Here is a 55,741-nt window from a genome sequence, read left to right as displayed (position 1 = left end):
AGCCGATCAACTTCGAGGACCCGGGCGAGGACGACGTCTTCGGCGTCTCCCAGATCGAGCACTTCTCCTGGAAGGGCCTGCTGGACTTCTCCACCTGCACCGAGTGCGGCCGCTGCCAGTCGCAGTGCCCGGCGTGGAACACCGGCAAGCCGCTCTCCCCGAAGCTGCTGATCATGTCCCTGCGGGACCACGCGCACGCCAAGGCGCCGTACCTGCTGGCCGGCGGCGGCAAGACCGTGGAGGGCGAGGAGAAGGCGTCCGAGGAGGCCCTGAAGGACGTCCCCGCGGCCGCCCTGGCCGAGGCCGAGCGCCCGCTGATCGGCACCGCCGAGGAGAACGGCGTCATCGACCCGGACGTGCTGTGGTCCTGCACCACCTGCGGCGCCTGTGTCGAGCAGTGCCCGGTGGACATCGAGCACGTCGACCACATCGTCGACATGCGCCGCTACCAGGTCATGATCGAGAGCGCCTTCCCCTCCGAGGCGGGCACCATGCTCAAGAACCTGGAGAAGAAGGGCAACCCCTGGGGCCTGGCCAAGAAGCAGCGCCTGGAGTGGACCAAGGAGGTCGACTTCGAGGTCCCGGTGGTCGGCAAGGACATCGAGGACCTGTCCGAGGTCGAGTACCTGTACTGGGTCGGCTGCGCCGGCGCCCTGGAGGACCGCGCCAAGAAGACCACGAAGGCCTTCGCCGAGCTGCTGCACATCGCGGGCGTCAAGTTCGCGATCATGGGCGGCGACGAGAAGTGCACCGGTGACTCCGCCCGCCGCCTGGGCAACGAGCCCCTGTTCCAGGAGCTCGGCATGGAGAACGTGATGGCCCTGAACACGGCGTTCGGCGAGGAGCTGGACGACGAGGGCAAGGTCACCGCGGAGTCCAGGAAGCCGAAGTCGGCGAAGAAGATCGTCGCCACCTGCCCGCACTGCCTCAACACGCTCGGCAACGAGTACCCGCAGCTCGGCGGCGACTACGAGGTCATCCACCACACCCAGCTGCTCCAGCACCTGGTGGACGAGGGCAAGCTGATCCCGGTCACCCCGGTCGAGGGCATCATCACCTACCACGACCCCTGCTACCTGGGCCGCCACAACAAGATCTACACGCCTCCGCGCGAGATCATCGGCAAGGTCCCGGGCCTGCGCAACGAGGAGATGCACCGCCACAAGGAGCGCGGCTTCTGCTGCGGCGCCGGCGGCGCCCGGATGTGGATGGAGGAGCGGATCGGCAAGCGCATCAACAACGAGCGCGTCGACGAGGCCCTCTCCCTCAACCCGGACATCGTCTCCACCGCCTGCCCGTTCTGCCTGGTCATGCTGACCGACTCGGTCAACGGCAAGAAGAACGACGGTACGGCGAAGGAGTCCATCCAGGTCGTGGACGTCGCCCAGCTGCTGCTGGACTCCGTCAGGACGCCGGTCGACCCGGCGGGCGAGGCGGAGCAGGAGAGCGAGCCGGAGCCGGAGCCGGTGAAGTAACCCCGCGCCGGTGAGGTGACCACCGGTCCGACAGACGTACGGCGCCCCCTGACCCGCACAGGCAGGGGGCGCCGTCGCGTCTGCCGCTATGGCAGCCGGCTACGGCCGCCGATTAAGGCTGCCGACTACGACCGCCGATTAAGGCTGCCGATTACGGCCGCCCTCTCACTCGCTCTTCGGCGCGGCCTGCTGGACGACCTCGAAGGACCACAGGGTGGACCCGGAGGCGGCCGGCTTGGGCCGCTCGGCGCCCTCGCCGCCGCCCTGGTGCGCGGCCTTCATCGGCCCCTCCATCCAGGCCTGGAAGGACTCCTCGTCGCGCCAGCGGGTGTAGACGAGGTACTGGTCGGTGCCCTCGACCGGGCGCAGCAGCTCGAACCACTCGAACCCGTCGGAGCTCTCCACCGCGTGGGCCCGCGAGGCGAACCGCTTCTCCAGCACCTCCCGCTGCTCGGCGGGCACGGTCAACACGTTGATCTTCACTACGCTCATGCGCCCATCCTGGCCCAGACCCGGCCCCGGCACAGGCTCGGGGTCACTCCCGCCACGCCGCCGCATGGATCAGAGGGCGGATATCGGCCAGGCCGACCTGGACTCGGCGGCGAGGAACCGTACGCCGTGCGCAGCCTGACGCACCCTCAGCGGGCCGGGCCTGCGGCCCTTAAGGGACCGGCGTCGGCCCCTTAGGGGATGTCACAGGTCGGCCGCAAACCCGGCCCCGGACCGCCGGGCCCGGCACGTCGTCCCCCGGGACCAGGTACGTTCGATGACGTGGCTGGATTCAGGATCGGAGGCGGGGGCCGGGACAACCGCACCCCCCAGGGACAACAGGCGCCGCAGGGACCGTCGTACGGCCGGCAGGGCCCACCGCACGGGCAGCCCTCGGGGCCGTCGTACGGCTACCCGTCGGCACCCCAGCCGCCGCACCAGCAGCCGTACGGTTACGGCGCCCAGGGCGGCGGTCGCGGTGGCCACGGCAGTCACAACGGCGGGTACGGGTACCAGGCCGGCGACGGCCCGGAGTACTTCGGCGACGCCGACCCCGGGGGCTACCCGAACGGGTCGGCGGGCGCACCGGGCCCGGACCCCTACGCGGCCGACAGCCCGGGTCACACCCAGGCCTTCTCGATCGACGAGGCCGCCGGCTACACGCAGGGCGCGACCTACCAGGCCGGCTCGGCCGCCGCGCCCGCGGCCCCGCTGGGCCCGCCGCTGCACTGGAAGGACCTGCTGAAGGGGATCGTCACCGCCCCCGACCCGACCTTCCTGCGGATGCGGGACTACACGATGTGGACCCCGGCCCTCATCGTCACCTTCCTCTACGGCCTGCTCGCCGTCTTCGGCTTCGACAACGCCCGCCAGGACGCGATCAACGCGACGCTGTCCAACGCGGTGCCGATCGTGCTGATCACGGCGGTCGTGATGGTGCTGAGCATGTTCATCCTGGGCGTGGTCACCCACACGCTGGCCCGCCAGCTCGGCGGTGACGGCGCCTGGCAGCCCACGGTGGGCCTCTCCATGCTGATCGCGTCCCTCACGGACGCGCCCCGCCTGATCGTGGCCATGTTCTTCGGCGGCGACGCCGGCTTCGTCCAGGTGCTCGGCTGGGCCACCTGGATCGGCGCGGGCGCCCTGCTGACCATGATGGTCTCCCGCTCCCACGACCTGCCCTGGCCGAAGGCGCTGGGCGCGTCCGCGATCCAGCTGATCGCGCTGCTGTCGATCGTGAAGCTGGGCACGTTCTAGTCCAGGTGGCATGCGAGAGGGCCCCCGGCGTCACCGCCGGGGGCCCTCTCACACGTCCGGAACACTCAGGCGTCGAGAACCTGCCCGGCCCGCTTCACCACGGGCGGCTCGACGCTCCACGGGAAGTTGATCCACTCGTCGGTGCGCTTCCAGACGTACTCGCACTTCACGAGGGAGTGGGACTTCTCATAGATCACCGCGGAGCGCACCTCGGCGACGGTGTCGAGGCAGAAGTCACGCACCAGCTTCAGCGTCTTGCCGGTGTCGGCGACGTCGTCGGTGATCAGCACCTTCTTGTCGGAGAAGTCGATGACGTTGGGGACCGGAGCCAGCATGACCGGCATCTCCAGGGTCGTCCCCACGCCGGTGTAGAACTCGACGTTCACCAGGTGGATGTTCTTGCAGTCCAGGGCGTAGGCGAGCCCGCCCGCGACGAACACGCCACCCCGGGCGATGCTGAGCACGATGTCCGGCTCGTACCCGTCGTCGGCGATGGTCTGTGCCAGCTCGCGGACGGCGGCGCCGAACCCCTCGTACGTCAGATTCTCGCGCACTTCACTCATGTCGCTGTGGCCCTCACACCTGGGTCCGATGGAAATTGACGTAGGACCGAGAGGCGGTCGGTCCGCGCTGGCCCTGGTACCGGGAGCCGTACCGCTCGCTGCCGTACGGGAACTCGGCCGGCGAGCTGAGCCGGAACATGCACAGCTGCCCGATCTTCATACCGGGCCACAGCTTGATCGGCAGGGTGGCGAGGTTGGACAGCTCCAAGGTGACATGGCCGCTGAAGCCGGGGTCGATGAACCCGGCGGTGGAGTGGGTGACCAGCCCGAGCCGCCCGAGCGAGCTCTTGCCCTCCAGCCGTGACGCGAGATCGTCCGGCAGGCTGATGACCTCGTACGTCGACGCGAGCACGAACTCACCGGGATGCAGGATGAACGGCTCGTCGCCCTCCGGCTCCACCAGCCGCGTCAGGTCGGGCTGCTCGACCGAGGGGTCGATGTGCGGGTACCGGTGGTTCTCGAACACCCGGAAGTAGCGGTCCAGCCGTACGTCGATGCTCGACGGCTGCACCATGGATTCGTCATAGGGATCGATCCGTACCCGCCCGGCGTCGATCTCGGCCCGGATGTCCTTGTCTGAGAGAAGCACGTAGCGAGGATACGCAAGGCGCGCGGAGCCGTGACAATCGTGACGACTCCGCGCGCCCGGCACGTGACCTTCCGTGCAGCCGCAGCTGTCTCTCCGGCTACCTCTTCGGCTACCTCTTCGGCTACCTCTTCACCAGGACGACCGGCACCGCACTGCGGAGCCGGGCGCACCGGGGACACCTCATGAGCCGGCCGGGGCCGAGCCGCTCGGCCTGCTGCATCGGGAACGAAGCGGTGCTGAAGACGTGCCCATCCGCACAGCGGACGACGGTGCGTTCCATCAAGTCCCTTAAGTCCCTTCCCCAAGAGCCTCGTCGGGCGTACCGACCCGACGACAAAAGCCACATTACGGGATCAAAGAGAGGACTCTCCAGGCGGCACTCCGACCCCCACCCGGACCCGCCACCAGCCCCCCACCGTACGCCCCAACTCCGGTCCCCCGCAGCCGGATCCCCCCGCTGAAACACCCTCAGGCCCCCGGGGGTCGAGCACCAGGGGCCTGCGATGAGGTACAGTGAGCGAGCGTCGGACACCGACCCCTCCGGGGACCGGTTCCGTACTTACGCGGGTGTAGTTTAATGGTAGAACATCAGCTTCCCAAGCTGAGAGCGCGAGTTCGATTCTCGTCACCCGCTCTGTGATTAAGGCCCAGGTCAGAGACCTGGGCCTTGTTTGTTGTGCGGCGCGACAGGTGGGCTCATGCCACAGGCGTGCCAGTTCCGCACCACAAGGTGCACCACAGAGTCCCCCCCCGTCAGTGGCGCCGCCGCCTGCCTTGGGCCAGCGGGGTTCATAGGAGCCGATCAGCCATGCGAGTGTTGCAACCCTCTCTCAACCTGTAGTAGTTCTTATACATGAGCGAGCAGGTACACAACAGGCTGGCCGTGGTTCGCGCCGAGCGGAAGGTGTCGCGGCAGAGCCTGGCTGAAGCGGTGGGAGCGCACTACCAGACCATCGGCTACATCGAGCGGGGGCAGTACAACCCGAGCCTCGACCTGGCACTGAAGATCGCGAGGTTCTTCGAGCTGCCGGTGGAGGCACTGTTCTCACTCGACCCGTTCCGGCCGCTCACGGATGAGGTCTACGGGAGGAAAACGTCATGACCACGACGCCGCTCACGCGCTACGACCGCAGCATGCTGCGGCTGATGAACGATCGCCGAGGCCGGCCCCTGTACGCCACGGCCGCCCGGCGCCGCTCGGTCGTGGCCGCGCACCTGGTACTGACCGCAGCCATCGGCGCTCTCATGGCCTACAGCTTGCTCACGGAGGGCAAACCGATCTGGGCCGTCATCGTCATGCTGGTGCTGCTGCTGCCGTGGATGGTCGCGACCGGGGCGATCAATGCGGCGACCCGTGGCCTGCTCGAACTGCGCGGACGAGCACTGGACGAACGGCAACTGGCCGAACGCGCTCGGGTGCAGGCCTACGCCCACCGCATGATGACCCTGCTCCTCGCCGCAACCGCCGTCGGCCTGTTGATCACGGGCGCGACAATCGGTCATGCCCCGACGACGTACGCCGCGCCTGCATTCATCGCTGTCCTCGCAGTGCACTGGCTGATGCCCTTGTGGGTGGCCGGCCTGACGACTCAGGACGAACCGGCCGAGGACGACGCCCCCACGGCCTGACCACTCGGAGGCCAGCCGGAGCGCGCAGCCACAACCACGGTTGCTGTACAGCAGGGGAGTACAGCAACCACCGCAACCACAGCCGCCCACCCGCCGTCGTGGCCAACGTCGTCGGCTGAGGACTCGAACCTCCAAGACTGAGCTTCCGCTCAGGGGTTCTTCGGGGCGAACGGGTCGTGCCATGCGCGTGCCAGATCGTGCGGGCACCACGGGAAACAGCGGGGAGTGGCCACGGGTGCGATCTGAATCCAACACCGCTTCGCCGCAGGTCAGTCAGCAACTGCCCCAGAAAACCCACGCTTCCCAAGCTGAGGCCCCACCGCAGTTGAGGGCCCGTCAGTCCAGCCAGATTTCCGTCTCGTTCAGCCCGGTTCAACGGCGGTCAGCCGAGACGTGGAGCCGATCCCGGCTCGGCATCGACCCGCCAATGAACGCAGGTGAACGCCCCTGCACGTCCTGCGCTGCCCCACCAGCACAGTTGGAAAGCGTGCGTCCGCTCCACCGGCAGTCGTCATGCTCGGTGCGCGGCTGGGACTGGAGCGCCCACGGGTTCGTTCCAGTGGTCCGTGCGGGAGTTGCTGACCCCGTCCGCCTCATGAGCTCTTCGGACCACTACGTCGAGTGGCACCTGCCTGGCTGTGACCCGATCCTGGAGCTGGGCGTGGCGCCCGCGTGGCTCCAGGCCAGCGAGCAGATTCCGACCACAGGACGGAGAACGATCATGGCCAACGTCACATGCTTTTCGGTCCGCCCAGAACCACAGTCCATTCCGCCCGACGGGACGGTCTTTTTCAGCGTAGGCCCGGATGATCTTCTCGGCGGCGCCGCGATCACGGCCACTGTCCAGGCAGGCTCAGGCTCGGGAAGGCCCGTGTTTGCCGAGGTGACACAGCTGGCCACGCGGAGTCAGAGCGACTCTCCTACACCTACGACGAGCCACTTCCTCGACATCGTCGTCAGGAACAACGGTCACGTCGGCGACGACGCCGCGACCATCGACTTCTACGAAGTTTTCATCACCTCTGTCACTCCGTAGCTCGCTCCGGCGGTGGCTTCGGGCAGTGCTGCGAGGGGAGCGTGGACAGAGCCGGGGATGCAACTGCTCTACAGAGCTGGACACCTCGAAGCCGGCCGCGCGTCTGAGACCCGATCCTCGCTGATCCCGGACAGCGAGATCAGCGAACTCGGCGGCCACGGTAGTCCCCGCTCCCTGGCCGGCGAGGTCGATCGCCGCAGCGTCACCGGCTTCGGGAAGATCTCGGTGTCCGAGAACCTCAGCTGTCGGTCTTGACCGGTGCGGGGCGGGGTGTCTTGCCGTGCTGGTCCACGACTGCACGCTTCATGACAGCGTCGGTGCCGTACAGCGTGTCGGTCGTGATGCCCTTGGCCTTGTCATGCGTGATGTACGAGCGCGAGCCGAGGTAGGCGAGTGTGGCCTTGTCGAAGATCCACTCGTCGCGTGTCGCGGAGGCGTCCTCGCGCGTGACGCCGATGCCGTGACGGCCGGCGGCGTCGACGGCGTCGGGGATCACGGTCACACCGGGTATCCGCTCGACCGCCTTGTAGAGGGCGGAGGCATTCGCGGGCGGCATGATCGTCGAGCTGAGCAGGCTGCCGATCGTCCCGAAGACGGCCTGGTCCTTCGACGTACCCTTCTTCGCCGAGGTCTGGGCGTAGAGCAGCTTGAGCAGGGCGTCGGGGTCGGTGGGCAGCGAGGCCAGCCACTTGTGCGTGGGGCGGTCGATGCCCGCCGGCACGGGAACGGTGGATTCGACGGGGATCTCCTCGCCCGGCATCACGGCGTCCTTCCCGGTCTCTCGGAGCCAGCCCGTCCTGGTGACGGGGCGGGGGCTTTGCGACGTCCAGGACTCCCGCGTGTGCAGGGCGCCGAGCCGCACAGGGCCGTTGAAGGTGCCCGTGTTCTCGCGGACCAGGGTCTTCACGTAGACGAACTGGTTGTCCTTCACCGGTGTCGCATCGGTTTCCATGGCCGCGGCAGCGATCCGGTCGAGGGTGACGGACGCACTGTTCACCTTGGCGGCCCCGGTGTTGGCTCCGGCCGCCGGAGAGGAGTCGTGACCACCACCGGAGAACGTGATGACGAGCGCCCCGGCCAGCGCCATCGAAGCGATGGGCAACACCAGTGCCGGGCGCCGCAGTCGGCGGATGCGCGGTGCCGGGCACGCCTGCGCGGAGGAAGTGAGGTCGCGGTCGATCTGCTGCATCAGAACTTCCTTGTAATGGAGATGACTGCTCGGCGAGAGGTCCCATTCGGTGGGAGCCGCCAGCAGCTCCTCGGCCTCACTCCGGGGCGAACCGGCGTGGTGCAGGTTGTCGGCGTTCATGGGGTGTCCTCCTGCAGAAACAGGGCCGCGAACGCGGCCTCACTCTCCATCTCTCCGCGAGGGCTCCGCGGTTCCGCCTTTCCGCGGCCGGGTTGACCGGAGCTGAGCCGGGCCAGTCGCGCCCGGGCTCGCGACAGCCGCGAACGCACGGTGCCGACCGGGATGCCGAGGGCCTCGGCGGCCTGCCGATAGTCCAGCCCGGCCGCAACGCACAGGGCGAACACCTCCCTGTCCTGGCGCCGAAGTCGGCGAAGTGCTTCGTGGACCGCCGCGAGGCGGCGCGCGTCGTCGATCCGACCTGCTGTCTCGTCCGCGAAGTCCTCGACCGGAGGTGGGGGCGGCTGACGGGCCAGGAAGGAAAGCCGACGGCGCAGACCACGGTTGGCGTTGTGTGCCTTGTGCGTGGCGATGCCGAGCAGCCAGGGTTTGAGCGAACCGCCCTCGGGCTCCACTGCCTCCCGGGTACGCCAAGCAGCGAGGAAGGTCTCGGACATGGCTTCCTCGGCCTCTGACCAGTTGCCTGTCAGCCTCAGGGCATGGTTGTAGACCGCCCGCGCGTACTCGTCGTACAGGCCGGCGAACGCCGCACGGTCCCCTGCCCGTATGCGCGCACGCAACGACTCTCCTGGTTCTGTATGCCTCACACTCGTTACTCACTCCGCACGCGCACGAGTTCCTGTGGCCTTCGCCACACCCGGCCCGGGGGAGGCTCAGCGCCGACCTCTGCCTACAGCGTGCCCGCACGAGGGGAAGGCTGCGGTCGACCAAGGTGTGATCGCGGGGGGCGTGTCAGTCGCCAGACCTTCGCCGTCCAGGACCAGGGCACCGCTCACGCGGCTGTCCCGGCATGTGAAGCGCCACCGGCCAGCCGGGCACGCCTGGCCGCCACGGCCTCGGGATCGGCCGGTCCGGGCACCTTGGCGAAGTCCGCGATCGGCTCATGCAAGCTGTCCCGTTCGATCTGCCGCTGGGCGGCCTTCTCCAGGTAGCAGATCGGTTGCGTGCCGGGCGATGGCCCGGTGTCGTCGTGGAGCACAGCCAGGCCTGGGTGGGGGCAGGCGCTCGGCGTCCTCGACGGCACCCCGCTCACGCACACACTCGACGTGACGGCTGATGCGCGCCGCCCGCTCCTGCCCACCGACGACCCCGGCTACACGAGGGCGTCACCACCGCTGCCGTCAACCCGCCGGCCCACTGATCCGGCCCCGGGCCGGCCGGCGCCTCACCGGTCGAAGTGGACGAGATCTCCCACGGTCCACGCGCTGACGTCCTTGATCGCAACGCGGTACATGCCCCCCGTCTCCGGGATTCCGAGGCTGCCCTGGAGGATCCGGGCGAGATGGAAGTGCAGATGCGTGGGCGCCTCGTCGCGGCCGGGCCGGTTGCCTCGCGGTTCGCGGGCGAAGACGTCCGCGAACGGGCCGAGACGGTCCGAGTCCTTCAGGACCTCCGCCACCCGCTCCCGCCACACGGCCTCCGGGGCCAGCCGGCCGGTGATGACGGCACCGCCGACGATCACGGTCAGGGACATCTGATTGCTTCGCTCGGACTCCACAGCGGCGGAGATGGCGACGAGCAGCTCATCAGGGTTCGACATGTCAGCAGAGCTTATGCGGTCCATCCGCGTTCACGCCCGGTGAGGGTCGATCACGGCAGGTTTCCTTCTCCTCCACGAGAGTGAAATCTACTCTTGCCGGGATAGCTTTTCGGTGTCGTCGTGGGTATGGTTCTTCTCGTAGAGAAGGTCGAACGAGAGCCGAATGGAGGAGCAGACGCCATCAGGATCGCCCGGCCCGGGTAGCTCTCGGCCGGGTACCGCAAGACCCCGGATTGGATGGTGGTCCCCGGTCACGCAGCTGCGATCCCCCGCTCCGCCCTGCTGGGCCGGGAAGCGGACATAGAAGGTCGGCACCGCAGTAGGGCCGACAGATGGTGTTCAATTTCCTTCGGGGCCCTGGTGCCGTACGGCACCAGGGCCCCTCGACGCGTTACACAGCGAGGTGACATGACATCGGACAACCCCCTGAATGATCGCCTGGACGACGACGACTATCCCGCGTACACGATGGGCCGGGCGGCCGAGATGCTCGGGACCACCCCGGCCTTCCTCCGGGCCATCGGGGAGGCTCGTCTGATCACTCCGCTCCGCTCGGCGGGAGGACACCGCCGGTACTCCCGCTACCAACTCCGGATCGCCGCGCGCGCCCGCGAACTGGTCGACCAGGGCACCCCGATCGAGGCCGCGTGCCGCATCGTCATCCTCGAGGACCAGCTCGAGGAAGCGCAGCGCATCAACGCCGAGTACCGCCGCGCAGCCGGCCGATCGGCGGCCGGCTCCGGCACCAGCTCCGGCTCGAGTTCCAGCTCCGCCTCCGCCTGAACACGCGAGCGCGGTTGACCCTCCCCTTACGTCAGGCCTGAGGCTGTAGGCCGACGAAAGGGCTGATGGATGAGCTACTCCGTGGGGCAGGTGTCGGCGTTCGCCGGGGTGACGGTGCGTACGCTGCACCACTACGACAAGGCGGGACTGCTCTCGCCCAGTGAGCGCAGCCACGCCGGCTACCGGCTCTACAGCGACGCCGACCTGGCCCGGCTCCAGCAGATCCTCTTCTACCGCGAACTCGGCTTCTCCCTCGAGGAGATCGCCGCGATCCTCCACGATCCGGAGACGAACGCCGTGGACCAGCTGCGGGCCAGGCAGCGGCAGCTGAGTGCGGAGATCGCCAGGCTGCACCGGCTGGCCGAGGTGGCGGAACGAGCCATCGAGGTGCAGCGGACCGGGGTGTCCCTGACCCCGCAGGAACGCTTCGAGGTCTTCGGCGAGATCACCTTCGACCTGAGCTACGCCACCGAGGCCGAGCTGAAGTGGGCGGACTCGGAGGGCCGGCGCGCGTCGATGACGCGCGCGGCCGCCCACACCAAGGAGGACTGGCGGCAGCTCATGAGCGAGGCGTCCGCCTGGCGCGCGGAGCTGCTCGCGGCCTTCGACGACGGGGAGCCCGGCGACGGCGAGCGGGCCATGGACCTCGCCGAGGAGCACCGCCTGCACATCTCGCGCTGGTTCACCCGCTGCCCGCCCGACATGCACCGGCGCATCGCGGACGACTTCGTCGCCGACCCGCGCGCCTTCGCCCTGGTCGTGCCGCCGTCACAGCAGCGCCCGGGGCTGGCCGCCTATACGTGCCGGGCGATCCACGCCAACGCGGCCCGGCACGGGGACGGCCGTACCGCATCCGGGGAGGACCGTTGAGAATCCTGATCGCCGCGGCCGGATCGCGTGGAGACGTCGCGCCCTACACCGGTCTGGGCGCGGAACTGCGCCGCGCCGGACACGACGTCGCCCTGGCCACCACGGACACCTTCGCGCCGCTCGTGCACGGCGCCGGGCTGGACTTCCGCAGCCTCCCCGCCGACCCTCGGGTCCGCGGCGGTGTCACGGGCGGGCGGGAACTCATGCGGGCCGCGGCCGCGTTCGTCACGGAACTGGGGCAGGGGTTCGCCGACGCGGTGGACGACGGCACGGAACTGCTGCTGCTGTCGCCCACCACCGCCCCGCTCGGCTGGCATCTCACCGAGGCCACGGGCACCCCGAGCCTGGGTGTGTACCTCCAGCCCACCGCGCCGACCGGCGATTTCCCGCCCGTCGTCACGGGTCTGCGCTCCCTGGGCCGCCGCGGCAACCGCGCCGCCGGGCGCTTCGCCCTCCGCATGGCCGACCGCCTCTACGCGGAGGCGGCCGCGAAGCTGCGCCACCGCCTCCAGCTGCCCCCGGCCTCCCCTTCCGAGGTCCGCCGGCGACAGGAGCAGGCGAACTGGCCCGTGCTGCACGGCTTCAGCACGGCCCTGGTGCCACGCCCCTCCGACTGGCGTCCCGGCCTGGAGGTCGTGGGCACCTGGTGGCCCCACCACGATGCGGCGGAACGGCTGCCCGCGGTGGTGGAGGACTTCCTGTCCGCCGGGCCCCGGCCCGTCCTCGTCGGCTTCGGGAGCATGGCGCCCGGGGACGGCGCACGGCTCAGCGAGATCGCCGTACAAGCCCTGCGTCGGGCCGGGCTGCGCGGCATCCTCCAGGCCGGCAGTGCCGGGCTCGCGGCCGACGCCGACACCGACGACGTCCTGACCATCGGGGACGTGCCGCACGCCCTGCTGTTCCCCCGGCTGGCCGCGGTGGTCCACCACGCCGGGGCCGGCACCTCGGCCGCCGCGTTGCGGGCCGGAGTGCCCGCGGTCACCGTGCCGGTGACGGCCGACCAGCCGTTCTGGGCGGGCCGGCTCGCCGCCCTCGGCGCCGCCACCGACCCGATCCCCTTCCGGTACCTCACCGCCGAACGGCTCGCGGACGCGCTCGACCGCGTCGTGAAGCAGCAGGCGTACACCCGAGCCGCCGCCGAAGCCGCGCGCCACATGGCGACCGAGGACGGCGCGGGGCGGGTCCTCAAGGCGATTGAGCGGCTGACCAGCGGATGACGCCGACGACGCCGATGACGCCCGGGGGCCAGAAGGGGTCTTCGAAGGTCGCCATCACGCGGCCGCGCGCGTCGTACGCCGTCACCGTCGTCGGCCCGTCGTCCGGCTCCGCCGGCGGGCGGCGGCGCCAGGCGCAGGCGAGGACGAAGCCCGGGGTTCCCGGCAGGGTCATCACCCGTGCCTCGTCCGCGGCGCCGGCCGGGGAGCGGGTGGCTCCCCGGCCGGACCTGCGATCGCCGCCGTCAGCACGGCGGTCGAAAGGATTCTGCGCGGGAACATCATGCTCCTTCTCGGCAAAGGTCGTTCGGCATCGGGAGAGACCTCCTCCCGACCTACTCACCCCGTGCGCGCGGGAAAGGTTGCATGGACCCCCTAGTTGCCGAGCGCCAGGGAGGTGAAGGCGCGGATCTTGGCGTTCTCGGTGTCCGCGCGCCACACCAGGGCGCCGTTGGCCGGGGGCAGGCCGGTGAGCGGGCGGTGCACGACGCCGGGGTGGGCGTAGGAGCGGAACAGGCCTTCGTGGGTCGTCCAGACCAGCTCGCCGGCGGCCACCCGGTGCAGCGCCTCCTGGTAGGTCCGGCCGCCCGGCCCGCGGCGGAGCGGCCTGCCCAGCGGGGTGAACGGCGGGCAGAAGCCGTGCCGGAGGGCCTCCGGGAGTTCGGCGGGGCCGTCCAGCAGGACCCAGTCCGAGAGGTCCTCGATGTCGACGGACCGCCGTGCCGCCAGCGGATGGTCCGCGCCGACGGCCAGCAGTCGGCCGTGCGAGACCAGGACGGCGCCCACCCGCATGTCCGGCTCGTCGACCGGCAGCAGCGTGAACAGGACGTCGACCGCACCGGAGCGCAGCGGCCCGTAGGGGTCGGCCCAGGGCACCTCGGCCACCGTGATGTCGCAGGCCGGGTGGAGCCGGCCGAAGGCGATGACCAGCTCGGTCAGCGGCGGGCCGTTGAGGCAGCCGAGGAAGCCGACGCACAGGGCACCGACCACGCCCTGCGCGATGGCGCACGCCTCGTCGAAGCTCTTCCTGAGGCCCGCGTGGGCGGCGCCGAGGCTGCGCCGGGTGTGCTCGCCCAGCGGGGTCAGCGCGACCCGACGGCTGGTGCGGGTGAACAGCGGTGCCCCGATACGGCGTTCCAGGGAGCGGATCAGCTGGCTGACCCGGGACTGGGAGAGCCGCATGCGGTCCGCGGTGCGCCCGAAGTGCAGCTCCTCCGACAGCACCAGAAAGGTCTCGATCTCCGTCAGGTCCACTGCGCCCCCCGCATCGATGAGCCTGGCTGATGGATTGTGCATCACTTCGACCTTGATCGGCCAACTCCCCGCTGGAATCGTCGGGTTGGCGGCCGAGGCCGTGGCAGCAGGGATCAGAGCGGACACAGCACAGGGGGTACATGTGATCGTCGTCAGCGGAGCGACGGGCACCGTCGGGGCGCGGGTGGTCACCGGTCTGCGGGACCGGGGCGTGGCGGTACGGCCGCTGGTGCGCGCGGGCTCGGCGGTTCCGGCCGACTGGGGACCGGAGGTCGTCCCGGCGGTCGCCGACTTCACCGACCCGGCGTCGCTGGACGCGGCGCTGGCCGGTGCGGATGCGGTGTACCTGCTCGTGGCGGTCCACCCGGACATGGCGGAGCACGAGCGGAACCTCGTGGACGCCGCCGTCCGTACCGGCCGCCGTCCGCGCGTCGTGCTGCACGCGGCCGCCGGGATCGGGCAACGGCCGGACGGCGTCCGGTTCCTGGCCGCGCACAGCAGCGGACTCGACCACCTGGCCGGCAGCGGACTGCCGTGGACGGTGCTGGCTCCGAACGGGTTCTTCCAGAACTTCCTGGGCATGGCGGAGGCGGTGCGCGGCGGGCGGCTGGCCCTGCCGGGCGGCGCGGGCGCGGTGTCGTACGTCGACACCCGGGATGTCGCGGCCTCGGCCGTGGAGGTGCTGACCGGGGACGGGCACGACGGCGCGGTCTACACGCTGACCGGTCCGGCGGCCCTGTCGCACACGGAGATCGCCGGGCTGCTCGGCGCGGCGGTCGGACACCCGGTGGAGTACGAGGCCGTACCGCCCGAGGAGGCGCTCGCCGGGATGCTCGCCGCCGGCTGGGACCCCTGGCGGGCGGAGGGGCTGGTCGAGCTGTACGGCCTCTACGCGTCCGGGGCGGCCGGCACCGTCACCGACGACGTGGAGAAGCTGACCGGCCGGCCCGCGCGGTCCTTCGCCGACTTCGCGGCCGAGCACGCCGCCGCCCTGCGGGGAGAGGCACCCCACTGAACGGACGGAACGGACGGCCACGGCGGCTGGTGGTGGGCATCAGCGGCGCCACCGGCATCGCCTACGGGATCCGGGTCCTGGAGCTGGCCCGCGCGGCCGGGGTCGAGACGCACCTGGTGGTGACGCCCGCGGGCCAGCAGACCAGGGCGTACGAGACCGACCTGGGCGCGCGCGAGCTGGCCGCGCTGGCGGACGTCAGCCATCGGCCGGCCGACATCGGGGCGGCGATCGCCTCGGGGTCGTTCCGGACCGACGGCATGATCGTCGCGCCCTGTTCGGTGCGGACGCTGGCCGCGATCGCGTACGCGGGCGGCGACAACCTGCTCACCCGGGCCGCGGACGTGACCCTGAAGGAGCGCCGGCGGCTGGTTCTGCTGGTCCGGGAGACCCCGCTGACCCTGGCGCATCTGCGGGCGATGACCGCGGTCACCGAGGCGGGCGGGATCGTGATGCCCCCGGTGCCCGCCTTCTACCTGCGCCCCGGCACGGTCGAGGACATCGTCGACCACACCGCCGGCCGCGCCCTTGACCTGCTCGGCATCGAGGTGCCCGGGCTCCCGCGCTGGGACGGCAGTCCGCCCGGCGCCGACTCGACGAGGAATCCCCGTGACACATCTGCGCAGTCTGCGTGAGTTCATCGCAGAGCTGGCCGCGATCGGCGAGGTCAACGAGATCGACACCGAGGTCGACTGGAACCTGGAGATCGGTGCGGTCATCCGCCGCTCGTACGACCTGAGGGCGCCCGCGCCGCTGTTCACCCACATCACCGGCTACACCGGCACCGGCTTCCGGGTGTTCGGCGCACCCGGGGGCCTGTCCGGCCCCGAGCACCCGCTGGCCCGGATCGCGCTGGCCCTGGGGCTGCCGGCCGAGTCGTCGGGCCGGGCGGTCATGGAGGCCGTGGTCGCCGCCCGCGGCCGCCCCGGCGTCCCCCCGGTCGAGGTGCCCGCCGCCGGCGCCCCCTGCAAGGAGAACGTCCTGCGCGGCGACGACGTCGACCTGTTCGCCTTCCCGACCCCGCTGATCCACGGCAACGACGGCGGGCGGTACATCCAGACGTACGGCATGAACATCGCCCGCACGCCCGACGGCTCGTGGACGAACTGGTCGGTCAACCGCATGATGATCGCCGGCCGGGACCGGCTGGCCTGTCTGATCCCCGCACCCCAGCACCTGGGCATCATCCGCGCCCAGTGGGCGGCCCGTGGTGAACCGATGCCGGTCGCGCTCGCCCTCGGGGTGGAGCCGGCGCTGCCGTACGCGGGGGCGATGCCGCTGCCCGAGGGCGTGGACGAGAGCCACTTCGTGGGCGCGCTGTTCGGCGAGGGCATCGAGGTGGTGCCCGCCGAGACCGTGGACCTCCAGGTGCCCGCCAGCGCCGAGATCGTCATCGAGGGGCACATCGCCTTCGACGAGACGGTGCAGGAGGGGCCGATGAACGAGTATCCCGGCTACAACAGCGACGAGGCCTCGCCCAAGCCGGTGTTCCACGTCAGCGCGATCACCCACCGGGACGGGGCGATCCTGCCGGTGGTCGCGGCGGGCCCGCCGGTCGAGGAGGACCACACCGGCACCGGGACCATGCACGCCGCGGAGATCCTCTACCAGCTCCGCGCGGCGGGGCTGCCGGCGGCCTCCGCCTGGTTCTCCTACGAGTCCGCGCTGCACTGGCTGGTGGTCTCGGTGGAGCGGGACTGGTACGAGACCCTGGGCATCCACTCCGGGGAACTCGCCCGGAAGGTCGGCGACATCGTCTTCGCGGGCAAGGCGGGCTTCGGTGTGCCCAAGGTGCTGCTGGTCGAGGACGACATCGACATCACCGACGTCAGCGAACTCGTCTGGGCCTTCGCCACCCGCACCCATCCGGAACGCGGCGAGGTCCACTTCCCGGCCAAGCCCACGGCCGCGCTCTCCGTCTATCTCTCCGAGGCGGAGCAGCACAGCTACCGGGCCGGCAAGGTCGTCCACAACTGCCTGCTCGCCGACCGCTTCCCCAAGGAACGGCGCCCGGTCAAGGGCAGCTTCACCAACGGCTGGCCGGCCGCCGTACGGCAGCGCGTCCTCGCCAACTGGAGCACGGCGTACGGCTATCCGGAGCCGCGGGAGCGGTAGCGCGGGCCCGCTATCCCTCCGCCTTTGCCGGCTGGGGCACCGGGGCCGTGAACTCGCCGGGTTCGAGGTGCGGTCCCGGCTGCCGCTCGGGCTCCCAGGACGTGGTGGTCCGTACATAGCCGTGGACCACCGAGGTCATCGCGAGCAGCAGCAGCGGTCCGGACACCCACGGGTGGGCGGCCATCTGCATCGGCAGCCAGCGGTACGACACCAGGAGCACGGCGAAGACCGTCGTACCGTAGGCGACCAGCTGGAGACCCGCGCGGTCCCAGCCGCGGTCGTACGAGCGCACGCCTGCCTCGACCGTGAGCGCGAACACCACGCCGGCGACGAGGTCGGCACCGTAGTGGTAGCCGAAGCCCAGCGTCGCGGTGAGCGTGGCGACCAGCCAGAACGTGCCCGCGCCCCGCAGCGCCCGGGGGGCCCTGCGGGTGTGGATGAAGATCGCGGTGGCCCATGCCGTGTGCAGGCTGGGCATGCAGTTGCGGGGGGTGATCCCGTCGTACGGCATCGGGTGCGGAGGGGTGAGCGGCGGGGGCGTGTCCGGCCAGAGGTCGGCCACCGCCCAGTGCAGGCCGCCGGTGCCGGAGGCGCCCGGGCCGTAGGCGAAGACGGGGCCGACCATCGGGAAGACCATGTAGACGACCGGCCCGAGGAGCCCGATCAGCAGGAAGGTGCGCACCAGGTGATGGGCCGGGAAGCGGCGCTCGGCGGCCACGTTGCGCAGTTGGTACAGCGCGACGACGATCGCGGCCACCGCGAGCTGTCCGTAGACCAGGTGGAGGAGGTGCGAGCCGGCCGAACCGGTTGCCCTGACCACCCGGCCCATCAGCCAGGACGGGTCGCCCAGCGCGTGGTCGGCGGTCGCCACGTACTGGTCGAGCACCGACGGACGGGCCTTGGAGGTGATGAGCAGCCAGGTGTCGCCGATCTTGCGCCCGGCCACCAGCAGCAGGCCCAGCCCGACGCCCTTCAGCAGCAGGGTGCGGTCCCGGCCGGTGCGGCGCGTGACGGCGACGAACGCGCAGCCCGCCATCACCCACACCGCGCCGGTGCCGAAGGGCGCCCCGGCGGGTCCCCCGGCGCCGGCCGCCCACCGCACCAGCGCGAGGACGGCGTCGATGCCGAGGGCGGCACCGGCCGCGATGAACCGCTCCCGCCAGGTGAGCACCACCATCGTCAGCGCCAGACCGCCGTACAGCGGACCCGGCTTCGGGGCGCAGATCAGCCCCTTCACCTGGGTGGTGATCGGTCCGGGCTGCCCGTAGCGGCGTGCGACGATCTCCAGTGCGACGAGGAGTGCGAGAGCCGCCGTGGCCGCCACGGACCACAGCACGGCGCGCGGCCGACGCCACGCGGCCGACGCACCTCTGTCGCTTATTCGCGCAAACACCCGCATCGCTCTAGACATCGATCATTTGGCCGGTTTGTTCGACTCGGACGGACAGACGAAACGCGATGACGGTCGTCATCGCGCGGTCGGACCATGCTAGCCCTGCGCCGCGGCGGGCTCCCCGGCCCAGGCGGGGTCCGGGATCTGTCGGGCGAGAGGAGGATTCCTGGTCCCGTCACTACAGAATTCGGTCACCGACCGGACGAGAATGGCCGGACGCGTCGTAAAACACACGGACACCGTCGGCGGACCTGTGTTAGCGTGATAGCAGTTGCAGTTTTGGTTGCCAGAGAATTTTTTCTTTGCAGAGCTTTCCGGATCTTTCCGGAGGGGTGATCATCGCGGCGACTCGGCCCCGCAAAGTGCGGAGTCCGACACTGCCCCTCTAGGGAGATTCAAATGGCATCCGGCACCGTGAAGTGGTTCAACTCGGAAAAGGGCTTCGGCTTCATCGAGCAGGAGGGTGGCGGCCCGGACGTGTTCGCCCACTACTCGAACATCGCCACCCAGGGCTTCCGTGAGCTTCAGGAAGGCCAGAAGGTCACCTTCGACGTCACGCAGGGCCAGAAGGGCCCGCAGGCGGAGAACATCCTTCCTGCCTGACGCTGACACACAGCGTCGCGAGCCGGCGGCTCGCACCTCACGTGGCTGGGGCCCGCGCTCTTGGGGCGCGGGCCCCAGCCCGTTCTCTTTTCCCCGGCTCATTCTTGCGAATCCTCGTACGGTCATCACCGTCGGAAGGAATTCCGCGATACGCCGCATCGAGGAAGGTTCCTCCATGAACCGCAGGCCCCGTCGCACCGAGGGCAATTCCGGTGGCTTCCGCACCGAAAAAAGGTCCGCGCGGACGGGGAAGAAGGGCCGGACAGCGCCCTCCGCCGCGCCCCGGCAGGAGTTCGCCCTGCCGGTCACCCTCACCGAGCCGCTGCCCGCGGTCGAGACGTTCGCCGAGCTGGACATGCCCGACCGGCTGCTGGCCGCCCTCGACACCGAGGGCGTGACCGTGCCGTTCCCGATCCAGGCGGCCACCCTGCCGAACGCCCTGGCCGGCCGGGACGTCCTGGGCCGGGGCCGTACCGGCTCGGGCAAGACGCTCGCCTTCGGCCTGCCGCTGCTGGCCCGCCTGGCCGGGCAGCGCGCCCAGCCCCGGCAGCCGCTCGCCCTCGTCCTCGTCCCCACCCGGGAACTGGCCCAGCAGGTCACCGACGCCCTCACCCCCTACGCCCGCGCCCTGCGACTGCGGCTCACCACCGTGGTGGGCGGCCTGTCGATCGGCCGGCAGGCGAGCGCGCTGCGGGCCGGCGCCGAGGTCGTCGTCGCGACGCCCGGCCGCCTCCGGGACCTCGTCGACCGGCAGGACTGCCGGCTGGACGAGGTCGCCGTCACCGTCCTGGACGAGGCGGACCAGATGACCGACATGGGCTTCATGCCGCAGGTGACCGCGCTGCTCGACCTCGTGCCCTCCGGCGGACAGCGGCTGCTGTTCTCGGCCACCCTGGACCGCAACATCGACAAGCTGGTACGCCGCTACCTGCACGACCCCGTGGTGCACTCGGTCGACCCGTCCGCGGGAGCCGTCACCACGATGGAACACCACCTGCTGCACGTGCTCGACACCGAGAAGAACACCGCGGCGACCGAGATCGCCGCACGCGACGGGCGCGTGATCATGTTCCTGGACACCAAGCACGCGGTCGACCGGCTCACCAAGCACCTGCTGTCCGTCGGGGTCCGGGCCTCTGCCCTGCACGGCGGCAAGTCGCAGGCGCAGCGCAACCGGACGCTCGCCCAGTTCAAGGACGGCCCCGTCACCGTGCTGGTGGCCACGAACGTCGCCGCCCGCGGCATCCACGTCGACGGCCTCGACCTCGTCGTGAACGTCGACCCCCCGGGCGACCACAAGGACTACCTCCACCGCGGCGGCCGTACCGCACGCGCCGGCGAGTCCGGCACCGTCGTCACCCTCGTGCTGCCGCACCAACGGCGCGCGATGGAACGCCTCATGGCGGACGCCGGTATCGCGGCGCGGCACGTCACGATACGGGCGGGCGAGTCCGAGCTGCACCGCATCACCGGCGCCCGGACCCCCTCCGGTGTGCCCGTCGTGATCGCCGCACCGGCCGAACCGGGTCACGAGCGCGGCAAACCCACCGGCCGGCCGCGCCGGAACCGGACGCAGGGCCGGACGCAGGGCCGGGCGGAGACCGGCCGGGGCTCCGGCCAGGGCACCGGCCGCAGCAGGTCGGGCCGGACCGCTGCCCGGACCCGCCGGTCCGCGCCGGGGAACAACGCCTAGGCAAGCGGAAAGCGCCCTTCTTCCCGTCCCCCTGTGGAGGCATCCATGCGCTGTGTCATCGCCCGTTTCCCCTTCGACCTCACCAAGAGCGAGGTCGAACGCGCCCTGAACGGCGTCACGCCCGAACCCGTCACCGGTCTGTCCGTCACCGTCGACGGCCAGGTCTACCCCGTGATGCAGGTCGGCGAGGTGGTCACCCGGCAGAACCGCCGGGACTTCACCTCGGCCGAGATGCGCCGGGCACTGACCCGGCTCGGCTTCACCTGCCACGAGGCCCGCCCGGTCGCGCCGGTCACGGACGCCCACGCCGACGGGGACCCGCTCGGCTGGTGAGGCCCTGGGCCGACCCGCCCGCGCCCGCTGAGCAGGACGGCCGGACGCGCACGGCCGGACGCACTCCCTCAGCGGGTACCGGCCGGTTCCTCGGCGGCCGACTCGGCCGCGGCGGCGATGTTGCGGAGCATGCCGCCGAAGACCGCCGCGTGGAAAGGGGCCACGCCCCACCAGTAGGCGTGTCCCGCCAGACCGTGCGGATGGAACAGCGCCCGCTGCCGGTACACCGTGCGCCCCTGCGGGTCACGGCCGACGGTCATCTCCAGCCAGGCCAGGCCCGGCAGCCGCATCTCCGCCCGCAGCCGGAGCAGCCGGCCCGGCTCGATCTCCTCCACCCGCCAGAAGTCCAGGCTGTCGCCGACCCGCAGCCGGTTCGCGTCCCGGCGGCCCCTGCGCAGGCCCACACCGCCCACCAGGCTGTCCAGCCATCCCCGCAGGGACCAGGCCAGCGGTGCGGAGTACCAGCCGTTCTCGCCGCCGATCCCCTCGACCACCTGCCACAGCACCTGCGGTGACGCCGCGACCGTGCGCTCACGGTCGTCCGCGTAGAGGCTTCCGCCCGCCCAGCCCGGGTCGGTGGGCAGCGGGTCGCTGGGGGCGTGCGGGGTCGAGGCGGAGGACCACCGGGTCGCCACGTCGGCGTTCTGCACCCGCCGCAGCGCCAGCCGGATCGCCCGGTCCAGTGCGACCGGTCCCTCCGGGGGGTCCGGCACATAGCGGGCGATGTCCCGCTCGGCGCAGACCACCTCGTGCCGCAGCGACTCGACCAGCGGGCGGGCGAGGGCGCCCGGTACCGGGGTGATCAGACCGACCCAGAGGCTGGACAGCCGCGGGCTGAGCAGCGGCACCGGGAGGATGACGCGCCTCGGCAGGCCGGCGACGGCCGCGTACCGCTGCATCATGTCCTGGTACGTGACGATGTCCGGGCCGCCGATGTCGAAGGTGCGGTTCACCTCGTGGGGCAGCCGGGCGCACCCCACGAGCAGCCGGAGCACGTCGCGTACGGCGATCGGCTGGATGCGGGTGCGCACCCAGCGCGGGGTCACCATCACGGGGAGCCGCTCGGTCAGATACCGCAACATCTCGAACGACGCCGAACCCGACCCGATGATCACGGCTGCCCGCAGTACGGCGGTGGGCACCTCGGAGGCCAGGAGGATGCGGCCCACTTCGGCGCGGGACCGCAGGTGCGGGGAGAGGTCGGCTTCGGGTACTCCGGCGGGGGTCAGCCCGCCGAGGTAGACGATCCGCCCGACTCCGGCCGCGCGCGCCTGCTCGGCGAAGATCCTCGCCGCGCGCCGGTCGGTCTCCTCGAAACCCCGCCCGGTGCCCAGGGCGTGCACCAGGTAGTAGGCGACGTCCGTGCCGTCCATCGCCGCGCGCACGGACGCCTCGTCCGTGACGTCCCCCTGTACGACTTCCACCCGCCCGGCCCAGGGATGGTCCCGCAGCTTGCCGGGCGAGCGGGCCAGGCAGCGCACGGAGTGCCCGGCGGCGAGCAGTTCCGGCACCAGCCGGCCGCCCAGGTAGCCGGTGGCCCCGGTCACCAGACAGCGCAGCGGCGGCCCGTCGGCGGTCATGCCGGCCGCCTGTGCCGGAGTCGGCTGTGCCGTGAGGACGCCATGGCTCCCATGCTTGGCCCGGGGTACCGGCTCTGCAACTGCGGCGCACGTCCGTTCGTCACCAGTTGAGGGCGTCGTCCATCGACTGCTGCCAGTAGGTGACCTTGAGCGAGTCGTCCACGTAGACACCCTTCGCGGGCAGCGACGGCCGGGCGGCCGCTCCCACGCTTCCGTTGCCGGAGGCGCCGTAGAAGTAGACGGTCAGGGAGTTCACGGTGTGGCCGTGCGAGGCCTGGCCGTCGGTGGCGGAGAGGTTCACGGACGCGTACCCGGACTCGCCGGGCTTGAGCGTGACCACCGCCTGCGGGTGCGACTCCTTGATGACCGGCGGCACGGCCTGGGCCTCGCCGAACCGGACGGCCGGGTAGCCGTAGAGGTAGCAGGTCCGGGTGCCGGTGTTGGTGACCGTGAGCAGCATGTGGTTCACCGGGCGGTTCAGCGGGGCCGCGACCGTCCTGGTGTTGGAACCCTCGCAGATGACCGGCTTGCCGGAGGAGCCGGGCGGCTTCGGTGCGGAGGAGTGCGCGGAGGGCGTGGATCCGGTGGTGGAATGCGCCGAGGGCGTCGAACCGGCGGTGGTAGGCGTGGCGCCCGAGGAGTGGCTCGGGGCGCCGGAGGGGCCGGCGCTGCCGGAGTGGTGCGCGGTCGTGGAAGCGGTCGGCGCGGCGCCCTCGTCCTTGGTGCCCGATCCGTTGTTGCACGCTGTCAGGGAGAGAGCGGCGAGAACGGTGGTCGCGGCGGCTGCGGCGAGGCGGGTGCGGGTGGTGCGGAATCCGGACATGTTGGCCGTGCCCCTTCGGAGTTCGGGTGGCGGTGGTGATTGGATGACCCGAGCTTGTGCGGTGATCCGTCCCAACTGCCACGCCCAGCGGGCGGTTCGGGACGCCGGAACGCGAAAACGCGCTCTGACCAGGGGCGGAGCAGTGTTCCTGGAATGCTCGAACGGGATGCGGGGGCAAGGGGGATGAGGTGCCGGGGGCGACGGAGGCGTTCGCGCGGCTGCTGCGGGAACTGAAGGACCGCTCGGGGCTCAGCTACGGGACGCTGGCCAAGCGTCTGCACATGAGCGCCTCGACGCTGCACCGCTATTGCAGCGGCGCCGCGGTGCCGGTCGAGTACGCACCGGTGGAACGCCTGGCCAGGTTGTGCCGGGCCACACCGGAGGAGCTGGTGGAGCTGCACCGCCGCTGGATCCTGGCGGACGCGTCCCGCAGCCGCAGAACGGACCAGCCGCCGGCACCGGACCCGGCCCCGGCCCCGGCCCCGCTGGAAACGGGTGAAGTCCCGGACGAGGACGAGGCCACCGAAGACAACGGGCAGGCCGGAATCGAAGACAGTGGCCGGGATGGGGACGAGGGAAGTGCCCCGACCAGCGAGACGGTCGGCGAGGAGACGCCTGCGCGGCGTCCGTTCCGGCTTCGGCAGCGCCGTACCGTACTGATCGCCTCCGTCGCCGTGGCCGCCGCGCTGGGAGCCGTGCTGCTCACCGTGCGGCCGCAGCCCGGCGGCGGGAGCGCTGCGGTGGACCGGCGGGCGGCCGCCCCGGCCGAGGAGAGCGCCAGGCCGACGGCGACGACCTCCGAAAAGCCCTCCGCCCACCCCACCGCCAGCAGCACCCCCGCACCGGCCTCCCCCTCCCCCACCCGCTCCGGCACGGAGAAGGACGACCACCGGCGCCCCGCGCCCCCGCCCAACGGCGGCAGCACCGGAGGCGCCGTACCGCTCACCGTCGGCACCCGTCCCTACGTGTACGACAGCCCGTGCAGCCAGCACTTCCTCGTCGACAGCGAACCCGCGCAGGTCGGCCCGCCGGCGGGCGAGGAAAACGCGCCGCGCTGGACCGCGGCGTACGGCGCGGTCGCCTCGGACGAGCAGCGGGTCGCGCTCACCGTCCAGGGCACCGGCGCGAACACCGTGGTCCTGGAGGCGCTGCACGTACGCGTCCTCGCCAAGGGCGCGCCCCTCGCCTGGAACGACTACTCGATGGGCGTCGGCTGCGGCGGTGGCGTCGAGACCGAGTCCTTCGACATCGACCTGGACGACGGCAGTCCCACGGTCACCGTCAAGAACGGCCAGCGGGACTTCCCGTACAAGGTCAGCGAGTCCGACCCTGAGGTCTTCTACGTCACCGCCCACACCAGGGCGCACGACGTCCGCTGGGACCTCTCCCTGGACTGGTCCAGCGGCGCCCGGCACGGGACCGTGCACATCGACAACGCCGGTACGCCGTTCCGTACCAGCGCCGACGTGGGCCGGCCGGGCTACGACTATCCGCTGGGCAGCGGCGAGTGGATCAAGCGGACGGGCTGATCCGCGCGGGCACGGCCGGAGTGTCGCCCTGCCCCTGAAGGACGTACCGCTGCCCCCGGTTCTGCCCCCGCGGGCGTTCCGGCGCGGCGCCCGGCGGGCCAGCCTGGTGTCGGCCTCTGTCCGAACGCCAACTGGGTCCGAACGCCAAGGAGACGTCCATGCGGGCACACGGGAAACGAGCGGATCAGACCGAGACCCCGCAGCCGCCTGCGCGGGCGGCCGACCAAAGGCACCAGACCGCGACCCAGCAGACCGCGCCCCCGCAGACGGCGGCCCAGCAGACCGCGGCCCCGCAGACCCTGTCCGGTCACCGGCCGCCCCTCGCTCCCGCGACGGTCGCGGCGCTGGGGAGCACGGCCGGCAACACCGTGGTGCTGCGGGCCCTCGCCCGGGAGCGGGGGGCGGCGGCCCCGGTCCAGCGGTCGAGCGTCCAGGACGTGCTGCGCAGCCCCGGCAGGCCGCTGGACGACGAGGTCCGCACCGACATGGAGGGGCGTTTCGGCACCGACTTCTCCGACGTCCGCGTGCACACCGGCCCCGCCGCCCAGCGCTCGGCCGCCGAGATCGGGGCCCGTGCCTACACCTCCGGGCACCATGTGGTCATCGGCGAGGGCGGTGCCGACCGGCACACCCTCGCGCACGAGCTGACGCATGTGCTCCAGCAGCGCCGGGGGCCGGTGGCGGGCACCGACGACGGCAGCGGGCTGAGGATCTCCGACCCCGCCGACCGGTTCGAACGCGAGGCCGAGGCACAGGCGCACCGCGTGCTGCGCGAACCCCCGCCCGTCCAGCGCGCGGAAGCGGAGTCCGTGCAGACGGCCGAAGCGGTACGGCAGCCGAGGGCGACCGCGGCGCAGAGTGTGCAGCGCACCCACTACGAGCCGGGGGACACGGTCACCGCGAACCCCGGCTTCTCGGTCACCCTGCAAGCGACCCTGAACGGGGTCGCCATCGGCACGTTCAGCAGCGAGACGACCCCGTACTCACCCGGTGACCACGCCGAGGACCAGCTGGTGGACGAGATCGAGGCGAGCATCGGCGGCCTCTACGGGAACCCCGCCGTGCAGCAGGCGCTGAACGCGGGCCAGGGCGGGGCGCACACCCTTCACATCAGTCTCACCGCGAGTCCCTGCTCCACCGCCCGGGGCACCTGCACCAAGATCGACGGGGCGGAGGGCTGCTCGGAGCGGCTCATCGCCCTGGCGCAGCACGGCTATCAGGGGCACACGTTCGCCATCACCGTGCGCGCCCACCACCTCTACCAGCCACGGCTCGAAGGCGTCGACTCCCGGCAGGCGTCCCAGCAGGCCGTCGGTGACATGACGGCCGCGGGGATCACCGTGCAGATCGGCTGACCGGGCCCGGACCGACCCCCCGTCAGCCGGTGCGGAAGCGGCCGTTCAGCCGGTGAAGAAGCGCCCGTCGAAGGCGATGGCCGCCAGCCGGTCCATGCTCAGCGCGGGCTTCGGGCGGGTCACCGGGGCGCTCTCGGCATACGAGTTGACCTCCCGCACCAGCACCCGGCGGCCGTCCGGGCGCAGTGTGTCGACCAGCCACACCGAGGCCGAACCACCCTTCTCCGAGCGGCCCTTGACCTTCTTCACCCTGGTGCCGTCGGCGAGGGTGGTGGCCTCGCAGTCACCGGCGACACCGGCGCAGCCCATGTGTGCGGCGAGGTCGGCGGTCATGTCGTACTGCGCGTCGACCTCCACCATGTTCCTGCCGTGGCCGTCGTCGTAGACCAGCTGGACCAGGCCGGGGCCGGGGTTCAGGTCGGAGACGGTGCCGCCGTGCGGCAGGTGCGACCTCAGCACGCTCGTCATACGGCCGCCGGGGACCTGGTTCCGGCCGGTGGAGGGGCTCGTGGAGGGGGTCTTCTCGGGGGCGGGCAGCGCGGCGATCGCCTTGTTCCACGCGGGGCTGCGCACGATGCCGGCCAGCCGGTCGAGGGACAGCAGGGGAGCGTTCCCGCCGGACGAGCCCTTCTCGCCGCCACCGCCGTACTCGTTCACCGTCAGCTGCACCCCCTTGGCCGTGGTGAGCACCACGTACCAGCGCTGCTGCCCGGTGTCGCTGTTGGGGTAGGTGAACGACTTGGTGGTGTTCAGCACCGCGCCGCCGGGCAGCTTCCGGGTGGTGCACGTGTCGTACGGCCGCACCTCCACCGGCATGCAGCCGCCCTGGCCCTGCTGGTCCAGCGGGATGCCCGGGGTCAGCCGGGAGAGGGCGATGTCGAGGCCGGAGGAGCCGTCCGCGGTGGAGTAGGTGAGCTTGGCCGTCGGGTCGCCCTCCTCGCTGCCCCGGCCGGAGGCCTCGGAGACGGTGCCGCCGGGTGGCAGCAGGCTCTTCAGCGTGCGGACCATGTCCTCGGCGCTGACGGGCGCCGGTGCCGGGGAGGGCGTCCGGCCGGTGGACGGCGCCGCGGCGCTCGTCCGGCCGGTCGGGCCGTCCCCGCCCCGGCCGCCGAAGGCGTCCGTGACCAGCAGGGTGCCGCCCGCGACGGCCACCGCGCAGACGGTCGCGGCGGCGACCTGGGCGGCGCGGACCACCCGCATCCGGCGGCCCCGCGCGACGGACCGGCGCACCAGGTCGGCGGAGTGCGGCGGGAACTCGCCGGTGGCGCCGCGCAGCGCACGGGCGAGCTGTTCCTCGAGGTCTTCGGTGCGTGCCATGGTGGCTCTCCGTTCGTCGGGGGCGTCGGTCGGAGCGGGGGCGGGCGAGAGGTGCCGCCGGGCCGTGCCCGTCATGCGGCCAGGTCCGCCAGCTCGTCGCCGAGCAGGGCACGCAGCCGCTCCAGGGCGCGCATACAGCGGACCCGGACGGTCACCGGGGACAGCTGGAGGACCTGGGCGGTCTCCTCCACCGAGCGGTCCTCCCAGTAGCGCAGCACCAGCACGGCACGGTCCTTGGCCGTCATCCGGGCCAGGCCGTCCAGCAGGGCCAGCCGCAGCTCCGCGTCCCGCGCCGGGCCGGCGGTCGTGTCCGGCAGCCGGTCGCTGGGGCGCTCGCCGGAACTGCGGAGGCGGCGCTGCGAGATGAACGTCCGCACCAGCACGGTGTTGGCGTAGGCCACCGGGGACTCCACCCGGTTGATCCGCCGCCAGGAGCGGTACATCTTGGCGAGGGTCTCCTGCACCAGGTCCTCGGCGAGGTGCCAGTCGCCCGTGAGCAGGCAGGCGGTCCGGAACAGCGGCCCGCTGCGCGCGGCAGCGAACTCCAGGTAGTCCGCGGGTGCTTCCCTCACCGGTGTGTCCCTTCGTGGTCGGACGTCACCCCGTACACGCCCCGGCCCCGCTGCCGCGTTACACCCCGGGATCCCGCTCCTTACCGAGACGCTCCGCGCCGGCCCGACCGCGCCAGCAGCACCCCGCCGAGCAGCAGCACCGTCCCCACGGCGGCGGCGCCCAGGCCCGTCAGCCACAGACTCTGCTCCAGCGGCGCATGGGTGGTCTTCGGGGTGCCGTCCGGGGTCGCGAAGTGGGCCTTGCCCTGGTAGTCCACCGCCCTGGTGCCGTCCTTCGGCGGGGACGCGGCGGCCCGTACGGCGGCGTCCGCGTCGATCCGCCCCCAGCCGAGCAGCGCGCTGGCCCCGGACGCGGGGCGCCGGGCGGTGCTGATCAGTACGGCGTTCACCTGGGCCGGGGTCAGCTTCGGGTTCTTCGCGTGCATCAGGGCCACGACTCCGGCGGCCAGCGCGCAGGCCGGCGAGGTGCCGTTCACCGGCTCGTAGCCGCCGGTGTTCCGGGCGCTGACGATGCCGACGCCGGGCGCGGCCACGTCGTTGTAGGTGTGCACGGTGGAGAAGTCGGCGCGGGCGCCGCTCTGCTGGGTGGCGGCGACCGCGATCACGCCCGGGTAACCCGCGGGGTAGGAGATGTCGTTGCCCTTGTCGCCCGCGTTGCCGGCCGAGGCGAGCAGTGTCACGCCCGCGCGCAGGGCGTAGGACACGGCGTCGGTGTCCTCGTCGTCGTAGGTCGCGAAGCCGTCGGCGCTGCCGAAGGACATGGAGATGACGTCGGCGCCGTGGTCGACCGCGTAGCGGATGCCCTCGGCGACCGGGCTCTTCCCGCCCTGCTTGCGGAGTTCCTCCATCCGCTTGGCCGCGTTCTTCTCGGTGTCCTTGTCGGAGGTGACCCGCACCGACAGGATCCTGGCCTGGGGGGCGACCTTGAGGACGTCGGAGGCCATGGCGGTGCCGTGCTGTCCCCACTGCCGGTCGCCGGGCTTCAGTCCGTCCTGGCGGTAGTCGGGGCCGGTGGTCACCCTGCCCCGGAGGGCGGGGTGCGCGGCGGCCACACCGCTGTCGAGCACCGCGACCGTCACCCCCCGGCCCTGGCTCTGCCGTTGTGCCGCGGACAGGCCGAGCGCGGTTCCCTCCCAGCCGACCGGGGTGGTCGCGGCCTGGGCGGGCGCGGCGGCGACGGTGCACAGCAGACCGGTGAGGACGGCCGCGGTGCAGGTGGCGCGTGCGGTTCTGAACTGCACTGCGGGTCTCACCTCTCCAGGTTCTCGATGTGGATGTGGAACGTCTGGCCGAGCGCCTTGGCGGCGTCCATCCAGGGCTGCCGGTCCGAGTCGTTCCCGCCGTAGTCGCCGAAGTCGCCGGGCAGGTTCGAGGAGGTACGGCCGTCGGCGGCGCCGGTGGTGACGGCGACGGCGTAGGGGAGGTGGTCGCCGAGGCCGGTGCCGCCCATGCCGTTGCGCTTCTGCGGCCGCCACTTCGCCGCGAGCGTCCCCGGCACCCGGAGCGGGACCACCGCGGCGTCGGGCACGTCCTCGCCGGCCTGGTCGTCGAGGAACTCGCCCATCCGCTCCGCGCCGGTGCCGTCCTTGGGCAGCACGATGACCGCGACCGTGGCGACCATCTCGCCGCCCAGATCGACGTAGGTGGCGCGCAGTACGGCCGTGCAGCCGAGCTGCTCCGCGGTCTTCGCGGTCTTGCCGCTGAGCCCCGCGGAGCACGAGGTGTCCTGGGAGACGCCGAGCCGGCTCCACTGGGCGGCCTTCGCGTCCGACGCCTGGTAGGTGTTGTCCGGGGGGTCGCCGATGGTCGCCGGGAAGAGCTGGTCCACCGACGCGTCACGCCACAGCACCGGGCCGTAGGCGGCCGAGTTGGGCACCTGCTGCCGGCTGTTGCCGTACGCGTGCGCCGCCAACGCTCCGCCGCCCGCCATGCCGAGCAGACCGAAGACGCAGAGCAGGCTGCCCATGACCTTCCGTCCGGTGCGGGCGCCGCCGGTGGACGCGGGCGGGGGTATGGGCGCCCCCGGCATCGGCGCCCCCGGCATCGGCGCCCCGGGCACGGGAGGCGCGGGCTGGGGGTACGCCCCGTACGGGGACGGGCCCGGCGGTGCCGGGGGCATGGGTGGCGGCACCGGTCCCGCCCCCTGCCACTGCGGCTGCGGCTGCGGCTGCGGCTGCGGCTGCGGCTGCCACTGTGGCTGCGGCGGTACAGGGGGTTGCGGTTGCCAACTGCCCGGCGAAGGCGGCTGCCCGTACGGACTGCCGCTCCCCGGCGGCGGGGGGTAGGACATGGGTTCCCTCTCACGACTCGACCTGCGAGGGAACACAAGGGGCGGCACCGGCCGCACACGCACAGCCCGCCCCTCGCGCGTCTCCGGCGCCCCCGCGTATCTCGGCCGACAGCTTATGACCTTCGCAGGAGCAAGGCGTGTGCCGCTCGTGGAGCTCCGATAACGATCTCGTCGTACCGCCCGTCAACGGCAGTGGTGGCCATGGCACTTGGTCCGGGTCGTCGTACCCGCGGACGGAGCCGTGCTCCGGTGCTTGGTCGAGGTGCCGGAGTGCTTGCCGGCGGGGGCCTTCGGGGTGGCGGACGGGGTGCCGGGCTCGTCCGCGCCATGGCCGAGGGGGGCCGGGGCGGGGAACGGGATCACGGAGCGGCCGGCGAGGGCGGCGCGGGTGTACCGGGTCCAGATCTCGGTGGGGATGTCACCGCCGAACACCTTCTGGAGGCCGCCCACACCGATCAGTGACTCCAGCTGGGGGTGGGCCGGGTCCTCGCGGAAGAGCACGACGGACGTGGCGAGTTGCGGGGTGTAGCCGGTGAACCAGGCCGAGCGGTAGTCGTCGGTGGTGCCCGTCTTGCCCGCGGCCGGCCTGCCGAGGGCCTGGGCCCTGGTGCCGGTGCCGCGCGCGATGACGCCTCGCAGGACGTCGGTCACGTTGTCGGCGACCGGTGCGGGCAGCGCCCGTACGGCGGCGGGCGCGGTGAAGCCGGGCCGGACCGAGCCGTTGTGGACCACCTTGGTCACCGAGTACGGGTCGGTCCGCATCCCGGAAGCCGCGAAGGTGGCGTACGCGCCCGCCATCCGGATGGCGCTCGGCGTGGAGGTGCCGATGTAGAAGCCGGCGCTGGGCGCGGCGAGGCTGTCCGGGCGCAAGCCCAGGGCCTTGGCCGTCCCGGCCACGACCGGGTAGCCGACGTCCTCGCCCAGCTGCACGTACGGCGTGTTCACCGACTGCTCCATCGCCTTGCGCAGGGTGATGTACCCCCAGCGCCGCGGGGTGTCGTTGTGCTGGTGCAGGAAGCCGCTCGGGTCCTTGTCGTCGGTGACGTAGGCGCCCTGCCGGTCCTTGATGCGGATGCCGTCGTCGCCGTTGAATCTGCTGGCCGGGGTGACCGGCTGCGCGGGCCGGCCGGGGCGCAGCACCGCGCCGTGCCGGAGCGCGGACGCGAGGACGATCGGCTTGAAGGTGGAGCCCACCGGCACGCCCGAGGTGTCGGCGTTGTCCGTGTAGTGGGCGTGGTCGAAGCCCTGGCCGCCGTAGACGGCGAGGATCCGGCCGGTGCCGGGTTCCACCGAGGCGGCCCCGACCTCCACGTCCCGGTCCACCGCCCGGTGGGCGGGGTCCAGGCGCTCCCCGCGCACGGCGGCGACGGCCTTGGCCAGGTCCGCCGTGCGGCGCCGGTCGAAGGTGGTGTGGATCTGGTAGCCGCCCCGGCTCAGGCTGCGGTCGGTGATGGTCCGGTCGTGTGCCTCGGCGTACGACCGGGCGAGCTGGACCAGATAGCCCTTCTGCCCGGTGAGACCCAGGCCGGGCCGCCACTTCTGGGGCGCCGGGAAGCCCGCGGCCGCGTACCGGGCGCGCTGGTCCGGCGTCAGCCGGCCGGTCCTCACCATCCGGTCCAGCACCCAGGACCAGCGGGCCTCGGCCTGTGCCCGGGCCTTGGGGTCGGAGTCCGCGTACTGGAAGAGGCTCGGCTCGTTGACCGCCGCGGCGAGGAAGGCCCCCTGGCTCGCGTCGAGCTTCTCCACCGGGACGCCGTAGTACACCCGGGCCGCGGCCTGGATGCCGTTGGCCTGCCGGCCGAAGAAGCAGGTGTTCAGATACCCCTGGAGGATCTGGTCCTTGCTCATGACCGCGCCGATCTTGCTGGAGATCAGCAGCTCCTTGAACTTCCGGGAGACGGTCTGCGACTGGTTCAGATAGGTGTTCTTGACGAACTGCTGGGTGATCGTCGAACCCGACTGCACCGAGCCGCCCGCGGCCATGTGGACGACGGCGCGCAGGATGCCCTGCGGGTCGATGCCCGGGTCGGTGTAGAAGGAGGAGTTCTCCGCGGAGATGAAGGCCCACCGCACGTCGGGGGGCACCTGGGCGAGCCGTGCGTTCTGCCGGTCGACGCTGCCGTCGGTCGCCAGGACCGTGCCGTCCGACCAGTAGTAGACGTTGTTCTGGAGCAGCGTCGAGGGGTTGGGGTCGGGGATGGTGACCGTGGCGTAGGCATAGCCGACGGCCGCCGCCGTACCGCCGAGGAACAGCAGGAACAGGGCCAGCAGCTGGCGCACCGAGGGCAGCCAGCGGCGCAGGCCGGTCCGGCCGTGGCGCGGGTAGTCGAGCCGGCGCCCGCGCGCGGGCGCGCCGGTGGCCCTTGCTCTCCGCCGGGAACGCTGCGGCGGTCGGCGCCGGTGTCCGCTCATGGGTGGGGCTCACTGTCCTTTCAGTGTGACTGGGTGGTGGAGGCGGGGGCATGGAGGGAGCCGTAGCGCTCCATGCGCTGCCAGCGCAGCCGCGAGCCGGACACGGCGGTGAACACGGACTGGATCACCACCAGGTACATCAGCTGCCGGTAGACGAACTGCTGGAGCGGCAGGCTCCACAGCGGGCCGGCCCGCTCGCCGTCCAGGCGGAACGCGTACAGGCCCATCAGGAGTTGCAGCAGCAGGAAGGCCAGCCACAGCCCGGCGATCCGGACCGGGTCGAGGAAGACCAGGCCGTACACCGCGAAGAGGTCCACGACCGGGGCGAGCAGCGGCAGCAGCACCTGGAACAGGAGCAGGTAGACCAGGCCGCGGCGGCCGAGTTTGCCGGCGGCACCGCCCTGCACCAGTGCGCCGCGGTGCTTCCACATCGCCTGGAGGGTGCCGTAGCACCAGCGGTACCGCTGCCGCCACAGCGCGTTCAGCGAGGCGGGCGCCTCGGTCCAGGCGACCGCGCGCTCCTCGTACACCACCCGCCAGCCGGCCCGGCACAGCGCCATGGTGAGGTCGGTGTCCTCGGCGAGGGTGACGTCGCTGACGCCGCCGAGGTCCAGCAGCGCGCCGCGGCGGAAGGCGCCGACCGCTCCCGGCACGGTCGGCATGCACTCGGCGAGGTCGAACAGCCGGCGGTCGAGGTTGAACCCGACCACGTACTCGATGTGCTGCCAACGCCCCAGCAGGCCGCCGCGGTTGACGACCTTGGCGTTGCCGGAGACGGCGCCCACCCGGGGATCCGCGAAGGGCTGCACGATGGTGCGGACGGTGTCGGGTTCGAAGACCGTGTCGCCGTCGACCATCACCAGCAGGTCGTGACCGGCCGCGGCGATACCGGTGTTGAGCGCGGCGGGCTTGCCGGCGTTCTCCTGGCGGATCACCCGCACCCCGGGCAGCCCGAGCGACTCGGCGAGGTCGGCGGTGCCGTCGGTGGAGCCGTCGTCCACCACGATGATCTCCACCGGATGGCCGGACGCGGCCAGGGAGCGTACGGCCGCCTCGATACCGGCGCTCTCGTTGTACGCCGGGACGATCACGCTCACCGGCTCGGTCACCGGCGGCCCCCAGGAGCGGGTGCGGCGCCGGGTGCGCAGCCGCCGGTGCCGCCGCGCGGCCAGCAGCACCACCGCGGCGCGGCCCACGCTGATCGCCCCGGCCGCGTACATCAGCACGCCCAGCAGCCACACCAGCCAGTCGCCCGCCCGCAGCGCGCCGATCAGGGCCAGGCCCTGGAGGTGGTCGCCGGTGGCGGCGGGCCGGACCGGCGCGGCCATGCCGACCGCGTCGGAGACGGTCGCGAAGCGGTAGCCGTCGGCCTTCAGCCGGGGCACCAGGGCGGTCAGCGCGGCGACGGTCTGGGACCGGTCGCCGCCCGCGTCGTGCATCAGCAGGATCTGCCCGGCGCTGCCGTGCGGGGCGGCCGCGGTGAGGATGCGGCTCACTCCGGGGCGCCGCCAGTCCCCGCTGTCCCGGGTGGAGAGCACCGTGACATAGCCCACCGCGCCGGCCTCCTTCAGGACGGACCAGTCGCCGTCGGACAGGCCGGCGTTCGTGGAGGAGTACGGCGGCCGCAGCAGGGCGGTGGTGACACCGGCGGCGCCGGCCACCGCCAGCTGGGTCTCGCGCACCTCCAGCGAGCGCTGCCAGGGGGCGAGCCGGGCCAGGTCCGGGTGGGTGAAGGAGTGGATGCCGATCTGATGGCCCTCGGCGACGATCCGCCGGATCAGGCCCGGGTGGGCGACGGCCTGGGCGCCGAGGACGAAGAAGGTGGCGTGCACGTGGTTGCGGCGCAGCGCGTCCAGGATGCGGGGCGTCCAGACCGGGTCGGGGCCGTCGTCGAAGGTGAGCGCGACGGTACGGGCCCGCACCCGGGCGGTGCGCACCGCGCCGTCGGCGTCCGCGATCACCGGGCCGCCGTGCAGCACCTGGCCGGGCACCGCCGCGTTCCCGCCGCGCGGGACCGTCACAGCGTCCGAGGTGACGCCGAACATGTGGTGCGTGTAGCCCTCCAGCAGCAGCGCCGTCGACAGCGTCACCGCGAGCACGCTCAGCAGCAGCCAGTGGGTGCGGGGGGTGATCCGGCGGGTACGGCCGTGGCGGCGGGGCGGGGCGCTGCGGCGGCGGCGATCGGTCACGTCGGGGCCCTGGCTCACTTCACGGGGTGGTGGGACGAGCCGACGGCGCGGCCCTTGGCGACGGGGGCGGAGGTGGTGGCCGAGGTCGGGGCCGTGGTCCGGTGGGTGGTCTTGGGGGTCGTGGCGGCCCTGGTGGCCGTGGTGGCCGTGGTGGCCGTGGTGGCGGACCGGGTGGCGGTGGGGCTGGGGGCCACCCGCGTCGTGGGCGCGGAGTCGTGCGCCGCGCTGGGGCTGGGGCTCGCCGTGGCGGATCCGGTGCCGGGGGCGGTGTCGGGCGCGGTCGCCCGGGTCGGCGCCGGGTGCGCGGCCTCCGACTGCGGGACGAGCGGGGAGCTGACGCTGGGGCCGCCCAGCATGGTGCTGATCAGCAGCGCGACATAGCCGCCGGCCGGGATCACCAGCAGGCGGGCGGCGCGCAGGACGCGGCGCTGGCGGCGGCCGGAGGCGTCCACGAAGACGGGACGGTCGTCGGGTGCGCCGGTTTCACCGGCTTCACCAGGGGGGAGCTGCGGCAGCTGGACGGCGGCTTCGTACGGCTGCCCGAAGGCGTCCGGCGCCTCTGCCGCCACCGGGATCCCGGCTGTCTCCGCCGTCTCCGCCGTCTCCGACAGGAAGTCGGCGAACTCGCTGAGGGCGGCGAGGCCCGGGCCGGCCGAGGGGTCGTAGAGCGGCATGGCGAGGGTCTCGGAGTGCGCGTCCCAGCCCGGGGGGAGCGGCGCGGTGGCGACGCCGCCGGGGTATCCGTGGGCGGGGGCGGCGGGCTGGTGCGCGGGGGCGTACGGCGGCTGTGCGGCGCCGGCGTCCGAAGCCGTGCCGTAGGCGTGCCCGCCGTACCCGACCGCGCTGTGCGCCACCGTGCTGTACGGATCCGTGCCGTACTGCCCGCCACCGTACGGTTCACCGCCGTACGTTCCGGTTCCGTACGCTCCGCCGCCTTCGTTCGTCCACTGCACGAGTCGTTTCCCCTGTCTGGGCGACCGCCACGGCCGTCCGCATGGACAGAGCGCACGCGGCCCGAAGTGTTACACCCCGGTCTCGGCGAGCCGCTTCACCACCGCGTCCCCGGCCTCGGCCGTCCGCGTGTAGAACGCCGTCAGTTCCCGGTGCCCCGCCGCGAACGCACCCCAGGTCTCGGACTCGCCGGAGGCACCGCCGTAGCGGGGCAGCAGGGCGTCGCGGGCGAAGAGCCACAGCGCGTCGAAGTCGGCGGTGGCGAGGAAGGCGGCGACCCGGCGGGTCTGGGCCGCCGTCAGCACCAGGAAGGGCGGTTTGCCCGGGTCGGTCCGGTACAGCGGGCGGCCGCCGAGCACGACCTGGGCCTGGGGCCGCTCCGCGACGGCCGTGGCGGGGCGCGGGACGGTGCCGGCGTAAAGGCGCTCCTGGTCCAGGTAGCGCTCGTCCAGCGCCTCCTCGCGGTGCCGGACGGCCTCCGAGCCGTCCTCGAACAACCGCTCGATCCAGGTCGCGCTGTTGCGCAGGGCCGGTGGCGGCACGGCGCGCAGTCGGAGGTACGCAGTCATGCCCAAAAGAGCGCGGGGAGCCGGGGAAGCGTCACGGGGGCGGCGGTGACGTGGGGGTTCGGGGAGACGCGGAGGCGGGAAGCCGGCGGCGGCCGGAACCCCGGGCAGTGGTGGGGGTTCCGGCCGCGCGCCGGACGCTCTCCGTGTCGCCGCCGGGGGGAGACAGAAGCGGCACGGAGAGCGGTACCCATGCAGCGCACGGCCCCGGCGAAACGTCACCCGGTCCGGGGCGACGGGCGTTCCGGGTGCCCGTTTCGTGAACGACGGCGGCTCGGTTGTGACATTTCCGTGAGGGCGGGCGCTGGGCATAGGGGGCCGCCGCTGCGGACGGAGCACGGCGGGCGGCAGGGGATCGCAACAGACCGGTGCGAACGAGGACAGACTTGAGCCAGGCACGACAATCCCGGCGCGTACAGGTGTACGACGGGGAATTGGGCACGGCGGTCGCACGGGCCCAGGAGGGTGACGAAACCGCTTTCGCCGTCGCCTACCGGATCGTGCAGCCGGGTCTCCTCGGCTATCTGCGCGGACTGGTCGGCGACGACGCGGAGGACGTGGCGTCCGACGCCTGGCTGGAGATCAGCCGCGACCTGGGGCGCTTCAAGGGAGACGGGGCCGGGTTCCGCGGCTGGACGGCGACCATCGCGCGGCACCGCGCCCTGGACCATCTGCGCCGCCAGCGGGTACGGCCCCGGTCCGGCGGTACGGAACAGGACGTGCTGGACATGCCCGGCCCGCACAGCACCCATGAGCAGGCCCTGGAGTCCCTCTCCACGGAACGGGTCCTGGCCCTGGTGCACGGGCTGCCGCGGGACCAGGCCGAGGCCGTCCTGCTGCGGGTCGTCATCGGACTGGACGGTCCGGCCGCGGCGCGCGTCCTCGGCAAGCGCCCGGGAGCGGTGCGCACCGCCGCCCACCGCGGCCTGAAACGCCTCGCCGGGCAGCTGGGCATCCGGGGCGGCGCGGACCCGGGTGTGACGGATGGGGCCTCCCGCACGCTGGGGAAGTCGACATGAACGACGACGGCAGCAAGGGGCCGGCGAACGGACCTCAGGGCCCGGCGCGCCGAGCGAACGGGACCCGTCGGACTGGTCGGACCGGAACGGAAGCGGACATGGGTGAACGAATGAGCGGTGGCCTGGTTCCCGGCCGTCGGCATGAGCACCCTGGCGGCGCCGTGTCCGGCCGGCCGGACGACGACGGCACCGGCACCGGACTGGACACCGGCGCGGACACCAGCGCCCTGGAGGCGGCCCTGGCCGCCGCGCTGCGCGGCCCCGAACCCGAGCCCGGGACCGCGGCCGAGGAACGGGCCCGGGCCGCCTTCCGGGCCGCCATGGACACCGGAGCGCACCGGGCGCGCACCCGGCGGCGGGACGACTGGCGGCCGTCGGCGGAGCGGCGCGCCGCGCGCTCGCGGCGGACCCGGATCACCTTCGGCGCGGTGTTCGCGAGCCTCACCCTGGGCGGTGTGGCGGTGGCCGCCATCGGTACGGCCGGCTCGCACGGCCACGGCACGCAGGCGGACCGGCGGCTCGTGACACCGTCGGCCGTCGCCCCGGACCGGCCGGGCACCACGCCCTCGGCGGTGGCCCCCGGCGAGAGCCCCGGCCCGTCGGACGCCCCGTCCCCCGCCCGGGACACCGAGGCCCACTGCCGCGCCTACCAGCGCGTCGAGGGCCGCGGCCGTGCGCTCGACGCGACGGTCTGGCACCAGCTCGTCACGGCCGCCGGCGGCAAGGACAAGGTCGCCGCGTACTGCTCCGCGGAGCTGGGACGGCCCACGGCCACGCCCCACCGGCCCGGCAACCCGGGCAAGCCCTCCGACCCGGGCCGCCCGGCAGGCAACGCCCCCTCGGCCAAACCGACCGCCCGCGGCACCGCCGCGAACGGCCATCCGGGCGAGGGCCGAGCGGAAACCAGACACCCCTAGGGCCGAGGCCGTCCGACGGCAACGGGAGAACACGGACGGGCTCCCGGCCCGGTCTCCGAACCCCCCGTACAGCTGCGGATGATCCGGGGCCCCACGCCGATCTGCGAGGTGTCCGACGCCGGCAGCACGTCCCCGCACCTGCGCCGGACCCGCCCCTTCGACGAGGGCGGGCGCGGCCTGCTGCTCGTCGCGCAGCTGTCCCAGCGCTGGGCACCCGCCACAAGGCGGGCGGGAAGACCGTCCGGGCGGAGACCGAACTGCCCGGGCGCACCCGGTGACCGACGCCGGGCCGACCGCTCAGAGACGGTCGGTGAGGTCCTCCGCGTACACCTGGGACAGCGGCTGCGGGCCCACGTACTGCTGGCAGTTGCAGTCGCCGGCCTCGTAGCGCACCGGCTTCTTGTTCTCGTCCCAGGCGGTGGGGACCTCCACCCGCTCGTGGCAGCGGCCCTGCTTGTCGTGCTTGGCCAGATGGTGCGTGCACCCGCACACCGGCTCCGGCGTCCGCTGGGACGCCTCCACGGCGAGACGTTCCTGCCGGGCCGCGTTCAGCAGCTCCAGCTTGCGCTCGTGCCGGTTGCGCAACGCCGTACGGACGGTGTCGGCGGCCCAGGCGAAGCCCCCCGTCCAGAAGACGATCATCACCCACCAGAACCAGTCCACGGTTCCACCTTCCCCCTGTGTCCCCCGGATACCCCCGGATTCCCCGTGCGCCGCAGGTCACGCGGTCGCCCGTCCAGGATAGGAGCAGCACGGGACCGGACGCCGGTGCCGGTGGCTACTCTTCACCCGTGACCATCGAGCTGGCCCTGCTGACCCAAGTCTCCTGCCACGGGCGGGAAATCACCGCGCCCAGGCTGCGCGGCCTGCTCGCGCTGCTCGCCGAGGACCTGCGCGGCGGATGCAGCACCGGGCAGCTGGTGGCCGGGCTGTGGCCGGACGAGCAGCCGGAGCGGCCCGGCAAGGCGGTGCAGGTCCTGGTGTCCCGGCTGCGCGCCCAGGTCGGCGCCGACCTGGTCGTCAGCACCCCGGCCGGCTACCGGCTGGCGCTGGACGAGACCCAGGTCGACAGCTCCCTGCTGCCCCGGCACGAGGCGGCCGCCGCCGAACACGCCCGGGCCGGCGACCACGCGGCCGCCCTCGCCGAGGCCGAGGCCGGACTCGCCCTGTGGGACGGCTCGCTGGGCGCCGCCGCCGGGGAGGAGCTGTACGACCCGGTGGCGGCCCTGCGCGCCGCCCGGCTGCCGTCCCTGCACGCCCTCGCCCGGGCCCGGGCGCTCGCGCTCGCCCGGCTCGGCCGGCGCGAGGAGGCCGCGGGCCCCCTCGCCGAACTGGCCCGGGAACACCCGCGGGACGAGGAGCTGCTCGCCGAGCTGCTGCGCTGCGAGGCGGCCGGCGCCGGCCGGGCGGCGGCCCTCACCCGGTACAACGACTACCGCCGCGCCCTCCGCGACGAGCTGGGCACCGATCCCGGCCCCGCGCTGCGCGCCGTCTACCAGGAGCTGCTCCGCGCCGACGCGGCACCGGTCCGGCACGGGGTGCCGCACGAACCGAACCCGCTGCTCGGCCGGGACGCGGACATCGCCGCCGTGACCGGGCTGCTGCGCACCAACCGGGTGGTCACCGTCACCGGCCCCGGCGGGCTGGGCAAGACGCGGCTGGCCCACGCGGTCGGCCGGGCCGCCGAACATCCCGTCGTGCACTTCGTCCCGCTGGCCGGTGTCACCTCCGACGACGACGTGACCGGCGAGGTCGCCTCGGCCGTGGGCGCCGGGGACGGACGGCAGCCCGGCGGCCCGCCGGACGTCGTACGCGGCATCGCCACCGCGCTCGGCCCCGGCCCCGCGCTGCTGGTGCTGGACAACTGCGAGCAGGTGATCGCCGGAGTCGCCGGCCTGGTCCAGGCGCTGGTGTCCCGCTCCAAGGAACTACGGGTGCTGGCCACCAGCCGGTCTCCGCTCGGGCTGTCCTCGGAGGCCGTCCACCCGCTGGCCGAGCTGTCCCTGACCACCTCCGTGGAACTCTTCGAGCAGCGGGCGCGGGCCGCCCGGCCCGGCGTGGAACTCCCCGCCGACCAGGTCGCGGAGATCTGCCGGCACCTGGACGGGCTGCCGCTCGCGGTGGAACTCGCCGCCGCCCGGGTGCGGGTGCTGTCGGTGGCCGACATCTCCCGCCGGCTGCGCGACCGCTTCACCCTGCTGCGCGGCGGCGCCCGCGACGCGCCCGCCCGGCACCGCACCCTGCACGCCGTGGTCGAGTGGAGCTGGAACCTGCTGGAGCCGGACGGCCGCGCGGCGCTGCGCGCCCTGTCGGTGTTCCCCGGCGGCTTCACCGAGGAGGCCGCCGAGTATGTGCTCGACGGCGACGGGGACACCCTGGACCTGCTGGAGCAGCTGGCCGGCCAGTCCCTGATCAAGGTGGACGACGGACCGTCCGGGACGCGCTTTCGCATGCTGGAGACGCTCCGCGAGTTCGGTGCCGCACGGCGCGCCGAGGCCGGAGAGGAGGAGGCGGTCGCCGGCCGCTTCTTGTCCTGGGCCCGGGACTTCGGCCGCGCCCACCACGATGTGCTCTTCGGCGCCGACCCGCGGCCCTCCTGGATGCGGGTACGGGCCGAGCAGGACAACCTGGTGCTGGCCCTGCGGCACGCGCTGGCCCGCGCCGACGGGCCCGCCACCGCCGCGCTCACCGCCGTACTGGCCTCCCTGTGGTCCACCGACTCCAACTACGCGCGGCTCGCCGCGCTGGCCGCCGAGACCGGCGGGCCGCTGTCCCGGTACCGTCCCGACCCCGGGCATGCGCAGGACGTGGAGGCCGCCCGCAGCGCGGCGGCCGTGTGCACGGCCGTGCTGTTCATGGGCCACGGGCCGCGCGCGGTACGGCAGTTGGCCACCCTGCGCCGACTGCCGCCCGCCGCGCCGGACACCGTGCTGCGGGCGCTGGCCGCCGTGCTGAGCGCCGTACCGGAGATCCGTGCGCCGCAGTACACCCGGCTGCGGGAGCTGTGCGAGGCCGACGAGCCGCTGCTGGCCGGGGTCGCGTCGGCCGTGGCCAGCTATGTGTGGGAGTCCGAGCACGAGACGGAACGCGCGCTGGAGTACGCCCGCCGGATGCTGGAGAAGCTGGAGCCGTCCGGCAACCCGTCCATGCTGCTGATGGCCCACGGGCGGGTCAGCGAGTTGTGCCTCCAGTCCGAGCGGGGCGCGGAGGCGTACGGCCATCTGCGGGCCGCGCTGGCGCTGGACGGGTTCGGCGACGGGTCGGACGCGCTGGGCATCCGCTGGGGGCTGGTGCTGGCCTGTCTGCAACGCGGGGAGGTCGACGAGGCCGAGTACTGGCTCGGGCTCATGGCGCTGGACCGGAAGAGCGACTCGGCCGACATCTACACCTTCGACCTGCCGGTCCGCGCCGAGATAGCGCTGGCCCGTGGGCTGACCGAGCTGGGGCTCGGGCTGTGGCGCCAGGTGGTGGAGCGGATACGGGAGAGCGGCGCGCTGTACGCCGACGACCCGTTCGCGGACACCTGGGGGCTTCAGCTCCAGTCGGCCGCGCTGGCGGCGCACGCCCAGCACGGGCGGCTGGAGCCGGTGGCGGCGCTCGCCGGGCAGCTGCGGGACCGGCTGCTGCGGCTGCTCGCGGGCGACCCCGACGACCCCGCCCCGGTGGAACTGCCGGTGTACGGCACGGTCCTGCTGGCCCTCGCCCAGGCCTCGCTCGCCGGGGGTGCCACGACGGCCGTACGGCTCATCGCGCTCACCGAACGCATGCCGGTGGTGCGGGAGTTCCCGGTGCTGTCCTCGGCCCGCGCCCGGCAGGCCGCCGAACAGGCCGACAGGGCGGCGTACGACGAGGCGAGGTCGTCGTACACCGCCCTGGGGCGGGAGGAGCTGCGGGCCGCGGCCCTGCACGAACTCACCGCTGCGGCTCGCGGTTGAACCGGGCCCGGGACCAGAGGTAGCCCAGCACGGTGAAGCCGAGGAACCAGGCGACGGACAGCACCGCGTCCCGGGTGCCGATCGGGCTGCCCAGCAGCAGTCCGCGCAGGGTCTCGATGGCGGGCGTGAAGGGCTGGTACTCGGCGAACCAGCGGAACCAGCCCGGCATGGCGTGCACCGGCACGAACGCGCTGGACAGGAACGGCAGCATCACCAGCGGGTAGCCCATGTTGCTGGCGCCCTCCGGGTTGGGGCTGATCAGGCCCAGACCGACCGCGATCCAGGTCAGGCCCAGGCTGACCAGCGCCATCAGGCCGGCCGCCGCGAGCCACTGAACCGGTGTGGCGTCGGGCCGGAAGCCGATGGCCAGCCCGATGCCGAGGACGAGCACCAGCGCCGCCATGGTCTGGATGACGCTGCCGATCACATGTCCGGTCAGCACGGAGGTGCGGGAGATCGCCATGGTGCGGAAGCGGGCCATGATGCCCTCGGTCATGTCGGTGCACACGGACACCGCGGTGCCCAGCGAGGTCATGCCGGCGGTCAGGAAGAGGATGCCGGGGACGAGGTAGGCGACGTAGTCGGACCGGTTCGCGTGGCCGCCGTTGATGCCGGCGCTCATCACGTTGCCGAAGACGTAGACGAACAGCAGCAGCAGGATGACCGGGGTGAGCAGCAGGTTCAGGGTGAGGGAGGGGTAGCGGCGGGCGTGCAGGAGGTTGCGCCGCAGCATGGTGAGGTTGTCGCGGAGGGCGTGGGTGGGGGCGGGGGTGCTCATCGGGCGGTCGTCTCCTCGGTGCGGGCGGGAACGGTGGTGTTGCCGGTCAGGGCGAAGAACACGTCGTCCAGGTCGGGGGTGTGCACGGACAGCTCGTCGGCCTCGATGGCGGCGGCGTCCAGCCAGTCGAGGATGGCGCGCAGCTCGCGCTGGCTGCCGTCGCTGGGGATCTGGAGGGTGAGCGACTCGTCGTCCCGGCTGGTCTCGCGCAGCGCGGCCGCCGCCCGCTCGTAGGCCACCGGGTCGGAGAAGCGCAGCCGCACATGGCCGCCGGGCACGAGCCGCTTCAGCTCCGCGGGGCTGCCCTGGGCGACGAGCCGGCCGCCGTGCAGCACCGCGATGCGGTCGGCGAGCTGGTCGGCCTCCTCCAGGTACTGGGTGGTGAGGAAGACGGTGGTGCCGGAGGCGACCAGCTCGCGGATGATCTGCCACATGGTGTGCCGGGAGCGCGGGTCGAGTCCGGTGGTCGGCTCGTCCAGGAAGATGATCCGCGGCGCGCCGACCAGGGTCATCGCGATGTCCAGCCGGCGCCGCATGCCGCCGGAGTAGGTGGAGGCGGGCTTCCGCGCGGCCTCGACCAGGTCGAACCGCTCCAGCAGCGCGTCCGTCACCCGCCGTCCCTCCGCCCGGGGCAGATGGTGCAGGTCGGCCATCAGCAGCATGTTCTCCTCGCCGGTGATGAGCCCGTCCACGGCGGAGAACTGCCCGGTGACCCCGATGGCGCCGCGGACCGCCTGCGCCTCGCGGACCAGGTCGTACCCGGCGACCCGCGCCTCGCCGCCGTCGGCGGGGACCAGCGTGGAGAGGATGTTGACCGCGGTGGTCTTGCCCGCGCCGTTCGGCCCGAGGAGGGAGAAGATCGTACCGGCGGGCACCTCGATGTCGATGCCGTCGAGGACCGTCTTGTCCCCGTAGGACTTGCGCAGTCCGGTCGCCGCGATCGCGGCTTCGTCGTAGCTCGTCGTCATGGAACAGAGCGTGCGGCCGGGCGGGTTCAGAACGGCTTCAGCCCGGTTTCAGCACGGGCCGCCCCGGTTTCAGCGACCGATGCGGCCGGTCCCCTCCCTGCGACCGATCCACTACGCTCCCCCCGAACAAACACTCGGGGGGTCATATGTTTGCCATGTCCGCCAGACGCTGGTGGATCGCCGCCGGTACGACGGCCGTCCTGGCCGGCGGGGTCGGCACCTACACCTACCTCGACGGCGACTGGCCCTCCAGCACACCCCCGCGGCCCGTCACCGGCCTGCGCGACACGATCCAGCACGTCTCCGCCCAGACCACCGAGGCCACCCGCCCGCACCTGGTCAAGACCTGCACGACCGGCACCCGCCGGGTCAGCCACTCCTCGACCACCGGCACGGGCAGCCACCGCACGACCCGCACCTGGTACACCACCGAGCGCTACCGCGACTGCCGCTCGGTACGGCACGGCACGGAGACCTACACCCGGGTCCTCCACCCCGAACGCTGGTGCGTCCGCCTGGACGCCGTCGACGGCGACCCGGCCGACAACGACGTCTGGTACCGGGTCGGCCGCGGCGACTACTACCTGGCGCTGGCCACGGATTACCACGCCCGCATGAAAGTGACGCCGCTGGACTCGGCCCCGGGCTGCTGAGTGCCCTCGGTCAGCTGCGGAGACCGCCCTGTCGGCGATCAGAGTTCCGGCTTTTCCTCACGGGTGCGGTGCATCCACTCCAGTGGACCGCGCCGCAGGGCCTCTTCGGCGAGGCGCTTGGCGGAGGCCGTCTTCAGCGCGGCGAGGGAAGTGTCGATCCACGCCTGTGTGTGCTGGTTGCCCTGCGCACGGTATTCGACGGCCTGGAGAAGACATTCCAGCTTGTCCGCGTCCCGGGCACAGACGGCTTCCACCGTCTCCCGCCCCTCGTACTCGGCCACCGCGCTGCCCACCACATCGGCCAGCGGCTCGGGCAGTGCCGCGGTCTGGTCCACGGTGACCTCGGCATTGGCTGCTGCCTTGAGATACCGCTTGCCCAGGTGGGGAATGTCGGTGGTGCGAGTCTCCTGGCTGTCATGGAAGAGCGCGAGAAACGCGGCGCGCTGCGGGTCGGCGCCCTCCATCGCCGCGACGGCCGACGCGATCACAGCGGTCCGGTGGGAGTGATCCGCGATGCTCTCCGGGTCGGGCACTCCGGCGATCACCCAACCAGTGCGCTTGTAGCGCTTCAGGAGGCCGATCTCATAGAGGAAGTCCACCACCCGCGCATCGTTCTCTGCCATGAATCTCCTTGTCCCCAACGGAACGTCTTCTCGGGCCTGCGGCGTCGCCCAATGCCCCCGCTATATCGGCTACATCCGCTCGTCATCTTCCACGGCCGCCGACCCGGTGTTCCCCAGGCCGTACCACGCACCGATGGCCTGCTTGTAGCCATCCGGCATGTTCAGACCGGGCACCTCGTGCGCACTGAACATGCCCAGCTGCTTGTGCTCGTGGCTGACGACCGGAGGTCGGTCGGGAGTCAGCACGGTGCAACCGTAGGTCACGATCAGTACCCGCCGACCTGGGATGGGCTGGTAGATTCAGACACCACCGTCGATGAGTGGGCCTGCTTTGACCTCCCAGCCGGTCTCCTCCTGGATCTCACGCTCCAGCGCCGCCTCCGGACTGCTGTCCGGCAGCTGAACGCCGTCGACTGTGCCGATCTCCAGGCGGCCTCCGGGCAGTTCCCACTCATCACGCTCGTTCCGCAACAGCAACACGCGATCAAACGCGTCGAGCGCAACGCCCTTCACGGAGACGGGCCAGAGCGGCGGCGTGTACGTCATGACGTCCTCGTCCTGCGGGGTGCGTGCCGGGTCTTCGGAACGTAGCACCCGCGCCCTCACCCGCCGCGCGATCGCCTGATGCCCCGCCACCCAGAACCGGCAGGAAGACAAGCGCGGATGAGTACGACAGCGGATGTGCGGGCCTACGGGCGCGTCGAGGATGACGGGATGACCACTCCGACCCCCGCCCGTGGCCCGGTCGCCGCGCTACTCCTCCTGGCTGCGCTGGTCCTGCTGCCCCTGCTGATCGGCCTGTTCTACGTCAGCCAGGACACGCTCGCCTGCTTCGGTCAGGCCACCGCCTGCCGTGGTCAGCGCGCGGCGGTGATGTCGGTGGTGCACGCGGCCATGGCCCTGGTCGCCGGGCCCTGCGCCGGCGCCGCCCTCCTGGGCCTGACCGGCGCCGCCCTCAACCGCCGTGCCGCCGTCTGGGCGGCGACCGGTGCCCTGCTGGGCGCGATGGCGATGTGGATCGTCACCCTGCATGTCCTGGCACAGGCCTTCTCGCAGTGGGAGTTCTGAGGGCCGGACGCGCCCGTCGCTATTCGGATACGTCCGTCATCGCATGCCGTCCAGCCGCGATCAGCCGTGCGACGGCGAGCGGCGCGCACAGCTCGGCGGCCGACCTCATCGGCACCGACCAGTAGGAGGCACCTGCCCCCGGGAGGCACCGCGTGCGGCCCACCTGCGGAACGCCCAGATAGGTCCCGTTCCCCAGCACTTCGACGCCCGCCTTCGCGCGCCACTCCGCAGCCGCCTCCTTCCAGCTGCGGGCCATGCTCGCGGGCACGAGGGCGTAGTAACGGCGGCCCTGTGGGTCACAGATGACCGGTCCGCTCCTCAGGGCGTCATCGAGGACGGCGTCGACCTCTTCGGCATCGTCCGTCAGCGCCATCGCGAAGACCAGCCGGCCCGGAATCCGTACAGCGGAGAACAGAGTGCCCAGCGGCAGCAGGGCCACCCCGTTCTCCTGCCACTCAGCCCTGATCCGCTCGTGACTCGCGGCGGGGCAGGTCGCCATCAGCCACTGCTCGACCGCCAGCCGCCGGTCGGCGGTGGAGTGCACCAGCATGCCGGGCCCCGGTCCGACCGGTCGCAGTGCGGCGGCTCCGGGCCCATGGGTAGCGTTCACGGTGTCGACGCTCCTTCACAGCGTTGGCCATGCCCCCAGGCCGTCAGCGCGGTCGGGGGGTCTTGTCGTAAGGGATCGTGGCCTGCCGTCAGGGACGAATCTCCTGTGCGCGAGGACAGTTGGGCTCGCTGCCGATAGGGTCACAAGAAGGCCCAAAAGTCCCTGCCCAGGGGGTTGATGTGAACGCCAGACTTCGTTCCGCGATGGCCGAAGCGGGCCTGTCCCCGCGCCAGCTCGCTTACCGGGTGGGGGTATCCCGGAAGCAAGTGGAACGATGGGTTTCGAACGAGGCGTTAACGCCCCATGCCAGGAACCGCGAAGATGCCGCCCGCGCGCTGGGAGTGGACGAGGAAATGATCTGGCCACAGGTGGTCAAGGACCGCATCAAGACCGGAAACGACCGCGAGATCATCCACAGCTACCCGTACCGCACGGCGGCACCGTCCGCCTTGTGGGCGGAGCTGGCGGAAGCAGCCACACGAGAGATCGTGCTGGGCGGGTACACCAACTACTTCTTCTTCACGTCCGTCCCCGCGTTCGCCGACATCCTGCGCCGCAGAGCAGAGGCAGGTGTCGGCGTGCGGATCCTCCTCGGAGATCCGGAGGGCGAGGTGACCCGGCAGCGCGAGGCCGTCGAGGACACGGCACTGAGTGTGTCCACCCGGATCAGGATCACCCTCGAGCACCTGGAACGGCTCGGCCCGCTCGAAGGCCTGGAGACCCGCTACAGCGCGGCCGAGGACGCCGTGAACCATGTCTCCCTGTCGGTCTTCCGCTTCGACGACGACGCGTTGGTGACGCCCCACCTCGCCCGGCTGGTCGGCCATGACTCGCCCCTTCTGCATCTGCGGCGCCAGGGCGACGGCGGTATGTTCGACCGCTTCCGCGACCACGCGGAGGAGCTGTGGAGCCGGGGCACCCCCATACGGCGAACGACCACTGACCCCATGGCGTGACCACCGAGGTTCACAGCATCAGGCGGCCCGGCACCACATCGGCGCTCACTCCCCGTCCCGCCGGTCACGGTGGATCAGAGCCGCCGTGAGTGCCGTCACGATCAGGAGGGCGCAGCAGACCGGGGTGAGGAAGCCGAGCATCAGGGGGTTTCGGGGCGGGAGCGGGTGATTGCGGATTCCACTGCTGCGATGCGGTCCGCGAGCAGGGTGAGGGCGGCGATCGCCCGGGTCGTCGGGTCCTGGTCCGGGGTGCCGAGGGTGCGGGTGCGGATGTGGGCCGACTTCAACTCGGCCCAGCGGGCGGCCTGTTCCGGGGTGAGGGTGCCGCGCAGTTCGGCGAGTTTCAGGAGGTTGGCCTCGGCGCCGGTGGTGAGGGTCTGGGCCTCGGCCGTGTAGTGGTCGTGGACGACGGCCTCGCGTTCGGTGTCGTTCATGACCGGGCGCAGCCGCTGGGCGATCTTGTTCATGTCGCGGTAGGAGCCCTGGAGGCGGAAGGGGGGTTCCGTGCGGGCGGCCGTGGCCTGGCCGGCGGAGGCGGTGTAGGCCGCGTTGACCGACAGGACCGTGTCGCGGACGGCGAGCAGGTGGCGCAGGACGGAGACGGTGCGGTCCAGTTCGGCCGGGGGCAGCGGGGACGAGAGGCGGTCCGCGCGGGCCGTGGGGTCGGCCGCGGCGAGCCGGACCAGCAGCTCCAGGTCGGCCCGGTCGCGGGCGGCGAGCGGGGCCAGGACCGGGTTGGCGGTGAGCGCGTTCTCCACGAAGCTGAGGGCGAAGACGTCCTCCTTGCCGGTGAGGACGTCGCCGAGATTCCACACGTCGGCCCGGTTGGCGAGCATGTCGGGGATGCGGAAGCGCTCGCCGGACTCGGTGTAGGGGTTGCCCGCCATGCACACCGCGAACCGCTTGCCGCGCAGGTCGTAGGTGCGCGGCTCGCCCTCCCACACGCCGTCCACGCGCCGGGTGGCGTCGCACAGCGGGATGAACTTCTGGAGCAGCTCCGGCGAGGTGTGCTGGATGTCGTCCAGGTAGAGAAGGGTGTTGTTGCCGGCCGCCAGCGCGAAGTTGATCTTCTCGATCTCGCGGCGGGCGGTGGCGTTCGGGGCGTCGGCGGGGTCCAGCGAGGTCACGGCGTGGCCGAGCGCCGGGCCGCTGATCTTGACGAGCATCAGGCCGAGCCGGTCGGCGACGTACTCCATGAGGGTCGTCTTGCCGTAGCCGGGCGGGGAGACGAGGAGGAGCAGGCCGCCGGTGTCGGTGCGCTTGGACTCGCCGGTGGTGCCCAGCTGGCGGGCGAGGCTGTCGCCGATCAGGGGCAGGTACACCTCGTCCACGAGCCGGTTGCGGACGAACGCCGACAGCACGCGCGGACGGTGGTCGTCCAGGCGCAGCCGCTCGCGTTCGGCCGCCAGCAGGGCCGTACGGCTGCGCTGGTAGGCGCGGAAGGCGGGGACGTCCGTGGCCGCGAAGCGGGCGGTGCGGGCGAGGAACTCGTCCAGCCGGAGGGTCATGTGGCCGCCGTGCACGCGCGGGTGGGTGCCGAGGAGGCCCTCGGCCGTCACGGTGAGCGGGGCGTCGCCGTCGTAGCGGGCCAGGTCCGGGCACAGCTCGGCGGCGACCGCCTCGGCCAGCTCGCCGGGACCGGCCTCGGTGCCGGTGGCCGCGGCGAACGCGCCGAGCCAGGCCGCGACCACCTGCCGGCGCGCCGCCAGCTCGGTGAGTCCCTCCAGGTCGTAGCCGCCCTCGGCGTGCCGGAACTTCTCCAGCAGGGCGCGCGCGGCGGCGCCCAGCACGAACCCCTCGGGCCCGCAGGTCAGTTCCTCGAAGAGGTACGCGGCGGCCGGGCCGGCATCCGCCTCGCCGTCCCACGCCTCGATCGCCGCGGCCAGCTCCCGCTGAAGCTCCCCGATGGCCGGTACGGCGCCGAAGGCGTCCCGCGCCCGGGCCAGCGACACCGCCCGCCGGGTCCAGGCGGTGCGCGCGTCCGCCGTCGTGCCGTGTGCCCAGAACAGCTGGGCGGTGGCCCGCGCGGCGGGCTCGTGGCGCAGGGTGCCGGCCCCGTCGTGGAGCGGCAGCAGGGCGGTGAGGAGGAGCGTCGCGTCGTGGTCGTGGACGCCGCGCTCGTACCCCTCGTCGTAACGCCCCTGCGCCGCCCGGCGGACCAGCGCGGGCAGGTCGGCGGCGGCCAGGGCGGCCGGGCCGTGCTCGGCGAGCAGCCGGGCGGCGAGGTGTTCGGCGCGGTAGACCTCCGGGGACTCGGAGGGCAGGTGGCGGTCCCAGTACCGGCGTGTCTCGGCGAAGGCGGGGTCGGTGACCGGGCGGCGGTAGTCCGTGCCGGTGACCGCGAAGGCGAGGCCGTCGCCGTGCGGGACGAGCGTCAGGTCGAGCGGCTGGGTGTTGACGGCGAAGCGGTGCCCGCCGAGCAGCAGGGCGTGGCCGTCGTCGGCGTACAGGTCGGCGCGGTCGCGCAGCGCGCGGGCGGCCTCCTGGCGGGCGGCCTTGAGCCGGCCGTCCAGCTCCTCGGCGCGCACGCTGTCGCCGAGCCCGCGCAGCTCCTTTGCGGTACGGCGGACCTTGGCGACCAGCGGATCGGAGGCGAAGTAGGCGGTGACCGCGTCGGCGTCGGGCAGGCCGGCGGCGCGCCGGGCGACGGTCTCCAGCACCCGCCCGGCGGAGACGGCGAGCTGCTCGGCGCGGCGGGCGCGGGCGTCGGCGAGGGACTGCTTGCGGGCGGCGAAGGCCTCGTAGATCTCGTTGCGCTTGTCCGCGAGGTCGGCGAGGAAGTCGTCGAACTCGGCGAACCGGCCGTCCAGTTCCTCCAGCCGGGCCAGCAGCGAGGCGAGCTGGTCGTCGCACTCCTCGGGGGTGCCGGACACGGCGAGCGCGGCGGTGACGGCCTGCGCGAGCAGCGCCGTCTCGGCGGCGAACTCGGCGCGCCCCTCCTGGTCCTGGAGGCCGCGGCGGCGGCCCTCCAGGGTGGCGCGGGCCCGGTTGACGCCGCCCAGCACGTCGGCGATCCGCTCCAGCACCGCCGTACGCACGGTGGCGTCGGCGATGTCCAGCCCGGTGACGACCTCGGTGACCGTGCGCAGACCGTCGGCCAGCTCGTCCAGGCGGGCGGCGACGGGTGCCGCCGCGGCCACCGTCTCGATGGCGGCCGCCTCGGCGACCAGCCGCTCGACCTCCTCCCGCTGCCCGGTGAAGGCGTCCTCGCGGGCCAGGAAGGTCACCGCGCGCTTTCCGAACGTGTCGAGGTCGGCCGCCGTCCGGGCGGCCAGCTCGTCCACCTGCGCGGTGTCGACGTAGCGCAGTTCCTTCAGGGTCAGCAGATGGCCGTGCGCGTGCCGGAGTTCGGTCAGTCCGCGCACCCAGGCGGCGGCCTCGCGGGGGGCCTCGCCGCGCAGCCGGCGCACCACGGCGGCGATCCGCTCGGCGCCCTCCGCGAGGGCCTCGGCGGCCTGCCGGGTCAGCTCGCGGACCGTCTCGAACTCGCCCAGCACCTGCTCGCCGGTCTCCCGTACGGCGGTCAACGGGCCGAGCAGGCCGCCGAGTTCGGGGTCGTCCAGCCAGTGGTGGGTGTCGGCGGCGCGGACGCAGGCGGCGACCAGCGCGCGGTAGCCCTCACCGGTGTGGATGCCGTCGGCCACCAGCCGGGCCACGGACAGGCAGTCGGCGAGCCCGCGCACCAGGTCGGCGTTGCCCACCCGGGCGAGCGCCCCGGTACCGGTGCGCAGCGCGGCCGCGTGGGTGTCGGAGACGTACGGCGAGGTCCACCACTGGAGCGGATGGGTGTGCGCGGGCTCCTCCCCGGCGGCGCGCAGCACGGCCAGGCCGCCGTCCCCGAAGAGCGCCCAGCCGCGGCACGGCAGCGGGTTCGCGACCTCCTTGCGCAGGGTGTTGTACGACAGCAGCAGGGTGCGGCCCGCGGTGCGGGAGCGGAACGCGTACAGCACGTCCTCGCCGTTCGGCGCCCGCACCTCGCGCTCGAACTCCAGCCCTTCGACGTCGAGTTCGTACGTCTTGTGTGCCCCCGTGGCCAGGCAGTAGCCGCCCGGGAACACGATCCCCTGCTCCTCCGGCAGCCGCCGGCAGGCCTGCCCGATGCCGTCCAGCCGGACCACGGCCCGGGTCAGCGTGTTGAACACCAGGTAGCGGTCGGCGTCCTCCTTGTACGGCCGCACCCGCAGCAGCACCAGCGGGCCGACCCGGGCGTGTGCGACGGCGGCGTCGGCGAGGGCCTGGAGGGGCTCGTGCACGGGCTCGGTGTACAGCACGTCCTGCTGTGCACCGTCTCCGGAGTCGTCCCGCGTGCGGACGGTGAGGTGCCCGCCGACGGTGGACACGCCCAGCCCGGCGGGGACGGCCACATAGGGCTCCCGGCCCAGGACGTGGTCCTCGCGGGTGGTCTCCGTCCAGGTCAGGTCCTGGGCGGGCGGGAAGACGTCGTCGCGGTCGCCGCGGGCGTCCAGGAAGCGGACCCGGCCGTCGTCGCCGACGTTCCAGCGCAGGGCGCGGACGTCCTCGGCCTTGTCGCCGGTGCGGAACACCGCGAGCAGCCGGCCCTCCACCCGGCGCAGCCGCAGCAGCCGGGCCTGCCGGTAGTAGCGGTGCAGGGCGGTGAACTCCCGCACGAACGCCGGGTCGTCGAGCAGGCCCGGTACGGCGTCCTCGGGCAGCCGCTCGCCGTCCCGGCCGTACAGCGCGAGGACGTCCCCGACGGCCGGCTCGGCCTCCCCGCCGCCGGGGTGGACGCTGCCGAACAGCAGCGCGTCCCCGACGGCCACGATGTCACCCGGAAGACAGGGGTGCGCGGTGCTCAGCCTGCCGGTGGCGGCGAGCTCGAGCCCGGCGGAGCCGAACTCCTCGGCGCGCCGGGCGTTCAGCGCCTCCGCCCTGTGGGCCAGCTCCCTGGCCTGCGCGGCGAGCCGGTCGCGGAGCACCTCGTAGGTACCGGCGTCGACGGATTGCTCCGCAGGGGTTGCCATGGGTTGCTGCTTCCCTTCGTGGGCCGGGTGGGGTCGCCGTGGGGGTTGGGGTGGTGGGCGATGCCCCGCCCCGGCCGTGGCCCCGGTCCCGCCGCCGACCCCCGTGCGGGGGCGGGACCGGGGGTTCTCAGGAGGCGCGGGCGGGTGCGCTGCCGTTCAGGGCGGTCAGCGGGGTGTCCGAGAGACCCAGCTCACCCGCCCGGTCGAGCAGCTTCTGGAACTGCCCGGCCGTGGCCCCACCCCCGTTCATCAGCTTCATCAGCAGCGCCGACACCGTCAGGTTCTGCACATCGGCGGTGCCGACCGAGCCGAGGATGCCGCTCAGGTCCTCGGTGAAGCTGCGCGACCCGTCCAGCCAGGGCCCCGCCAGGGTCTGCGCCGTACGGGAGTTGTCCATGAACCCGTCGACGCCCTTGCCGAGCGCGACCGAGGAGACGAGCCGGTCGAAGAAGACGGACTCCCCGCCGACGATGTCGATGTCGGCGTGCTCCAGGCCGGTGGCGAGCACCGTGGCCTGCGCCTCGGCGACCTGCCGCTGGGTCTCCAGCCCGGCGAGCCGGACCTCCTTCTCCGTCTGGAGCCGCAGCCGGTACTCCTCGTGGCCGCGCGAGGCGTCGTCGAGGGCGGCCATTGCGGCGGCCTTCTCGGTCAGACCGGCGGCCTCGGCCTTCAGCTTCTCGCCGATCGCCGTGGCCTCGGCGAGCGCCTTGGCCTTGGCACCCTCGGCGTCCGCGAGACCCTTCGCCCGGGTGCCCTCGGCCTCGGCCTTGAGCCGCGCCTCGGTGGCCTCCGCGGCGGCGCGGGCGCCCTCGGCCTCCGCCAGGGCCTTCGCCCGGGCGCCCTCGGCCTCGGCGAGCGCCTTCGCCTGGACGCCCTCGGCCTCCGCACGCAGCAACGCCTGGGTGGCCTCCGCCTCCGCGCGGCCGGCCTTGACGGTGACCTCGGCCTCCTTGTCGCGGACCTGGACGGCGGCCAGCCCCTCCGCGGCGGCCTCCGCCTGGACGCCCTCGGCGAGCCGCAGCTTGGCCCGGGCGTCGAGGTCGGCGGTCTTCAGCCGGGCCTCGGCGAGGGTGAGCGACTCGGCGGCGTGGTGCCGGGCGGCCTGCTCGGCGGCCTCGGCGGCCTTGATGTCCTTGACCAGCTTCTCCTGCGCCTCCGCCTCGGCGGCGATGACGATGGCCTGCCGGTCCCGCTCGGCCTGCTCGACCGCGCGGAGCTTCTTGATGGACTCCTCCTGCTCGGCGACCGTACGGTCCACCGCGACCCGCTCCCGGATGACCTCGGCGATCTCCCGCTTCTCCGCCTCGACCTCCTTCTCGGCGGAGATCTGGGTCAGCTGGGTCTCCCGCTCGCGGGCGATGACCTCCAGCATCCGGTCCTTCTCGATGCGCTCGTTCTCGACGGCGATGACCCGCTCGCGGTTCTTCGCGGCGACAGCGATCTCCCGGGCCTGGTTCTCCCGCTGGACGCCCAGGTGCTCCTCGGTGCGCAGGAAGGCGCTCTGCGCGCGCAGCCGCTCCTCCTCGACCACGCGGGCGGTCTCGGCCTCCTCGCGCGCCCGGGAGGTCTCGATCTCCCGCTTCTGCTTGATCTCGGCGTCCGCCTGCCGGCGCTCCAGCTCCAGGATGGCCTCGCGGGCGTCGACGTTCTGCCGGGTGATCTCCTTCTGCTCGTTGCGCTGGGCCTCGTTGGTGCGCACGTGCTCGATCGCCGTCAGCTCGGTGATCTTGCGGATGCCCTGGGCGTCGAGGACGTTGGCGGGGTCGAGCTGGGTGAGCGGGGTCTGCTCCAGGTAGTCGATCGCGGCGTCCTCGAGGTGGTAGCCGTTGAGGTCGACACCGATCAACTCGATGATGTGGTACCGGAGTTCCTCGCGCTTGGTGTAGAGGTCGGTGAAGTCCATCTGCTTGCCGACGGTCTTCAGCGCCTCGGAGAACTTCGCGTGGAACAGCTCCTGGAGCGTGTCCTGGTGGCTGGCGCGCTCGGTGCCCACGGACTGGGCGACCTTGATGACGTCCTGGACGGTCTTGTTGACCTTCACGAAGAACAGGATGCGGATGTCGGCCCGGATGTTGTCCCGGCAGATGAGCCCGTCCCGGCCGGAGCGGCTGATCTCGATCGTCTTCACCGAGATGTCCATGACCTCGGCCTTGTGCAGGATCGGCAGCACGACCTGGCCGGTGAAGGACACGTCGACCCGGCGGGTCTTCGACACGATCAGCGCCTGGCTCTGGTCCACCTTGCGGTACAGCCGGGAGAAGAGGACCAGCAACAGCAGTACGACGACGAGACAGGCGGCGATGAGCACGCCGAGCGCTTCCATGGCATACGTCCTTGCGTCAGACGATAAATCGGAGCCCCCGTGGTCCCGGGGGGGGGGGGGGGGGGGGCATCTCCTGCCCAACACCACAAACCCCCCCTCCCTTCCCCTCCA

51 protein-coding genes, 1 tRNA gene and 1 pseudogene (1 of these 53 cut by a window edge) are annotated in these 55,741 nt (G+C 72.5%); 24 read left to right on the top strand and 29 right to left on the bottom strand.

Annotated features, from left to right (window positions below; genetic code table 11):
- Positions 1 to 1,475, top strand: the 3' portion of a protein-coding gene (locus ACZ5CZ_RS35555; RefSeq protein ID WP_468948832.1) for a (Fe-S)-binding protein. Its footprint begins 808 nt before the window's first position; the window shows 1,475 of its 2,283 coding nt (coding positions 809–2,283); its start codon lies off the left edge, out of view; the stop codon is at positions 1,473 to 1,475.
- Between the two features lie 165 nt (positions 1,476 to 1,640).
- Here ACZ5CZ_RS35555 and ACZ5CZ_RS35550 read toward each other — a convergent pair whose 3' ends face one another.
- On the bottom strand, positions 1,641 to 1,967 hold the full coding sequence (locus ACZ5CZ_RS35550; protein WP_385841740.1) for an antibiotic biosynthesis monooxygenase family protein: 327 nt from the start codon (positions 1,965 to 1,967) through the stop codon (positions 1,641 to 1,643).
- Positions 1,968 to 2,165: 198 nt separating this feature from the next.
- Here ACZ5CZ_RS35550 and ACZ5CZ_RS35545 point away from each other — a divergent pair, with 198 nt between their 5' ends.
- On the top strand, positions 2,166 to 3,221 hold the full coding sequence (locus ACZ5CZ_RS35545) for a Yip1 family protein (RefSeq protein ID WP_385841739.1): 1,056 nt from the start codon (positions 2,166 to 2,168) through the stop codon (positions 3,219 to 3,221).
- A 65-nt stretch (positions 3,222 to 3,286) separates the two neighbouring features.
- On the opposite strand, the gene ACZ5CZ_RS35540 is transcribed toward ACZ5CZ_RS35545, so the two are convergent.
- Positions 3,287 to 3,784, bottom strand: a complete 498-nt coding sequence (locus ACZ5CZ_RS35540) for a phosphoribosyltransferase (protein WP_385841738.1) — start codon at positions 3,782 to 3,784, stop codon at positions 3,287 to 3,289.
- Positions 3,785 to 3,797: 13 nt separating this feature from the next.
- Complete coding sequence (dcd, locus tag ACZ5CZ_RS35535; protein ID WP_362111351.1) at positions 3,798 to 4,373, bottom strand: dCTP deaminase; 576 nt, start codon at positions 4,371 to 4,373, stop codon at positions 3,798 to 3,800.
- Positions 4,374 to 4,936: 563 nt separating this feature from the next.
- On the opposite strand from dcd, the gene ACZ5CZ_RS35530 reads away from it, so the two are divergent.
- The 4 genes from ACZ5CZ_RS35530 (at position 4,937) to ACZ5CZ_RS35515 (ending at position 7,038) form a co-directional block, all read left to right on the top strand.
- Positions 4,937 to 5,007: transfer RNA gene (locus tag ACZ5CZ_RS35530), tRNA-Gly, on the top strand.
- A gap of 219 nt (positions 5,008 to 5,226) precedes the next feature.
- Positions 5,227 to 5,475: a helix-turn-helix transcriptional regulator gene (locus ACZ5CZ_RS35525; protein ID WP_468948828.1), complete on the top strand. Its 249-nt coding sequence runs from the start codon at positions 5,227 to 5,229 to the stop codon at positions 5,473 to 5,475.
- Positions 5,472 to 6,002: a hypothetical protein gene (locus ACZ5CZ_RS35520; protein ID WP_468948826.1), complete on the top strand. Its 531-nt coding sequence runs from the start codon at positions 5,472 to 5,474 to the stop codon at positions 6,000 to 6,002. The genes ACZ5CZ_RS35525 and ACZ5CZ_RS35520 overlap by 4 nt, the downstream gene beginning before the upstream one ends.
- 595 nt (positions 6,003 to 6,597) lie before the next feature.
- Positions 6,598 to 7,038, top strand: coding sequence for a hypothetical protein (locus tag ACZ5CZ_RS35515; RefSeq protein ID WP_468948824.1), 441 nt, complete (start codon positions 6,598 to 6,600; stop codon positions 7,036 to 7,038).
- 238 nt (positions 7,039 to 7,276) lie between these two features.
- Here the strand turns inward: ACZ5CZ_RS35515 and ACZ5CZ_RS35510 are convergent, their stop codons facing one another.
- From ACZ5CZ_RS35510 to ACZ5CZ_RS35495, 4 genes are all read right to left on the bottom strand, one after another.
- A complete protein-coding gene (locus tag ACZ5CZ_RS35510; protein WP_468948822.1) occupies positions 7,277 to 8,347 on the bottom strand; it encodes a CU044_5270 family protein in 1,071 nt (356 codons plus the stop codon).
- Complete coding sequence (locus ACZ5CZ_RS35505; RefSeq protein WP_385841731.1) at positions 8,344 to 8,964, bottom strand: RNA polymerase sigma factor; 621 nt, start codon at positions 8,962 to 8,964, stop codon at positions 8,344 to 8,346. The genes ACZ5CZ_RS35510 and ACZ5CZ_RS35505 overlap by 4 nt, the downstream gene beginning before the upstream one ends.
- Positions 8,965 to 9,176: 212 nt before the next feature.
- Positions 9,177 to 9,383, bottom strand: a complete 207-nt coding sequence (locus tag ACZ5CZ_RS35500) for a hypothetical protein (RefSeq protein ID WP_468948820.1) — start codon at positions 9,381 to 9,383, stop codon at positions 9,177 to 9,179.
- Positions 9,384 to 9,569: 186 nt separating this feature from the next.
- Positions 9,570 to 9,944 carry a hypothetical protein gene (locus ACZ5CZ_RS35495; RefSeq protein ID WP_385841729.1) on the bottom strand — a complete coding sequence of 125 codons (375 nt, stop codon included), beginning with the start codon at positions 9,942 to 9,944 and terminating at the stop codon, positions 9,570 to 9,572.
- A gap of 408 nt (positions 9,945 to 10,352) precedes the next feature.
- Between ACZ5CZ_RS35495 and ACZ5CZ_RS35490 the strand changes: the two genes are divergently transcribed.
- The 3 genes from ACZ5CZ_RS35490 (at position 10,353) to ACZ5CZ_RS35480 (ending at position 12,814) form a co-directional block, all read left to right on the top strand.
- The gene (locus tag ACZ5CZ_RS35490; RefSeq protein WP_468948818.1) at positions 10,353 to 10,727 is read left to right on the top strand and encodes a MerR family transcriptional regulator; all 375 of its coding nucleotides are present in this window, start codon (positions 10,353 to 10,355) and stop codon (positions 10,725 to 10,727) included.
- A gap of 69 nt (positions 10,728 to 10,796) precedes the next feature.
- A complete protein-coding gene (locus tag ACZ5CZ_RS35485; RefSeq protein WP_468948816.1) occupies positions 10,797 to 11,597 on the top strand; it encodes a MerR family transcriptional regulator in 801 nt (266 codons plus the stop codon).
- Positions 11,594 to 12,814: a glycosyltransferase gene (locus tag ACZ5CZ_RS35480; protein WP_468948814.1), complete on the top strand. Its 1,221-nt coding sequence runs from the start codon at positions 11,594 to 11,596 to the stop codon at positions 12,812 to 12,814. Before ACZ5CZ_RS35485 ends, ACZ5CZ_RS35480 begins: the two co-directional genes overlap by 4 nt.
- On the opposite strand, the gene ACZ5CZ_RS35475 is transcribed toward ACZ5CZ_RS35480, so the two are convergent.
- Together ACZ5CZ_RS35475 and ACZ5CZ_RS35470 are read right to left on the bottom strand one after the other, a co-directional pair.
- The gene (locus ACZ5CZ_RS35475) at positions 12,783 to 12,986 is read right to left on the bottom strand and encodes a hypothetical protein (protein WP_468948812.1); all 204 of its coding nucleotides are present in this window, start codon (positions 12,984 to 12,986) and stop codon (positions 12,783 to 12,785) included. The genes ACZ5CZ_RS35480 and ACZ5CZ_RS35475 overlap by 32 nt on opposite strands.
- Before the next feature lie 200 nt (positions 12,987 to 13,186).
- The gene (locus ACZ5CZ_RS35470; protein WP_385841725.1) at positions 13,187 to 14,065 is read right to left on the bottom strand and encodes a LysR family transcriptional regulator; all 879 of its coding nucleotides are present in this window, start codon (positions 14,063 to 14,065) and stop codon (positions 13,187 to 13,189) included.
- A 142-nt stretch (positions 14,066 to 14,207) separates the two neighbouring features.
- Between ACZ5CZ_RS35470 and ACZ5CZ_RS35465 the strand changes: the two genes are divergently transcribed.
- The 3 genes from ACZ5CZ_RS35465 to ACZ5CZ_RS35455 are packed head-to-tail and all read left to right on the top strand — an operon-like array spanning position 14,208 to position 17,192.
- Complete coding sequence (locus tag ACZ5CZ_RS35465; protein WP_468948809.1) at positions 14,208 to 15,080, top strand: NAD(P)H-binding protein; 873 nt, start codon at positions 14,208 to 14,210, stop codon at positions 15,078 to 15,080.
- A gap of 29 nt (positions 15,081 to 15,109) precedes the next feature.
- Positions 15,110 to 15,712 (top strand): UbiX family flavin prenyltransferase, encoded by a 603-nt coding sequence (locus ACZ5CZ_RS35460; protein ID WP_385841723.1) that lies wholly within the window; start codon positions 15,110 to 15,112, stop codon positions 15,710 to 15,712.
- Entirely contained in the window at positions 15,687 to 17,192 is a 1,506-nt protein-coding gene (locus ACZ5CZ_RS35455) for a UbiD family decarboxylase (RefSeq protein ID WP_468948807.1), read from the top strand. The genes ACZ5CZ_RS35460 and ACZ5CZ_RS35455 overlap by 26 nt, the downstream gene beginning before the upstream one ends.
- Before the next feature lie 10 nt (positions 17,193 to 17,202).
- Here ACZ5CZ_RS35455 and ACZ5CZ_RS35450 read toward each other — a convergent pair whose 3' ends face one another.
- The gene (locus ACZ5CZ_RS35450) at positions 17,203 to 18,516 is read right to left on the bottom strand and encodes a phosphatase PAP2 family protein (protein ID WP_385841721.1); all 1,314 of its coding nucleotides are present in this window, start codon (positions 18,514 to 18,516) and stop codon (positions 17,203 to 17,205) included.
- Positions 18,517 to 18,984: 468 nt separating this feature from the next.
- Here ACZ5CZ_RS35450 and ACZ5CZ_RS35445 point away from each other — a divergent pair, with 468 nt between their 5' ends.
- From ACZ5CZ_RS35445 to ACZ5CZ_RS35435, 3 genes are all read left to right on the top strand, one after another.
- A complete protein-coding gene (locus ACZ5CZ_RS35445; protein WP_385841720.1) occupies positions 18,985 to 19,188 on the top strand; it encodes a cold-shock protein in 204 nt (67 codons plus the stop codon).
- 175 nt (positions 19,189 to 19,363) lie between these two features.
- Positions 19,364 to 20,881: a DEAD/DEAH box helicase gene (locus ACZ5CZ_RS35440; RefSeq protein WP_385841718.1), complete on the top strand. Its 1,518-nt coding sequence runs from the start codon at positions 19,364 to 19,366 to the stop codon at positions 20,879 to 20,881.
- Positions 20,882 to 20,926: 45 nt separating this feature from the next.
- Entirely contained in the window at positions 20,927 to 21,214 is a 288-nt protein-coding gene (locus tag ACZ5CZ_RS35435) for an SCO5918 family protein (protein WP_385841717.1), read from the top strand.
- Positions 21,215 to 21,282: 68 nt separating this feature from the next.
- Here ACZ5CZ_RS35435 and ACZ5CZ_RS35430 read toward each other — a convergent pair whose 3' ends face one another.
- The gene (locus ACZ5CZ_RS35430; RefSeq protein WP_468948804.1) at positions 21,283 to 22,794 is read right to left on the bottom strand and encodes an SDR family oxidoreductase; all 1,512 of its coding nucleotides are present in this window, start codon (positions 22,792 to 22,794) and stop codon (positions 21,283 to 21,285) included.
- Between the two features lie 100 nt (positions 22,795 to 22,894).
- A complete protein-coding gene (locus tag ACZ5CZ_RS35425; protein ID WP_385841714.1) occupies positions 22,895 to 23,617 on the bottom strand; it encodes a DUF4232 domain-containing protein in 723 nt (240 codons plus the stop codon).
- Positions 23,618 to 23,805: 188 nt separating this feature from the next.
- On the opposite strand from ACZ5CZ_RS35425, the gene ACZ5CZ_RS35420 reads away from it, so the two are divergent.
- Complete coding sequence (locus ACZ5CZ_RS35420) at positions 23,806 to 25,146, top strand: helix-turn-helix domain-containing protein (RefSeq protein WP_468948801.1); 1,341 nt, start codon at positions 23,806 to 23,808, stop codon at positions 25,144 to 25,146.
- Between the two features lie 158 nt (positions 25,147 to 25,304).
- Positions 25,305 to 26,501 (top strand): eCIS core domain-containing protein, encoded by a 1,197-nt coding sequence (locus ACZ5CZ_RS35415; protein ID WP_468948800.1) that lies wholly within the window; start codon positions 25,305 to 25,307, stop codon positions 26,499 to 26,501.
- A gap of 45 nt (positions 26,502 to 26,546) precedes the next feature.
- On the opposite strand, the gene ACZ5CZ_RS35410 is transcribed toward ACZ5CZ_RS35415, so the two are convergent.
- From ACZ5CZ_RS35410 to ACZ5CZ_RS35375, 8 genes are all read right to left on the bottom strand, one after another.
- Positions 26,547 to 27,818: a hypothetical protein gene (locus tag ACZ5CZ_RS35410; protein ID WP_468948798.1), complete on the bottom strand. Its 1,272-nt coding sequence runs from the start codon at positions 27,816 to 27,818 to the stop codon at positions 26,547 to 26,549.
- 71 nt (positions 27,819 to 27,889) lie between these two features.
- Complete coding sequence (locus ACZ5CZ_RS35405; protein WP_385841708.1) at positions 27,890 to 28,390, bottom strand: SigE family RNA polymerase sigma factor; 501 nt, start codon at positions 28,388 to 28,390, stop codon at positions 27,890 to 27,892.
- Positions 28,391 to 28,470: 80 nt separating this feature from the next.
- Positions 28,471 to 29,631, bottom strand: a complete 1,161-nt coding sequence (locus ACZ5CZ_RS35400; protein ID WP_385841707.1) for a S8 family peptidase — start codon at positions 29,629 to 29,631, stop codon at positions 28,471 to 28,473.
- 8 nt (positions 29,632 to 29,639) lie between these two features.
- Positions 29,640 to 30,356, bottom strand: a complete 717-nt coding sequence (locus ACZ5CZ_RS35395) for a hypothetical protein (RefSeq protein WP_385841706.1) — start codon at positions 30,354 to 30,356, stop codon at positions 29,640 to 29,642.
- A gap of 507 nt (positions 30,357 to 30,863) precedes the next feature.
- Positions 30,864 to 33,092, bottom strand: coding sequence for a transglycosylase domain-containing protein (locus ACZ5CZ_RS35390; protein WP_468948795.1), 2,229 nt, complete (start codon positions 33,090 to 33,092; stop codon positions 30,864 to 30,866).
- A gap of 20 nt (positions 33,093 to 33,112) precedes the next feature.
- The gene (locus tag ACZ5CZ_RS35385) at positions 33,113 to 35,281 is read right to left on the bottom strand and encodes a bifunctional polysaccharide deacetylase/glycosyltransferase family 2 protein (RefSeq protein ID WP_468948793.1); all 2,169 of its coding nucleotides are present in this window, start codon (positions 35,279 to 35,281) and stop codon (positions 33,113 to 33,115) included.
- Between the two features lie 14 nt (positions 35,282 to 35,295).
- Positions 35,296 to 36,234, bottom strand: coding sequence for a hypothetical protein (locus tag ACZ5CZ_RS35380; RefSeq protein WP_468948791.1), 939 nt, complete (start codon positions 36,232 to 36,234; stop codon positions 35,296 to 35,298).
- A 69-nt stretch (positions 36,235 to 36,303) separates the two neighbouring features.
- Complete coding sequence (locus tag ACZ5CZ_RS35375) at positions 36,304 to 36,801, bottom strand: DUF1877 family protein (protein WP_468948789.1); 498 nt, start codon at positions 36,799 to 36,801, stop codon at positions 36,304 to 36,306.
- 383 nt (positions 36,802 to 37,184) lie between these two features.
- On the opposite strand from ACZ5CZ_RS35375, the gene ACZ5CZ_RS35370 reads away from it, so the two are divergent.
- The 3 genes and pseudogenes from ACZ5CZ_RS35370 to ACZ5CZ_RS35360 form a co-directional block, all read left to right on the top strand.
- The gene (locus tag ACZ5CZ_RS35370) at positions 37,185 to 37,817 is read left to right on the top strand and encodes an RNA polymerase sigma factor (RefSeq protein WP_468948787.1); all 633 of its coding nucleotides are present in this window, start codon (positions 37,185 to 37,187) and stop codon (positions 37,815 to 37,817) included.
- Positions 37,818 to 37,915: 98 nt separating this feature from the next.
- Complete coding sequence (locus ACZ5CZ_RS35365) at positions 37,916 to 38,734, top strand: hypothetical protein (protein WP_387056365.1); 819 nt, start codon at positions 37,916 to 37,918, stop codon at positions 38,732 to 38,734.
- 57 nt (positions 38,735 to 38,791) lie between these two features.
- A pseudogene (locus tag ACZ5CZ_RS35360) lies at positions 38,792 to 39,012 on the top strand (ATP-binding protein); the annotation flags it as partial.
- Between the two features lie 19 nt (positions 39,013 to 39,031).
- On the opposite strand, the gene ACZ5CZ_RS35355 reads toward ACZ5CZ_RS35360, so the two are convergent.
- Entirely contained in the window at positions 39,032 to 39,397 is a 366-nt protein-coding gene (locus ACZ5CZ_RS35355) for a hypothetical protein (RefSeq protein WP_385841696.1), read from the bottom strand.
- A gap of 128 nt (positions 39,398 to 39,525) precedes the next feature.
- Between ACZ5CZ_RS35355 and ACZ5CZ_RS35350 the strand changes: the two genes are divergently transcribed.
- Positions 39,526 to 42,669, top strand: a complete 3,144-nt coding sequence (locus ACZ5CZ_RS35350; protein WP_468948784.1) for an ATP-binding protein — start codon at positions 39,526 to 39,528, stop codon at positions 42,667 to 42,669.
- Here ACZ5CZ_RS35350 and ACZ5CZ_RS35345 read toward each other — a convergent pair.
- Positions 42,647 to 43,447 carry an ABC transporter permease gene (locus tag ACZ5CZ_RS35345; RefSeq protein ID WP_385841694.1) on the bottom strand — a complete coding sequence of 267 codons (801 nt, stop codon included), beginning with the start codon at positions 43,445 to 43,447 and terminating at the stop codon, positions 42,647 to 42,649. The genes ACZ5CZ_RS35350 and ACZ5CZ_RS35345 overlap by 23 nt on opposite strands.
- Positions 43,444 to 44,415, bottom strand: coding sequence for an ATP-binding cassette domain-containing protein (locus tag ACZ5CZ_RS35340; RefSeq protein ID WP_468948782.1), 972 nt, complete (start codon positions 44,413 to 44,415; stop codon positions 43,444 to 43,446). The genes ACZ5CZ_RS35345 and ACZ5CZ_RS35340 overlap by 4 nt, the downstream gene beginning before the upstream one ends.
- 155 nt (positions 44,416 to 44,570) lie before the next feature.
- Here ACZ5CZ_RS35340 and ACZ5CZ_RS35335 point away from each other — a divergent pair, with 155 nt between their 5' ends.
- Entirely contained in the window at positions 44,571 to 45,068 is a 498-nt protein-coding gene (locus tag ACZ5CZ_RS35335; RefSeq protein ID WP_468948780.1) for a hypothetical protein, read from the top strand.
- 38 nt (positions 45,069 to 45,106) lie between these two features.
- Here ACZ5CZ_RS35335 and ACZ5CZ_RS35330 read toward each other — a convergent pair whose 3' ends face one another.
- The 3 genes from ACZ5CZ_RS35330 to ACZ5CZ_RS35320 all read right to left on the bottom strand — a co-directional run bounded on the left by ACZ5CZ_RS35330 (position 45,107) and on the right by ACZ5CZ_RS35320 (position 46,237).
- Positions 45,107 to 45,691, bottom strand: coding sequence for an HD domain-containing protein (locus ACZ5CZ_RS35330; protein WP_468948778.1), 585 nt, complete (start codon positions 45,689 to 45,691; stop codon positions 45,107 to 45,109).
- A gap of 69 nt (positions 45,692 to 45,760) precedes the next feature.
- The gene (locus tag ACZ5CZ_RS35325) at positions 45,761 to 45,937 is read right to left on the bottom strand and encodes a hypothetical protein (protein ID WP_468948776.1); all 177 of its coding nucleotides are present in this window, start codon (positions 45,935 to 45,937) and stop codon (positions 45,761 to 45,763) included.
- A gap of 54 nt (positions 45,938 to 45,991) precedes the next feature.
- Positions 45,992 to 46,237 (bottom strand): NUDIX domain-containing protein, encoded by a 246-nt coding sequence (locus ACZ5CZ_RS35320; protein ID WP_468948774.1) that lies wholly within the window; start codon positions 46,235 to 46,237, stop codon positions 45,992 to 45,994.
- 168 nt (positions 46,238 to 46,405) lie between these two features.
- Here ACZ5CZ_RS35320 and ACZ5CZ_RS35315 point away from each other — a divergent pair, with 168 nt between their 5' ends.
- Positions 46,406 to 46,759, top strand: a complete 354-nt coding sequence (locus tag ACZ5CZ_RS35315; protein WP_385841689.1) for a hypothetical protein — start codon at positions 46,406 to 46,408, stop codon at positions 46,757 to 46,759.
- Positions 46,760 to 46,778: 19 nt separating this feature from the next.
- Here the strand turns inward: ACZ5CZ_RS35315 and ACZ5CZ_RS35310 are convergent, their stop codons facing one another.
- On the bottom strand, positions 46,779 to 47,369 hold the full coding sequence (locus ACZ5CZ_RS35310) for a hypothetical protein (RefSeq protein WP_385841688.1): 591 nt from the start codon (positions 47,367 to 47,369) through the stop codon (positions 46,779 to 46,781).
- 77 nt (positions 47,370 to 47,446) lie between these two features.
- Between ACZ5CZ_RS35310 and ACZ5CZ_RS35305 the strand changes: the two genes are divergently transcribed.
- On the top strand, positions 47,447 to 48,325 hold the full coding sequence (locus ACZ5CZ_RS35305) for a helix-turn-helix domain-containing protein (RefSeq protein ID WP_468948771.1): 879 nt from the start codon (positions 47,447 to 47,449) through the stop codon (positions 48,323 to 48,325).
- A 140-nt stretch (positions 48,326 to 48,465) separates the two neighbouring features.
- Here the strand turns inward: ACZ5CZ_RS35305 and ACZ5CZ_RS35300 are convergent, their stop codons facing one another.
- Positions 48,466 to 53,307, bottom strand: a complete 4,842-nt coding sequence (locus ACZ5CZ_RS35300; protein ID WP_468948769.1) for a DNA repair ATPase — start codon at positions 53,305 to 53,307, stop codon at positions 48,466 to 48,468.
- A 127-nt stretch (positions 53,308 to 53,434) separates the two neighbouring features.
- Positions 53,435 to 55,630, bottom strand: a complete 2,196-nt coding sequence (locus tag ACZ5CZ_RS35295) for a flotillin family protein (RefSeq protein WP_468948767.1) — start codon at positions 55,628 to 55,630, stop codon at positions 53,435 to 53,437.
- Between the last annotated feature and the right edge of the window lie 111 nt (positions 55,631 to 55,741).

Source organism: Streptomyces sp. NPDC031418 (assembly GCF_055581605.1).
The sequence above is the reverse complement of the archived record's forward strand: the minus strand, read 5'-3'. Positions and strand labels throughout refer to the sequence as shown.

Excerpts from the sequence above, each read along its gene's own strand:
- ACZ5CZ_RS35490 (WP_468948818.1), top strand. The coding sequence starts at position 10,353 with ATGACATCGGACAACCCCCTGAATGATCGCCTGGACGACGACGACTAT.
- ACZ5CZ_RS35440 (WP_385841718.1), top strand. The coding sequence starts at position 19,364 with ATGAACCGCAGGCCCCGTCGCACCGAGGGCAATTCCGGTGGCTTCCGC.
- ACZ5CZ_RS35545 (WP_385841739.1), top strand. The coding sequence starts at position 2,166 with ATGTCACAGGTCGGCCGCAAACCCGGCCCCGGACCGCCGGGCCCGGCA.
- ACZ5CZ_RS35435 (WP_385841717.1), top strand. The coding sequence starts at position 20,927 with ATGCGCTGTGTCATCGCCCGTTTCCCCTTCGACCTCACCAAGAGCGAG.
- ACZ5CZ_RS35295 (WP_468948767.1), bottom strand. The coding sequence starts at position 55,630 with ATGGAAGCGCTCGGCGTGCTCATCGCCGCCTGTCTCGTCGTCGTACTG.
- ACZ5CZ_RS35375 (WP_468948789.1), bottom strand. The coding sequence starts at position 36,801 with ATGACTGCGTACCTCCGACTGCGCGCCGTGCCGCCACCGGCCCTGCGC.
- ACZ5CZ_RS35495 (WP_385841729.1), bottom strand. The coding sequence starts at position 9,944 with ATGTCGAACCCTGATGAGCTGCTCGTCGCCATCTCCGCCGCTGTGGAG.
- ACZ5CZ_RS35335 (WP_468948780.1), top strand. The coding sequence starts at position 44,571 with ATGTCCGCCAGACGCTGGTGGATCGCCGCCGGTACGACGGCCGTCCTG.
- ACZ5CZ_RS35390 (WP_468948795.1), bottom strand. The coding sequence starts at position 33,092 with ATGAGCGGACACCGGCGCCGACCGCCGCAGCGTTCCCGGCGGAGAGCA.
- ACZ5CZ_RS35340 (WP_468948782.1), bottom strand. The coding sequence starts at position 44,415 with ATGACGACGAGCTACGACGAAGCCGCGATCGCGGCGACCGGACTGCGC.
- ACZ5CZ_RS35515 (WP_468948824.1), top strand. The coding sequence starts at position 6,598 with ATGAGCTCTTCGGACCACTACGTCGAGTGGCACCTGCCTGGCTGTGAC.
- ACZ5CZ_RS35330 (WP_468948778.1), bottom strand. The coding sequence starts at position 45,691 with ATGGCAGAGAACGATGCGCGGGTGGTGGACTTCCTCTATGAGATCGGC.
- ACZ5CZ_RS35525 (WP_468948828.1), top strand. The coding sequence starts at position 5,227 with ATGAGCGAGCAGGTACACAACAGGCTGGCCGTGGTTCGCGCCGAGCGG.
- ACZ5CZ_RS35445 (WP_385841720.1), top strand. The coding sequence starts at position 18,985 with ATGGCATCCGGCACCGTGAAGTGGTTCAACTCGGAAAAGGGCTTCGGC.
- ACZ5CZ_RS35550 (WP_385841740.1), bottom strand. The coding sequence starts at position 1,967 with ATGAGCGTAGTGAAGATCAACGTGTTGACCGTGCCCGCCGAGCAGCGG.
- ACZ5CZ_RS35315 (WP_385841689.1), top strand. The coding sequence starts at position 46,406 with ATGACCACTCCGACCCCCGCCCGTGGCCCGGTCGCCGCGCTACTCCTC.
- ACZ5CZ_RS35410 (WP_468948798.1), bottom strand. The coding sequence starts at position 27,818 with ATGGCACGCACCGAAGACCTCGAGGAACAGCTCGCCCGTGCGCTGCGC.
- ACZ5CZ_RS35415 (WP_468948800.1), top strand. The coding sequence starts at position 25,305 with ATGCGGGCACACGGGAAACGAGCGGATCAGACCGAGACCCCGCAGCCG.
- ACZ5CZ_RS35320 (WP_468948774.1), bottom strand. The coding sequence starts at position 46,237 with ATGACGTACACGCCGCCGCTCTGGCCCGTCTCCGTGAAGGGCGTTGCG.
- ACZ5CZ_RS35365 (WP_387056365.1), top strand. The coding sequence starts at position 37,916 with ATGGGTGAACGAATGAGCGGTGGCCTGGTTCCCGGCCGTCGGCATGAG.
- ACZ5CZ_RS35485 (WP_468948816.1), top strand. The coding sequence starts at position 10,797 with ATGAGCTACTCCGTGGGGCAGGTGTCGGCGTTCGCCGGGGTGACGGTG.
- ACZ5CZ_RS35520 (WP_468948826.1), top strand. The coding sequence starts at position 5,472 with ATGACCACGACGCCGCTCACGCGCTACGACCGCAGCATGCTGCGGCTG.
- ACZ5CZ_RS35540 (WP_385841738.1), bottom strand. The coding sequence starts at position 3,784 with ATGAGTGAAGTGCGCGAGAATCTGACGTACGAGGGGTTCGGCGCCGCC.
- ACZ5CZ_RS35430 (WP_468948804.1), bottom strand. The coding sequence starts at position 22,794 with ATGACCGCCGACGGGCCGCCGCTGCGCTGTCTGGTGACCGGGGCCACC.
- ACZ5CZ_RS35395 (WP_385841706.1), bottom strand. The coding sequence starts at position 30,356 with ATGGGCAGCCTGCTCTGCGTCTTCGGTCTGCTCGGCATGGCGGGCGGC.
- ACZ5CZ_RS35425 (WP_385841714.1), bottom strand. The coding sequence starts at position 23,617 with ATGTCCGGATTCCGCACCACCCGCACCCGCCTCGCCGCAGCCGCCGCG.
- ACZ5CZ_RS35300 (WP_468948769.1), bottom strand. The coding sequence starts at position 53,307 with ATGGCAACCCCTGCGGAGCAATCCGTCGACGCCGGTACCTACGAGGTG.
- ACZ5CZ_RS35345 (WP_385841694.1), bottom strand. The coding sequence starts at position 43,447 with ATGAGCACCCCCGCCCCCACCCACGCCCTCCGCGACAACCTCACCATG.
- ACZ5CZ_RS35510 (WP_468948822.1), bottom strand. The coding sequence starts at position 8,347 with ATGAACGCCGACAACCTGCACCACGCCGGTTCGCCCCGGAGTGAGGCC.
- ACZ5CZ_RS35475 (WP_468948812.1), bottom strand. The coding sequence starts at position 12,986 with ATGACCCTGCCGGGAACCCCGGGCTTCGTCCTCGCCTGCGCCTGGCGC.